General features: G+C 57.9%; 56 protein-coding genes (1 of these 56 running past the window's edge). 35 read left to right on the top strand and 21 right to left on the bottom strand.

From position 1 onward, the window contains the following. Positions 1-384, top strand: the end of a protein-coding gene (locus GOV85_RS10740; protein ID WP_171177851.1) for a SulP family inorganic anion transporter. It extends 1,251 nt beyond the left edge of the window; 384 of the gene's 1,635 nt are visible here — the last part of the coding sequence; its start codon lies beyond the left edge, outside the window; the stop codon is at positions 382-384. 136 nt (positions 385-520) lie between these two features. On the opposite strand, the gene GOV85_RS10735 is transcribed toward GOV85_RS10740, so the two are convergent. Beyond that, positions 521-1,126: a flavin reductase family protein gene (locus GOV85_RS10735; RefSeq protein WP_171177849.1), complete on the bottom strand. Its 606-nt coding sequence runs from the start codon at positions 1,124-1,126 to the stop codon at positions 521-523. 71 nt (positions 1,127-1,197) lie between these two features. Here GOV85_RS10735 and GOV85_RS10730 point away from each other — a divergent pair, with 71 nt between their 5' ends. The 5 genes from GOV85_RS10730 to GOV85_RS10710 all read left to right on the top strand — a co-directional run bounded on the left by GOV85_RS10730 (position 1,198) and on the right by GOV85_RS10710 (position 4,256). Then, positions 1,198-1,692 carry a GNAT family N-acetyltransferase gene (locus GOV85_RS10730; protein WP_171177846.1) on the top strand — a complete coding sequence of 165 codons (495 nt, stop codon included), beginning with the start codon at positions 1,198-1,200 and terminating at the stop codon, positions 1,690-1,692. Between the two features lie 52 nt (positions 1,693-1,744). Further along, entirely contained in the window at positions 1,745-2,488 is a 744-nt protein-coding gene (locus tag GOV85_RS10725) for an EcsC family protein (RefSeq protein WP_171177844.1), read from the top strand. Positions 2,489-2,624: 136 nt separating this feature from the next. Continuing rightward, entirely contained in the window at positions 2,625-3,086 is a 462-nt protein-coding gene (locus GOV85_RS10720; protein WP_171177842.1) for an NUDIX hydrolase, read from the top strand. Between the two features lie 72 nt (positions 3,087-3,158). After that, the gene (locus GOV85_RS10715; RefSeq protein ID WP_171177840.1) at positions 3,159-3,614 is read left to right on the top strand and encodes a DUF1178 family protein; all 456 of its coding nucleotides are present in this window, start codon (positions 3,159-3,161) and stop codon (positions 3,612-3,614) included. A gap of 3 nt (positions 3,615-3,617) precedes the next feature. Beyond that, on the top strand, positions 3,618-4,256 hold the full coding sequence (locus GOV85_RS10710) for an SDR family oxidoreductase (protein ID WP_171177838.1): 639 nt from the start codon (positions 3,618-3,620) through the stop codon (positions 4,254-4,256). On the opposite strand, the gene GOV85_RS10705 is transcribed toward GOV85_RS10710, so the two are convergent. After that, positions 4,250-4,606: a hypothetical protein gene (locus GOV85_RS10705; RefSeq protein ID WP_171177836.1), complete on the bottom strand. Its 357-nt coding sequence runs from the start codon at positions 4,604-4,606 to the stop codon at positions 4,250-4,252. The two genes, GOV85_RS10710 and GOV85_RS10705, sit on opposite strands and share 7 nt — an antisense overlap. Positions 4,607-4,771: 165 nt before the next feature. Between GOV85_RS10705 and GOV85_RS10700 the strand changes: the two genes are divergently transcribed. The 6 genes from GOV85_RS10700 (at position 4,772) to GOV85_RS10675 (ending at position 13,581) form a co-directional block, all read left to right on the top strand. Beyond that, the gene (locus GOV85_RS10700; RefSeq protein WP_171177834.1) at positions 4,772-6,010 is read left to right on the top strand and encodes an aspartate kinase; all 1,239 of its coding nucleotides are present in this window, start codon (positions 4,772-4,774) and stop codon (positions 6,008-6,010) included. A gap of 46 nt (positions 6,011-6,056) precedes the next feature. Next, positions 6,057-8,300, top strand: coding sequence for a phosphoenolpyruvate--protein phosphotransferase (gene ptsP, locus GOV85_RS10695; RefSeq protein ID WP_171177831.1), 2,244 nt, complete (start codon positions 6,057-6,059; stop codon positions 8,298-8,300). Positions 8,301-8,449: 149 nt separating this feature from the next. Beyond that, complete coding sequence (gene zwf, locus GOV85_RS10690) at positions 8,450-9,895, top strand: glucose-6-phosphate dehydrogenase (RefSeq protein ID WP_171177829.1); 1,446 nt, start codon at positions 8,450-8,452, stop codon at positions 9,893-9,895. Positions 9,896-9,897: 2 nt separating this feature from the next. Beyond that, entirely contained in the window at positions 9,898-11,703 is a 1,806-nt protein-coding gene (edd, locus tag GOV85_RS10685) for a phosphogluconate dehydratase (protein WP_216599029.1), read from the top strand. Between the two features lie 3 nt (positions 11,704-11,706). Beyond that, positions 11,707-12,339 carry a bifunctional 4-hydroxy-2-oxoglutarate aldolase/2-dehydro-3-deoxy-phosphogluconate aldolase gene (locus GOV85_RS10680; protein ID WP_171177827.1) on the top strand — a complete coding sequence of 211 codons (633 nt, stop codon included), beginning with the start codon at positions 11,707-11,709 and terminating at the stop codon, positions 12,337-12,339. A 51-nt stretch (positions 12,340-12,390) separates the two neighbouring features. Further along, a complete protein-coding gene (locus GOV85_RS10675; protein ID WP_171177825.1) occupies positions 12,391-13,581 on the top strand; it encodes an alanine--glyoxylate aminotransferase family protein in 1,191 nt (396 codons plus the stop codon). A gap of 12 nt (positions 13,582-13,593) precedes the next feature. Here the strand turns inward: GOV85_RS10675 and GOV85_RS10670 are convergent, their stop codons facing one another. Next, positions 13,594-14,709, bottom strand: coding sequence for a pyridoxal phosphate-dependent aminotransferase (locus GOV85_RS10670; protein WP_171177822.1), 1,116 nt, complete (start codon positions 14,707-14,709; stop codon positions 13,594-13,596). Positions 14,710-14,793: 84 nt separating this feature from the next. On the opposite strand from GOV85_RS10670, the gene GOV85_RS10665 reads away from it, so the two are divergent. Then, positions 14,794-15,864 carry an SMP-30/gluconolactonase/LRE family protein gene (locus GOV85_RS10665; protein WP_171177820.1) on the top strand — a complete coding sequence of 357 codons (1,071 nt, stop codon included), beginning with the start codon at positions 14,794-14,796 and terminating at the stop codon, positions 15,862-15,864. Between the two features lie 66 nt (positions 15,865-15,930). After that, the gene (locus GOV85_RS10660; RefSeq protein WP_171177818.1) at positions 15,931-16,713 is read left to right on the top strand and encodes a crotonase/enoyl-CoA hydratase family protein; all 783 of its coding nucleotides are present in this window, start codon (positions 15,931-15,933) and stop codon (positions 16,711-16,713) included. On the opposite strand, the gene GOV85_RS10655 is transcribed toward GOV85_RS10660, so the two are convergent. The 4 genes from GOV85_RS10655 to GOV85_RS10640 form a co-directional block, all read right to left on the bottom strand. After that, on the bottom strand, positions 16,714-17,046 hold the full coding sequence (locus tag GOV85_RS10655) for a DUF1992 domain-containing protein (protein WP_171177816.1): 333 nt from the start codon (positions 17,044-17,046) through the stop codon (positions 16,714-16,716). A 39-nt stretch (positions 17,047-17,085) separates the two neighbouring features. Continuing rightward, complete coding sequence (locus tag GOV85_RS10650; RefSeq protein ID WP_171177814.1) at positions 17,086-18,249, bottom strand: benzoate/H(+) symporter BenE family transporter; 1,164 nt, start codon at positions 18,247-18,249, stop codon at positions 17,086-17,088. A 142-nt stretch (positions 18,250-18,391) separates the two neighbouring features. Continuing rightward, positions 18,392-21,547 (bottom strand): valine--tRNA ligase, encoded by a 3,156-nt coding sequence (locus GOV85_RS10645; RefSeq protein WP_171177804.1) that lies wholly within the window; start codon positions 21,545-21,547, stop codon positions 18,392-18,394. A 79-nt stretch (positions 21,548-21,626) separates the two neighbouring features. Continuing rightward, a complete protein-coding gene (locus GOV85_RS10640; protein ID WP_171177795.1) occupies positions 21,627-22,355 on the bottom strand; it encodes a dienelactone hydrolase family protein in 729 nt (242 codons plus the stop codon). 112 nt (positions 22,356-22,467) lie between these two features. Between GOV85_RS10640 and GOV85_RS10635 the strand changes: the two genes are divergently transcribed. Both GOV85_RS10635 and GOV85_RS10630 read left to right on the top strand, forming a co-directional pair. Then, the gene (locus tag GOV85_RS10635; protein WP_171177793.1) at positions 22,468-24,759 is read left to right on the top strand and encodes a xanthine dehydrogenase family protein molybdopterin-binding subunit; all 2,292 of its coding nucleotides are present in this window, start codon (positions 22,468-22,470) and stop codon (positions 24,757-24,759) included. Next, positions 24,737-25,813 carry a DUF2235 domain-containing protein gene (locus GOV85_RS10630; RefSeq protein WP_171177791.1) on the top strand — a complete coding sequence of 359 codons (1,077 nt, stop codon included), beginning with the start codon at positions 24,737-24,739 and terminating at the stop codon, positions 25,811-25,813. Before GOV85_RS10635 ends, GOV85_RS10630 begins: the two co-directional genes overlap by 23 nt. A 3-nt stretch (positions 25,814-25,816) precedes the next feature. Here the strand turns inward: GOV85_RS10630 and GOV85_RS10625 are convergent, their stop codons facing one another. Together GOV85_RS10625 and GOV85_RS10620 are read right to left on the bottom strand one after the other, a co-directional pair. Then, positions 25,817-26,461, bottom strand: a complete 645-nt coding sequence (locus GOV85_RS10625; RefSeq protein WP_209509536.1) for an NUDIX hydrolase — start codon at positions 26,459-26,461, stop codon at positions 25,817-25,819. Between the two features lie 5 nt (positions 26,462-26,466). Beyond that, a complete protein-coding gene (locus GOV85_RS10620; RefSeq protein ID WP_171177789.1) occupies positions 26,467-27,042 on the bottom strand; it encodes a GcrA family cell cycle regulator in 576 nt (191 codons plus the stop codon). A 126-nt stretch (positions 27,043-27,168) separates the two neighbouring features. On the opposite strand from GOV85_RS10620, the gene GOV85_RS10615 reads away from it, so the two are divergent. Continuing rightward, positions 27,169-27,972, top strand: coding sequence for an ABC transporter permease (locus GOV85_RS10615; RefSeq protein WP_171177787.1), 804 nt, complete (start codon positions 27,169-27,171; stop codon positions 27,970-27,972). A gap of 33 nt (positions 27,973-28,005) precedes the next feature. Here GOV85_RS10615 and GOV85_RS10610 read toward each other — a convergent pair whose 3' ends face one another. After that, complete coding sequence (locus GOV85_RS10610) at positions 28,006-28,887, bottom strand: DMT family transporter (RefSeq protein WP_171177785.1); 882 nt, start codon at positions 28,885-28,887, stop codon at positions 28,006-28,008. Positions 28,888-29,187: 300 nt separating this feature from the next. Here GOV85_RS10610 and GOV85_RS10605 point away from each other — a divergent pair, with 300 nt between their 5' ends. Both GOV85_RS10605 and argF read left to right on the top strand, forming a co-directional pair. After that, positions 29,188-30,375 carry an aspartate aminotransferase family protein gene (locus GOV85_RS10605; RefSeq protein WP_171177783.1) on the top strand — a complete coding sequence of 396 codons (1,188 nt, stop codon included), beginning with the start codon at positions 29,188-29,190 and terminating at the stop codon, positions 30,373-30,375. A 76-nt stretch (positions 30,376-30,451) separates the two neighbouring features. After that, positions 30,452-31,378: an ornithine carbamoyltransferase gene (gene argF, locus GOV85_RS10600; protein WP_171177780.1), complete on the top strand. Its 927-nt coding sequence runs from the start codon at positions 30,452-30,454 to the stop codon at positions 31,376-31,378. Here the strand turns inward: argF and GOV85_RS10595 are convergent. Next, the gene (locus tag GOV85_RS10595) at positions 31,375-31,959 is read right to left on the bottom strand and encodes a ferric reductase-like transmembrane domain-containing protein (RefSeq protein ID WP_245222996.1); all 585 of its coding nucleotides are present in this window, start codon (positions 31,957-31,959) and stop codon (positions 31,375-31,377) included. The genes argF and GOV85_RS10595 overlap by 4 nt on opposite strands. A gap of 18 nt (positions 31,960-31,977) precedes the next feature. Continuing rightward, positions 31,978-32,466 carry a twin-arginine translocation pathway signal gene (locus tag GOV85_RS10590; RefSeq protein WP_171177768.1) on the bottom strand — a complete coding sequence of 163 codons (489 nt, stop codon included), beginning with the start codon at positions 32,464-32,466 and terminating at the stop codon, positions 31,978-31,980. A gap of 210 nt (positions 32,467-32,676) precedes the next feature. Between GOV85_RS10590 and GOV85_RS10585 the strand changes: the two genes are divergently transcribed. The 3 genes from GOV85_RS10585 to GOV85_RS10575 all read left to right on the top strand — a co-directional run bounded on the left by GOV85_RS10585 (position 32,677) and on the right by GOV85_RS10575 (position 35,645). Beyond that, a complete protein-coding gene (locus GOV85_RS10585) occupies positions 32,677-33,510 on the top strand; it encodes a phytanoyl-CoA dioxygenase family protein (protein WP_171177766.1) in 834 nt (277 codons plus the stop codon). 120 nt (positions 33,511-33,630) lie between these two features. Further along, positions 33,631-34,593 (top strand): pirin family protein, encoded by a 963-nt coding sequence (locus tag GOV85_RS10580; protein ID WP_171177764.1) that lies wholly within the window; start codon positions 33,631-33,633, stop codon positions 34,591-34,593. Positions 34,594-34,670: 77 nt separating this feature from the next. Beyond that, a complete protein-coding gene (locus tag GOV85_RS10575) occupies positions 34,671-35,645 on the top strand; it encodes a 2-dehydropantoate 2-reductase (protein WP_171177762.1) in 975 nt (324 codons plus the stop codon). A 6-nt stretch (positions 35,646-35,651) separates the two neighbouring features. Here the strand turns inward: GOV85_RS10575 and GOV85_RS10570 are convergent, their stop codons facing one another. The 3 genes from GOV85_RS10570 to hrpB all read right to left on the bottom strand — a co-directional run bounded on the left by GOV85_RS10570 (position 35,652) and on the right by hrpB (position 40,283). After that, complete coding sequence (locus tag GOV85_RS10570) at positions 35,652-37,130, bottom strand: inorganic phosphate transporter (protein WP_171177760.1); 1,479 nt, start codon at positions 37,128-37,130, stop codon at positions 35,652-35,654. A gap of 89 nt (positions 37,131-37,219) precedes the next feature. Further along, the gene (locus tag GOV85_RS10565; protein WP_171178093.1) at positions 37,220-37,678 is read right to left on the bottom strand and encodes an NUDIX hydrolase; all 459 of its coding nucleotides are present in this window, start codon (positions 37,676-37,678) and stop codon (positions 37,220-37,222) included. A 151-nt stretch (positions 37,679-37,829) separates the two neighbouring features. Then, on the bottom strand, positions 37,830-40,283 hold the full coding sequence (gene hrpB, locus GOV85_RS10560; protein WP_171178091.1) for an ATP-dependent helicase HrpB: 2,454 nt from the start codon (positions 40,281-40,283) through the stop codon (positions 37,830-37,832). A gap of 173 nt (positions 40,284-40,456) precedes the next feature. On the opposite strand from hrpB, the gene meaB reads away from it, so the two are divergent. The 4 genes from meaB to GOV85_RS10540 all read left to right on the top strand — a co-directional run bounded on the left by meaB (position 40,457) and on the right by GOV85_RS10540 (position 43,195). Further along, the gene (gene meaB, locus GOV85_RS10555; RefSeq protein ID WP_171177758.1) at positions 40,457-41,428 is read left to right on the top strand and encodes a methylmalonyl Co-A mutase-associated GTPase MeaB; all 972 of its coding nucleotides are present in this window, start codon (positions 40,457-40,459) and stop codon (positions 41,426-41,428) included. A 185-nt stretch (positions 41,429-41,613) separates the two neighbouring features. Further along, complete coding sequence (rpmB, locus tag GOV85_RS10550) at positions 41,614-41,901, top strand: 50S ribosomal protein L28 (RefSeq protein WP_171094054.1); 288 nt, start codon at positions 41,614-41,616, stop codon at positions 41,899-41,901. Between the two features lie 409 nt (positions 41,902-42,310). Further along, positions 42,311-42,661, top strand: a complete 351-nt coding sequence (locus GOV85_RS10545) for a hypothetical protein (protein WP_171177756.1) — start codon at positions 42,311-42,313, stop codon at positions 42,659-42,661. A gap of 42 nt (positions 42,662-42,703) precedes the next feature. Further along, complete coding sequence (locus tag GOV85_RS10540; RefSeq protein WP_171177754.1) at positions 42,704-43,195, top strand: copper chaperone PCu(A)C; 492 nt, start codon at positions 42,704-42,706, stop codon at positions 43,193-43,195. A 91-nt stretch (positions 43,196-43,286) separates the two neighbouring features. On the opposite strand, the gene GOV85_RS10535 is transcribed toward GOV85_RS10540, so the two are convergent. Then, positions 43,287-43,895 carry an HdeD family acid-resistance protein gene (locus GOV85_RS10535; protein WP_171177751.1) on the bottom strand — a complete coding sequence of 203 codons (609 nt, stop codon included), beginning with the start codon at positions 43,893-43,895 and terminating at the stop codon, positions 43,287-43,289. Between the two features lie 60 nt (positions 43,896-43,955). Beyond that, on the bottom strand, positions 43,956-44,654 hold the full coding sequence (locus GOV85_RS10530) for an NAD-dependent deacylase (RefSeq protein WP_171177749.1): 699 nt from the start codon (positions 44,652-44,654) through the stop codon (positions 43,956-43,958). Positions 44,655-44,681: 27 nt separating this feature from the next. On the opposite strand from GOV85_RS10530, the gene GOV85_RS10525 reads away from it, so the two are divergent. Beyond that, entirely contained in the window at positions 44,682-45,125 is a 444-nt protein-coding gene (locus GOV85_RS10525) for a low molecular weight protein-tyrosine-phosphatase (RefSeq protein ID WP_171177747.1), read from the top strand. Here the strand turns inward: GOV85_RS10525 and GOV85_RS10520 are convergent. Both GOV85_RS10520 and GOV85_RS10515 read right to left on the bottom strand, forming a co-directional pair. Then, positions 45,122-46,075: a LysR family transcriptional regulator gene (locus GOV85_RS10520; RefSeq protein ID WP_171177745.1), complete on the bottom strand. Its 954-nt coding sequence runs from the start codon at positions 46,073-46,075 to the stop codon at positions 45,122-45,124. The two genes, GOV85_RS10525 and GOV85_RS10520, sit on opposite strands and share 4 nt — an antisense overlap. A 66-nt stretch (positions 46,076-46,141) precedes the next feature. Next, positions 46,142-46,450, bottom strand: a complete 309-nt coding sequence (locus tag GOV85_RS10515) for a hypothetical protein (RefSeq protein WP_171177743.1) — start codon at positions 46,448-46,450, stop codon at positions 46,142-46,144. 246 nt (positions 46,451-46,696) lie between these two features. On the opposite strand from GOV85_RS10515, the gene GOV85_RS10510 reads away from it, so the two are divergent. The 5 genes from GOV85_RS10510 to GOV85_RS10490 all read left to right on the top strand — a co-directional run bounded on the left by GOV85_RS10510 (position 46,697) and on the right by GOV85_RS10490 (position 51,474). Further along, positions 46,697-47,245 (top strand): hypothetical protein, encoded by a 549-nt coding sequence (locus GOV85_RS10510; RefSeq protein WP_171177741.1) that lies wholly within the window; start codon positions 46,697-46,699, stop codon positions 47,243-47,245. Between the two features lie 118 nt (positions 47,246-47,363). Beyond that, complete coding sequence (lepA, locus tag GOV85_RS10505; protein WP_171177739.1) at positions 47,364-49,163, top strand: translation elongation factor 4; 1,800 nt, start codon at positions 47,364-47,366, stop codon at positions 49,161-49,163. Between the two features lie 191 nt (positions 49,164-49,354). Then, the gene (locus tag GOV85_RS21775) at positions 49,355-50,269 is read left to right on the top strand and encodes a DUF2971 domain-containing protein (RefSeq protein ID WP_171177737.1); all 915 of its coding nucleotides are present in this window, start codon (positions 49,355-49,357) and stop codon (positions 50,267-50,269) included. Between the two features lie 327 nt (positions 50,270-50,596). Next, positions 50,597-50,917: a hypothetical protein gene (locus GOV85_RS10495; RefSeq protein WP_171177735.1), complete on the top strand. Its 321-nt coding sequence runs from the start codon at positions 50,597-50,599 to the stop codon at positions 50,915-50,917. Positions 50,918-51,024: 107 nt separating this feature from the next. Continuing rightward, the gene (locus tag GOV85_RS10490; RefSeq protein ID WP_171177734.1) at positions 51,025-51,474 is read left to right on the top strand and encodes a hypothetical protein; all 450 of its coding nucleotides are present in this window, start codon (positions 51,025-51,027) and stop codon (positions 51,472-51,474) included. A 1,116-nt stretch (positions 51,475-52,590) separates the two neighbouring features. On the opposite strand, the gene GOV85_RS10485 is transcribed toward GOV85_RS10490, so the two are convergent. Both GOV85_RS10485 and GOV85_RS10480 read right to left on the bottom strand, forming a co-directional pair. Continuing rightward, positions 52,591-52,728 carry an entericidin A/B family lipoprotein gene (locus GOV85_RS10485; RefSeq protein WP_171177732.1) on the bottom strand — a complete coding sequence of 46 codons (138 nt, stop codon included), beginning with the start codon at positions 52,726-52,728 and terminating at the stop codon, positions 52,591-52,593. A 61-nt stretch (positions 52,729-52,789) separates the two neighbouring features. Then, positions 52,790-53,131: a helix-turn-helix transcriptional regulator gene (locus GOV85_RS10480; protein ID WP_171177730.1), complete on the bottom strand. Its 342-nt coding sequence runs from the start codon at positions 53,129-53,131 to the stop codon at positions 52,790-52,792. A gap of 363 nt (positions 53,132-53,494) precedes the next feature. Between GOV85_RS10480 and GOV85_RS10475 the strand changes: the two genes are divergently transcribed. The 3 genes from GOV85_RS10475 to GOV85_RS10465 all read left to right on the top strand — a co-directional run bounded on the left by GOV85_RS10475 (position 53,495) and on the right by GOV85_RS10465 (position 56,048). Further along, entirely contained in the window at positions 53,495-54,127 is a 633-nt protein-coding gene (locus GOV85_RS10475) for an ATP-dependent Clp protease proteolytic subunit (protein ID WP_171177728.1), read from the top strand. A 131-nt stretch (positions 54,128-54,258) separates the two neighbouring features. Then, complete coding sequence (gene clpX / locus GOV85_RS10470) at positions 54,259-55,527, top strand: ATP-dependent Clp protease ATP-binding subunit ClpX (protein WP_171177726.1); 1,269 nt, start codon at positions 54,259-54,261, stop codon at positions 55,525-55,527. 158 nt (positions 55,528-55,685) lie between these two features. Beyond that, entirely contained in the window at positions 55,686-56,048 is a 363-nt protein-coding gene (locus GOV85_RS10465; RefSeq protein ID WP_171177725.1) for a RidA family protein, read from the top strand. Positions 56,049-56,118 lie beyond the last annotated feature (70 nt).

The raw sequence follows: 56,118 nt of genomic DNA, 5'->3' as shown, positions 1-56,118 counted from the left end.
TGGAATAACGCCAAACGTATTCACGCCGTTACCCGGGACTCGGAAACTGAAAAAGGCGCGAAAGTCTATGAAATCCAGGGGCCGCTGTTCTTTGGATCTTCTGATGGTTTTATCGAACTGTTCGACGTACCGAACGACCCGGAAACCGTGATTGTTGATTTCGCCGAAAGCCGTGTTGTGGATCAGTCAGCCCTGCAGGCCATCGAAAACATCGCTGCGAAATACGAGGCGGCAGGTAAACGGGTCATGCTGCGTCATCTGAGCCGCGATTGTCACAAGCTGCTGAACAAAGCTGGCCACCTGATGATCGACAGTGATGACGATCCGGATTACGAGCTGGCGGTCGACTACTCTGTCCGTACCGGCATTTTGGGTGGACACTAGGCCTTTTGCGAGGCTCTGCCTCGCGCTCCGAGGTATTTTTGGCCAGATGAAGCAGGGGATCCATTTTTCATCTGGCGTCAAATACCTCGGGGGAGTCGCCCGGAACGGGCGGCGGGGGCAGCGCCCCCGGATCACGTCAATCGTCTGGGCGATTGAGTGAGAACAACTCTGACACGACCGAGTAATCCCGGTACCCAAGGCGTGCCAATGGTTGAAACGACGTCACATCAAACTTGCCGTTTCGGATGTGATCGTCGTGCAGGTGCACTCCGATTACTTCGCCAAATACAACTCGATTGGCTTCACCGGGTAGAGTGACGATCTGGGTGAGCTTGCATTCCAGTGCAGCAGGAGCCCCTGCAATCCGGGAACACGGAATGGTTTCGCATTCGATGGGTGACAACCCGGCATGTTCAAACTCATCAACGTCTTTCGGCAGTCCGGCCGAACTGGCGTTCATCGCATCCCGATGCGCATGAGCCACCACGTTTACACAGAAAACGCCGGTCGCTTCGATATTGGCGATGCTGTCCTTGCCTCCGTTCTGATCGTGCTTGGTGCCGGTTGTGGCAAACATCACTTGCGGTGGCGTGTAGGCGACGCCATTGAAAAAGGAATAAGGTGCCAGATTGTTGATCCCATTTGCATCCCGGGTTGAAATCCAGCCGATTGGACGCGGTGTGATAATGGCGTTGAACGGGTTGTGCGGCAGGCCGTGGCCGTCTTTGGGGCGATAGAACATCTGATCTCCAAGCGTTTGCCCAAGGCGTAGCGAAGTGCTAGGGCGATTTCCAGCAAGGAAAAGAGGGCAGGGTGCAGCAATTCGGGATCAGGCCGGAAGAGCCAGACGATTGGTGGGAGGTTGAGGCCCTTTATGACCTGTGCTTTGCGCCGGGTCGTGAGGCTTTGTCGTCTTATCGGTTGCGCGATGATGTGCCGCCGGTTGCGGGGCTGTCTTTGGTCGCGCGGGATGGTCAGGGTATTTTGGCCGGTGCAATCCGGTTCTGGCCCGTTCATGTCGGCGACCACGATGCCTTACTGCTAGGGCCGGTTGCCGTACACCCTACTCATCAGGGCGAGGGGCTGGGCGGGTATCTGATCCACGCAGGTGTTGACGCAGGGCGCACGCGCGGGTGGCAGCGGGTCATGCTGGTGGGCGATGAACCTTACTACAAACGGTTCGGATTCGCGCGTTTGAGTGGGGTCGAGATGCCGCCACCCACCAACCCTGACAGGGTTTTGGGATTGGAATTGAGACCCGGCGTATGGTCCGGGGTGCAGGGTGCAGTGACCCGTTGGAGCCGCTGACCTATTGAATCGGCGCCGCGCAACGCCGATGTTGATAGGCAGGAGGGCGTAGATGCAGAACGTGGTTCTTGTCGAAAACGTGGATGCCGAGGCCGAACTGGATCGTCTGGCGGATCACTACCGATCTGCCGGTGGTGCTGGTGTGAAACTCTTGAACAAGCTGGGCGGGTCAGCCGAGTCTTTGCTTGAGCAGTTGCCGGAACCGGTGCGGCATGGCTTGACCGGAGCAACCGAGCAGGCTTTGTGGCTCGCGATGCACGCTGCACAGGGTTCGCGGCGCGCTGTCCCTGATCAGCAGCCCTGGGTGAACACAGCCGTGACCACGGCCATGGGTGCGGCTGGCGGGATGGGTGGTGTCTCGACAGCTTTGATGGAACTGCCCGCAACAACCGCCTTGCTGCTGCGCGCCATTCAAGGGGCTGCAGCCCGCGAAGGGTTCGATCCCGCTGCGGAGAATGTGAAATTCGATTGCGTGCGGGTTTTAGCCGCTTCTGGTCCTTTGTCGCATGACGATGGGGCGGATCTTGGCTTTTTTTCGGTGCGCCTGACCCTGACAGGACCGGCTATACAGCGCCTGATCGCTGCTATTGCGCCGCGCTTTTCGATTGTTCTGGGGCAAAAGCTGGCGGCTCAGTCGGTTCCTGTACTTGGGGCTTTGGCGGGCGGCGGGACGAATTATGTTTACACGCGTTATTATCAGCAGATCGCGCGCGTGCATTTCGGTTTGCGGCGGCTGGCAATCGATGCCGATATTCCGCATGATGATCTGGTGCGGCAACTCGCGGCCCGCATGTAGATCACACTTCAGCAGACGCACCTGGCTTGGCGAAATCCACATCATGTGGTATACTTGTGGCAGCCTTCCACAAAATGAGTGTACTCGGATCTCATGTGCGAAGGGACATGGTACTGGCTGAAGGGGCCATCAAGCGATGAAGCCACGGCTGCTGCGTGTTGAGCATCTCAAATCTGCGGAACAACCCGTTTTGCAGCAAGCTGCAGCGCTGTGTTACCGGATCAAGGGGAATCGCCCCGAGGTCTTGCTAATCACGACACGCAGGGCGCAACGTTGGATTATTCCCAAAGGCTGGCTTATCCCCGGCTTGTCACGGGCTGACACGGCACTGCAGGAAGCGTGGGAAGAAGCAGGTGTAGCCGGTCAGAGTTTTGGGGAGCAGGTGGGGCAGTTTCTGCACCACAAGCACCGGCTGAATCGCCCGCCTGTACCGATTCTAGTGGATGTATTCCCGGTTCTTGTGCGGTCCGTTTCGCAGGATTTCCCGGAACAGGGGATGCGAAAACGCAAGTGGTATCCGCTCAAAAAGGCGGCTTTGAAGGTTCATTCTCCGGGCCTTGCCGAACTGTTACGAGACTTTAAGCCTTGCACACATTAAGATCGGGCCAGAGAGGCTTGATATTGTCATTCGGGTCGGTATCTATTCGCCAATCGATTTTTTGGACTGAACATGATTCAATACGCGTTGAAATGCAGTGAAGGCCACACGTTCGACAGTTGGTTCCAATCCGCCGAAGCCTACGACAAATTGGCTGCGGCAGGGATGGTTACCTGCGCGGTATGCGGGTGCGTGCACGTCGAAAAGGCGATCATGACACCGCGTGTCCGTCCGGCTCGAAACGCGAAACCCAAGCTTCAAGTGCCGCCTGCTGCGGATGAAAAGATCGACGTGGCCACACCTTCGCCCGAGATTGAGAAGGTTTTGTCCGAGATGCGGCGCCATGTCGAAGAGAACTCGGACTACGTGGGCAAGGACTTTGCCAGTGAAGCCCGCAAAATTCATCTGGGTGAGGCTCCGGACCGTGCAATCTATGGCGAGGCCAAGCCAGATGAGGCAAAGTCGCTGATAGAAGACGGCGTGCCTGTGGCGCCATTGCCCTTTGTACCCAGCAGAAAGACAAACTGAAACATGCACATCGTGATTACCGGTGCCAATCGCGGAATCGGCCTGGCGTTGTCCACGCGCTATAGTGACAGGGGCGACACCGTTACAGGAACCTCTCGCGATGGCAGCGCACAGCTGCGCCTTGATGTAACCGATCCCGCGCAACACGCTGCATTCGCAGAGCAATTGAGGAACCAACCCGTTGATCTTCTGATCTGTAACGCGGGCGTATATTTGGACAAAGGTCACACGATCAACGACTACCCGGCCGACATGTGGGCGCAGAGCTTTGCAACCAACGTTACTGGGGTATTCCTGACGGTTCAGGCTTTGTTGCCCAATCTACAAGCGTCGCGCGGAAAGGTGGCCATCCTATCTTCGCAAATGGCCTCGCATACCCGCGCACCGGGTGGCAGCTATATCTATCGCGCGTCCAAGGCGGCGGTGTTGAATTTGGGGCGCAATCTGGCGACCGACCTCAAAGACGACGGTATCGCCGTTGGAATCTATCATCCAGGTTGGGTCCAGACGGACATGGGCGGAGACGCAGCAGAAATCGACGTGGAACAGGCCGTATCGGGCCTGATCGAGCGGTTCGATGATTTGTCACTGGCCACCACAGGGTGCTTCGAAACCTATGATGGGCAGCCACACGCTTACTGAGAGCTCAGCGCAGCCTTGGGGATTTCGTAGACTTCGCCAGGATCAATATAGATCACCAACAGATCGCCGCGCGTTTCATAGGACATTTTTGAGGTCGAGCTGCTGGATTCAGGCACACCATCTTTGAAATAGATGTTACGCACCTGCCCGCCGCCTAGGCCGACTGCAAGTGTGATGTTGCCGTCGTCGTGGCGGCGCAACTCTGCATGGCAGCTTTGCAGAGGATCACCGGCGTTTGCGGCGCAAGGTACCGTGCCCAGTGCGTTTTGACCGTCGGTTCCAGCGACACTTGCGACCTGAGCCAAGGCTGGCGACGAAATTAGGGCGACGGCAAGGGCTAGGCGAAACATGAAGAACCTCTTGATATGGTTGTTGCCCGTAGGCTGACATTGCGTCTGCACAATGTAAAGCGGCCCTGCGCCGCAGGCTGGTGCCTTTTGCGCCCTTGCTCTTGGTGTGCCCCTCGCATATGAGGCACGGAACCTACAATCCAAGGCGCGGAGACTTTTGCCCCCATGCCCTTACTCGTAATGAAATTCGGCGGCACATCTGTCGCCAATCTGGACCGTATCCGCCGTGCCGCCAAGCGCATCGGCGTCGAAGTTGCCAAGGGTTATGACGTGATCGTCATCGTCTCGGCCATGTCGGGAAAAACCAACGAGCTTGTGGGCTGGGTGAATGAGACATCGCCGCTGTTTGACGCGCGTGAATACGATGCCGTTGTGTCTTCGGGTGAAAACGTCACTGCTGGGCTCATGGCTCTGACTTTGCAGGAAATGGACATCCCTGCGCGCAGCTGGCAGGGCTGGCAGGTGCCGCTGCTGACCACCAGCGCCCACAGCCAGGCCCGGATCGAGGAAATCCCGACCGAAAACCTGAACCAGAAATTCGGCGAAGGTATGAAAGTAGCGGTTGTCGCGGGTTTCCAGGGTCTCAGCCCCGAGGGCCGTATCACCACGTTGGGTCGTGGCGGCTCGGACACCACGGCCGTGGCTTTTGCAGCAGCGTTCGGTGCGGAGCGTTGTGACATCTACACAGATGTGGATGGCGTCTATACCACCGATCCGCGCATCTGCGAAAAGGCGCGCAAGCTGGACCGCATATCGTTCGAAGAGATGCTCGAACTCGCCTCGCTGGGTGCGAAAGTGCTGCAAACCCGCTCGGTCGAGCTGGCGATGCGCTATAAGGTGAAACTGCGCGTTCTTTCAAGTTTCGAAGAACAATCCGACGAGGCCGGTACTTTGGTCTGCGACGAGGAGGATATCATGGAATCCAATGTTGTGGCCGGTGTGGCCTATTCCCGTGACGAAGCCAAGATGACCGTCGTATCGGTGGCCGACCGCCCCGGTATCGCCTCGATCATCTTTACCGCGCTCAGTGATGAGGGTGTGAACGTCGACATGATCGTTCAGAACATCTCGGACGAGGGGCGCACGGACATGACGTTCTCATGCCCGACCGACCAGGTGGCCCGCGCAGAAAAAGCGCTGATGGCAATTAAGGAAGCTGGCGAGTTGAACTATGCCGAGCTGGTGGCGGACAATGACGTCTGCAAGGTTTCGGTTGTGGGAATCGGTATGCGCTCGCAGTCGGGTGTTGCGGCCAAAATGTTCAAGGTGCTCTCGGATGAGGGGATCAACATCAAGGTCATTACAACCTCTGAGATCAAAATTTCCGTTCTGGTCGACAGGAAATACATGGAACTTGCTGTTCAGGCGCTGCATGATGCCTTTGAACTGGACAAGGCGGCCTGAGCTTTTCAGCCAAGGGTTTCGCCTGACACACTAAACTGGGTGGGCCATGGCGGACGGCACCGAAACAGAATCCCGCAAGCTGCTGCGGCGGTTGCGCGAAGAGATGGCGAGCGAAGCCGCCGGTCAGGAACGTCTTGACCGGATCACTCACCTGATTGCCGACAGCATCAGGGCCGAAGTTTGCTCGATCTACCTGTTCCGCGATGATGAGACGCTGGAGCTTTGTGCAACCGAAGGTCTTTCTCCTGAATCGGTCCACAAGACGCGGATGCGTATGGGCGAGGGCCTGGTGGGGCGCGTTGCCAAATTCAGTAAGGTGGTCAATACAGCGGATGCGCCATCCGAAAAAGGGTTCCGTTATATGCCGGAAACCGGCGAGGAACGGTATTCGTCGTTTCTTGGGGTTCCGGTACAGCGCCTTGGGGAAAAGCTGGGTGTTTTGGTGGTTCAGTCGCGTGAAGCACGCGAATTTTCCGCTGACGAAGTCTATGCCTTGGAAGTGGTTGCTATGGTTTTGGCCGAAATGGCCGAGCTTGGTGCTTTTGTGGGCGAGGGCGCGGCACTGTCACCGCTTCACCAGCAATCGGTTCTACTGCGTGGTGGTCCCGCGCAGGAAGGGTCCGCTGAAGGACATGTCTGGCTTCATGAGCCCCGCGTGGTCGTCACGAACCCAATAGCAGAAGACCCACACAAAGAACGCGAGCGTCTGATCGGGGCGGTAGATGAGTTGCGCGTCGGGGTAGACAAGATGCTCGAGATTTCTCGGGACGGTGACACCGAGCAGCTTAAAGTGCTTGAAGCCTATCGCATGTTTGCCAATTCCAAAGGCTGGATGCGGCGGATGGAAGAGGACATTGCCCTTGGCCTCAGCGCCGAAGCTGCGGTCGAAAAGGAACAATCGCAGGCACGCGCGCGTATGGGGCAGGTCACGGACCCCTATCTGCGCGAACGGCTGGCGGACCTGGACGATCTCAGCAATCGCTTGCTGCGGATCCTGACCGGTCAGGGCAAGACCGACAGTGCCGATCTGCCGCCGGATCCGATTCTGATCGCGCGCAATATCGGCCCGGGTGATCTGCTGGAATATGGGCGCGCGCTGAAGGGGATTGTGCTCGAAGAGGGCTCGGTTGGCAGCCACGCCACCATAGTGGCGCGGGCGCTGGCGATCCCGCTTGTGGTGCATGTGGGTCGGATTACGACCGAAGCGTTGAACGGTGATCATATACTGGTCGATGGTGATCAGGGCGTGGTGCATTTGCGTCCCGAAGATACCGTGGTCAGCGCCTTTCGCGACAAGATCGCCATGCAGGCCAAGGCGCAGGAACGCTATGCGTCGATCCGAGAAACTCCCTGTGTCACACGGGATGGTGCACGCATCAATCTGGTGATGAATGCGGGTCTGATGGCTGATCTGCCGTCGTTGGGCACATCAGGTGCCGAGGGCGTCGGCCTGTTCCGCACCGAGCTGCAATTCCTGATCCGTAACAAGATGCCCAAGCGGTCCGAGCTTGTCACACAATATCAACGTGTTCTGGATGCGGCAGGGGACAAGCGGGTTGTGTTCCGCACCTTGGATATCGGGTCAGACAAGGTTCTGCCCTATATGAAGCATGTTGCTGAACCGAACCCTGCGCTGGGCTGGCGCGCTATTCGGGTGGGGCTGGATAAACGCGGGGTCATGCGGATGCAGTTGCAAGCGCTTCTGCGGGCTGCGAATGGACGACCGCTGACGATCATGTTTCCATTTGTCGCGCAGGCGGACGAGTTCCGCGAAGCCCGGTGGGAGGTGAACAAAACCATCGATCGCGAAAAACGGCTGGGTCATATCCTGCCTGAAACGCTTGAGGTTGGCGCGATGCTGGAAACCCCGTCGCTGGCCTTTGCCCCCCAGAAGTTCTTTGACGAGGTGGACTTTATCTCGATCGGCGGCAACGACCTAAAGCAGTTCTTCTTTGCTGCCGACCGTGAAAATGAACTGGTCCGGCGCCGTTACGACACGCTAAATGTCAGCTTCCTGAGTTTGATGGAGCGGATTGTTGAGCGCTGCGATATCTCGGACACTCCGCTCAGTTTCTGCGGTGAAGATGCCGGGCGCCCCGTCGAAGCGCTGTGCTTGGCGGCGATGGGCATTCGGACATTGTCGATGCGCCCTGCTTCGATTGGCCCGGTCAAAAGCCTGTTGCTGCGCTGTGATCTGTCAGAGGTACGTAAAATCATCGCCGATGCCCGGCATCGAGGTGAGCAAAGCGTACGCCCGGCTGTGATGGAATGGCTGCGCAATCAAGGATAACGCGCAAAACGCGCGGGTTTTCGGAAACTCTGCTTGATTTTTGCGTGGGGTCTTTCTAATACGCGGGCAATGTTAGCGATAACAGTCGCGGTATTGTGCAGTTTTGTACCATGCTGGGTTGGTATCGACACACTCAGAAGGAGCCCATGATGGTTTCACGTGTAATTCCGGTAGAACCATTCGACCTGGTTCTGTTCGGGGCAACCGGCGATCTGGCGCAACGCAAGATACTGCCGGGCCTGTGCCATCGTTTCGCGATTGGACAGATGCCCGAAGGCGCGCGGATCATCGGTACGGCACGATCAGAAATCGACAGCGATGGGTTCCGTGATCAGGTCCGCAAGTCGATGCAGCAATTTGCACCAGACTTTTCTCCTGAGACGCTGGACCAGTTTCTGGCACATGTCGAATACGTGCCCGTGGATGCTTTGGGTGAAGCCGGGTGGTCCGGTCTCAAAAAGTTGCTGCGCGACGAGGTTGTCCGGGCTTTTTATCTGTCAGTGGGTCCAAGCCTGTTCGCTGGGATCGCGCAGCGTTTGCATGACACCGGCTTGGCCACGCCTGACAGCCGCATCGTCGTTGAAAAGCCGTTTGGTCATGATCTCGCCTCGGCCAAGGCACTTAACGAAGGTTTGCGCGCCTGTTTTGAAGAGCATCAAATTTATCGGATCGACCATTATCTGGGTAAGGAAACCGTGCAGAACCTGATGGCGCTTCGTTTTGCGAATTCGCTGTTCGAGCCGCTTTGGAATTCCACCCATATCGATCACGTACAAATCACCGTGGCCGAGACCGTGGGTGTTGAAGGGCGCGGGGCCTATTACGATCAATCCGGTGCAATGCGGGACATGATCCAGAACCATCTGGTTCAATTGCTTTGTCTGACGGCGATGGAGCCGCCTTCGAAATATGCGCCCAACGCCGTACGTGATGAAAAGGTCAAGGTGATCGAAGCGCTGGAACCGATCGAACCCAAGGATATCGCGCGCGGCCAATACCGGGCGGACAAGGGTGAGGGCGGATATGTCGATCATGTCGGCAACCCCGCCAGCCGAACCGAAAGCTTCATTGCACTCAAGGTTCATATCGGTAACTGGCGTTGGGCGGGTGTGCCTTTCTATCTGCGTACCGGCAAACGTCTGCGCGCGCGCGAATCCGAGATCGCGGTGTTCTTCCGCGATCCGCCACATACCATTTTCCCCAATGTCGGCCCTCTGCACGGCAACGTGCTGGTGATCCGTCTGCAACCCGACGAAGGCATTACCCTGCGCACCACGATCAAGGATCCGGGGCCGGGCGGGTTCCGCCTGTCGGACGTGGCGCTGGACATGAGCTTTGCCGATGCGCTTGGGGCCGAGGCGCAAGCCCCAGATGCCTATGAGCGTCTGATCATGGATGTCATCCGAGGCGATCAAACATTGTTCATGCGCGGTGATGAGGCCGAGGCCGCCTGGGCCTGGGTCGATCCCATCATTCAGGGCTGGGAACAGCGCGGAGACCGCCCGTCCCGCTACGATCAGGGCAGTTCAGGTCCCGAAGAAGCACTGATGCTGATGCATCGCGATGGACGCCGGTGGCGTCAGATCGGAGGGTAATCATGGTAAATTCAGTTATTGCCGACGTCACAAAACGGATCATCGACCGCAGCGCCGATCTGCGCGGTCCGCATCTGGACCGAATGGAACAGGCCAAATCCAAGGGCCCGGCCCGTGCGCATCTGTCTTGCAGCGGGCAGGCCCACGCTTATGCGGGTTCGGGGGAAGACCAGCAATCGATGGCAACTGGCACGGCAGGCAATCTGGGAATTGTCACCGCCTATAACGACATGTTGTCGGCGCATCAGCCGTTTGAGCGTTATCCCGAACTGATCCGTCAGGCGATCCGCGCAGCCGGAGGCACCGCGCAGGTCGCAGGTGGAGTTCCGGCGATGTGCGATGGCGTCACGCAAGGTGAGGCCGGGATGGAACTGTCGCTGTTTTCGCGCGACGTGATCGCATTGGCGACTGGCGTAGCGCTGAGCCACAACACCTATGACGCGGCGGTGTTCCTTGGCGTTTGCGATAAGATCGTCCCCGGGCTGGTCATCGGCGCACAGGCCTTTGGCCACCTGCCTGCCGTCTTCCTGCCTGCGGGGCCGATGACCAGTGGCTTGCCGAATGACGAAAAAGCCAAGGTCCGCCAACAATTTGCCGCCGGAGAGGTCGGCCGCGAAGACCTGATGGCTGCCGAAATGGCCGCATATCACGGACCCGGCACCTGCACTTTCTACGGAACGGCCAACACCAACCAGATGCTGATGGAGTTCATGGGCCTGCATCTGCCGGGCTCTAGCTTTGTCAATCCAAACACGCCCTTGCGTGATGCCCTGACCGAGGAAGGTGCACGCCGCGCCTTGTCGCTCAGCGCGCTGGGCAACCACTACACACCGGTCTGCCAGATTCTTGATGAACGTGCCTTTGTGAACGGCATCGTGGGTCTGATGGCCACAGGGGGATCGACCAACCTGCTGATCCACCTGATCGCTATGGCGCGGGCAGGTGGTATCGTGTTGGATTGGGAAGATTTTTCCGACATCTCTGCCGTCGTGCCTTTGGTTGCGCGGGTCTATCCCAACGGTCTGGCGGATGTGAACCACTATCACGCTGCTGGGGGGCTGGGGTATACAATCGGCACATTGCTGGACGAGGGGTTGTTGCACCCCGATACGCTGACCGTCGCGGGGCAGGGCCTCCAGAACTACACCAAAGAACCCAAGCTGCTCGATGGAGACCTCGTCTGGCAGGATGGGACTGACCGCAGCCTGAACGAAAAGATTTTACGCCCGGCCAATGATCCGTTCCAACCAACCGGAGGTCTGTCGCGCCTGACGGGCAACCTGGGCACCGGTGTCATGAAAGTTTCAGCCGTTGCCCCCGAACATCAGGTGGTCGAAGCACCTGTACGTGTGTTCGATGATCAGGATGACGTCAAAGCGGCCTTCAAGGCCGGAGTGTTCACGGATGACGTCATCGTTGTCGTGCGTTTCCAAGGCCCCAAGGCGAACGGGATGCCCGAGCTGCATTCTCTGACGCCTATCCTTTCAATTCTGCAAGGTCGGGGGCAGAAGGTGGCTCTGGTCACCGACGGTCGCATGTCCGGCGCGTCCGGCAAGGTGCCCGCAGCAATCCATGTCTGCCCCGAGGCTTTGGACGGTGGAGCCATCGCCTATCTGCAAGACGGTGACATGCTGCGCGTTGATGCGGTCAAGGGCGCGTTGAAAATCCTCACTCCCGGCGTTTTGGACCGGGCACCGGCCACCGCCGATCTTTCATCCAACCATCACGGTGTCGGTCGCGACCTCTTCGGTGCGTTCCGGCAGAACGTCGGGTCTGCCGACACAGGTGCCAGCATATTCGGAGCTTAAGACATGTCTAAAACCCAACGCACCCGCGAAATCTGCGCGCTGGCGCCCATCGTTCCGGTGCTCGTCGTCGATGATGCCGCACAGGCGCGCCCTCTGGCTGAAGCTCTGGTTGCAGGTGGTCTGCCCGCGCTGGAAGTCACTCTGCGCACTCCGGCTGCACTCGACGCGATCCGGGCAATGGCTGAGGTGCCGGGGGGCGTCGTGGGCGCAGGCACGCTGGTCACGCCCGAAGACGTCCGCGCCGCCAAGGACGCAGGTGCGCAATTCGGGGTCTCTCCGGGTGCAACCGAAACACTAATCGCGGCCTGTGAGGCCGAAGGCCTGCCGCTGCTACCAGGCGCTGCCACAGCAAGCGAAGCGATGGCCTTGCTGGAAAAGGGTTATGACATGCTGAAATTCTTTCCGGCCGAGGCGTCGGGCGGCGCACCCGCGCTCAAGGCGATTGGCGCGCCTCTGCCGCAGATCAGCTTTTGCCCGACGGGTGGTGTCTCTCCGTCTAACGCGCGCGATTACCTGTCGTTGTCCAATGTGATTTGTGCCGGTGGCAGCTGGGTCGCACCGAAACATCTTGTCGAAGCAGGCGATTGGGCTGGGATCGAGGCGCTGGCAAGCGAAGCATCCAAGCTGATGGATTGACGCCGCCAGAACCCTTGCTAGGTTGGGCGTCAATTCAAACAGGTTGACCTCATGACAAACAAAGTTTCGCTTGCGCAAGGGCGCGAGTATCTGGCTATTCCTGGCCCGTCGGTCATGCCCGATGCCGTATTACAAGCCATGCACCGTCCTTCACCGAATATCTATGACGGTGAGTTGATAGAAATGATGCCCGCGCTGACCAACGACCTTAAGCGTGTTGCACGAACCCGGCATAATGTGGCGATTTACATCGCCAACGGCCATGGCACGTGGGAAGCTGTGCTTTCCAACGTGATTGCACCGGGTGAAACGGTGCTGGCTCCGGCGTCGGGCCGCTTTACCCACGGCTGGGCCGAAATGGCTGAAGGGATCGGGGCAAAGGTTGAATTGATCGACTTTGGAACGGCTTCGGCGTGGGATTTAGACAAAATCGCTGATGCGCTGCGCGCCGACCAAGACCACCAGATCAAGGCCGTGCTGGCGGTCCATGTGGATACATCCAGTTCGATCCGCAACGACATTCCCGGGCTTCGCAAACTTCTGGACGATCTTGGTCATCCGGCGTTGCTGATGGCCGATTGCATCGCGTCTCTGGGTTGTGACCGGTTCGAGATGGATGAATGGGGTGTCGATGTGACGGTCAGTGCCTGTCAAAAGGGGATGATGACCCCGGCAGGTATGGGATTTGCGTTCTTTAACGACAAAGCACAGGCGAAACGGGCTACAATGCCGCGCGTGTCGCAATATTGGGATTGGCAGCCGCGCGCGAACCCGGACCTGTTCTACCAGTATTTCAATGGTACAGCACCCACGCACCACCTCTATGGCCTGCGTGCCGCGCTGGATCTGATCCATGCAGAAGGGATCGAGCAGGTTTGGGCGCGCCACGAACACTTGGCCAAAGCAATCTGGAAAGCGTGCGAAACTTGGGCAGAAGGCGGTGCATTGCATCTTAACGTTACAGATCGCGCCCATCGCAGCCGCGCGGTCACGTCCCTGCGCCTTAGTGATGGCCGGGGCACCCCGCTGCGCGCCTTTACGGAGAACCAGTTGGGTTTGACGCTGGGCATCGGCCTGGGGATGGCGGACTATGACGGATATTTCCGTTTAGGTCACATGGGGCATGTCAACGGGCAGATGATCATGGCAATGCTGGGCGGTGTTGAAACAGCTTTGGCCGCGCTGGACATCCCCCGTGGCACTGGGGCGCTCGAGGCCGCAGCGACTGTGCTCGCTGCCTGATCAGGGCACTGGTCAGGCGGTTTGCGCCCGAGCTGCCGCCAGAGCCTTGGGCAAAGCCTCTGCAAATGCGTCCAAATCCGCCGCCTCTCCACAACTTACTCGAATGCATCTGTTTTGAGGCGCGGCAAACGGCATGCGTACGAAAATTCCCTGTTCGACCAGTGAATCCAACACCGCTTTGGCGAAATCCCCATTGTGCCCGCAGTCGATCGCAACAAAATTGGTGGCCGACGGCAGTGGCTGCAATCCATTGTCGCGTGCAATCGCGCCGATACGCTCTCGCGCGTCCGCGATCCGGTTCTGGACATGCGGCAGCCAGTCTGCATCCTGGAGTGCGGCCAAAGCACCTGCCTGCGCTGCGCGGTTCATGCCGAAATGATTGCGCACTTTGTTGAAGGCCGAAATCAGGTCCGGCGCGCCTATGGCATATCCAACGCGCGCACCTGCCATGCCATAAACTTTTGAGAATGTCCGCATCCGGATGACGCGGGGATCATTTGCGTCGACTGGTGCCGCCGTCCCCTCGGGTGCGCATTCCACATAAGCCTCATCCAGTACCAGCAGGCAGTCTTCCGGCAAGTCCTTCATCGCATTTACGATATCGGCACCCAAATGCCAGCTGCCCATCGGGTTGTCCGGGTTTGCCAGATAAACCAACCTGGCCTCGACTTCAGCCGCCTTGGCAAACAGCGCTGTCGGGTCTTCGTGATCGCCGGAGTAGGGCACTTTGTGAAGAACACCTCCGAATCCGGCCACATGATAGTTGAAGGTCGGGTAAGCCCCGTCCGATGTCACCACCATATCTTCCGGACCGACCAGCAGTCGGACGAGATAACCCAGAAGCCCGTCAATCCCTTCGCCCACGACGATATTTTCTGGCGTCACGCCATGGTGCTTTGCCAGGGCGTCGCGCAGGTCATGGTTTTCGGGATCGCCATACATCCAGATTTCAGATGCAGCTTGCGCCATCGCGTCGATAGCCTGTGGCGAGGGGCCAAACACACTTTCATTTGCACCCAGACGCGCACCAAACGGCGCACCGCGTTGCCGCTCTTGCGTTTCTGGGCCGACAAAGGGCACGGTGGCTGGCAGGGATTGGGCAAGCGGGGTGTATCGAGGTCCGGTCATGTGCGCAGATAACCCTAAGCCCGAAGATTGAGCAAGCGTGTGCCATCCGGCGCGCTAGCAAAGACTTTGAATAAAGGAGCGCAGATGCGCATTCTCATAGCTGTCATTCTGTTGGGCCTCGCCTATCTTTTGTTCTGGCCCGTTCCGGTAACGCCCGTCGCAGTTGAAATGCCGGAAGATGCTGGGTTTACAGGAGATTTCGCTGAAAATGCGGCGCTGGATTCCGCACAGCTAGTCCGCCTGCCTAGGGATGAGGTCGGCCCCGAAGACATCGCGGTGATGCCCGATGGATCGGTTTATACCACCAGTCGGGCGGGTACCCTCTACCGCATCGAAGAAGAAGAACCTGTAGAGGTCGACCGTCTGGGCGGGCGCCCTCTGGGTCTCAAGGCCGGGCCTGACGGCGCGCTTTATGTTGCTGACAGCTTTCGCGGCGTGATGCGCTGGACTGGGCCGGGTACCTTGGAAACGGTGGTAGGTGACATCAACGGTGCGCCAGTGATCTATGCCAACCAGTTGGATGTGGCACAGGACGGCACGATCTATTTCTCGAACTCTTCGGACCGTTTCGATCCCGAAACCATGGGTGGGACAAAACCAACCTCGGTTCTGACCATTTGGGAACAGTCCGAAACAGGCTATGTCGCCCGTCGCACGCCCGATGGCACCACCCAGAAGATCGCCGAAGGGTTCGTCTACACCAACGGTGTCGCCCTGTCCCCGGAAGAAGACTTTTTGCTGATCGCCGAAACGGGTCGGGCACGGGTGCACAAACTGTGGCTGACCGGTCCGAAGGCCGGGAAGCAGAACGTCTTGATGGATAACCTGCCCGGCTATCCAGACAACATCGAGGCGCAAGGCGATGGCACCTATTGGATGGCCTTCGCCAGCCCACGTGTACCGTCAGAGGCACTGATGCCGTATCCGTTTTTGCGTAAGATCATCTGGCGGCTGGGTCCAGCCGTCCGCCCTGCACCGATCCATCGTGGCATGATGGTGCAGTTCGATGGTGAAGGTCGTATTTTGCTCACGTTGCAGGATCCGCAGGGTCGTTTGGGAATCACGACCGGGGGTAAGATCGTGGCGGATCAGTTCTACGTCATGACGCTCGATTCCCCGTGGTTTGCGCGGATGCCCGTCAGCGATTTGCCCTGACGTCGCAGTGGTATTTGGCCGTCGGCCCGGGCATGGTTGTAACACGAAAATTTCGGGAGGTTCCCCATGTCACGCGTATCCGTCATCTACCAAGATCATGTTGCCCATGTCACCCTAACCCGGGGCGACAAGATGAATGCGTTGGATGATGCGATGATCAAGGCGCTTCTGTCCGCAGGGCAAGAAGTCGCGGCCTCTGACGCCCGCGCCGTGGTGCTATCGGGTGAAGGCAAGAGCTTTTGCGCAGGGCTCGATATGGCGAGCTTTGCCAAGATGGCGCACATGGACCCAACTGAATGGCTGATGACCCGAAGCCACGAGGACGCCAACGAGATGCAGGAGCTGGCACTGATCTGGCGACGCGTCCCGGTGCCTGTAATTTGCGCCATTCAGGGCGTGGCTTTCGGTGGTGGCCTGCAGATCGCACTGGGCGCGGATATTCGAATTGCGCATCCAGAGGCCAAACTGGCCGTGATGGAGATGAAATGGGGGATCATTCCCGACATGGGCGGTATGGTTCTGTTGCCGCGCCTGGTTCGTTCGGATGTGCTGCGACTGCTGACCTACACCGCGCGTCCCATCGGCGCGCAGCAGGCGGCGGATTGGGGGTTGGTGACGCAGCTTTCTGATGATCCGCTGACCGAAGCTTTGGCCCTTGCCGAGAATATCGCCGGTCAAAGCCCTTCGGCTATCCGCGCCGCCAAACGCCTTATCGAAGTTGCCGAGTCGCAGGCGCGTGCCGACGTTCTGATGGCAGAATCCGCCGAACAGGTCGGACTGATCGGCAAGCCCCACCAGATGGAGGTTGTGATGGCGCAGATGCAGGGCCGCAAGCCCGAGTTCAAGTAATCAGCGCATAAAGGCCCGGCGTGCGTCGCGGGCCATGTTGTAGCGCATTTCCAAATCGGCGATGTGGGCCATCGCGGCTTTTCGCTTGGCCGGGTCAGTCAGATTGGCATAGGTCTGCCGCGCTGCGTCGAGCTGCTTTTTGATGTCGAACTCTTCCGGTAAAACACCGGCTTGCGCCATGATCCTGTGACCTGCGGCGATGGCCGGATCACTCATCGCTTCAGGCGACCTGTCAGGCAGTGGTTGGCCTTCACCCTCCAGCCCCTGCAATTGGCCCTCAGCCTGAGCCTTTTTGATCTGGCGTTCGACCAGTTTTGCCAATGCTCCAAACATGGGTTTACTTTAAGCGATCTGTGATACCAGACAAACCATCTATCTGATGCGTTGCGAGATCAGGTAGGCGACCCCGCCCGCCAGCAGCCCCCAAACAGCCGCGCCCAGACCAAACGCAGTAATGCCCGAAGCTGTTATGGCAAAGGTCAGGATTGCCGCTTCGCGCTCGGCTGGAACTTCAAGCGCGGCGAAGGTGGCGTTGGCCATCACTCCGATCAAAGCGACACCGGTCAGCGTCCCCATCAGCAGTGGGTCGGCATGAGCAGCGAAACCAGTGATGGCCACGGCGAAGACACCAAACAGGCAATAGAACAGCCCCGCCATGATCGCTGACCAATAGCGCAAGGCCCGATCCGGGTGGCTGTCTTCGTTGGAGCACATGGCGGCCGTGATGGCAGCAAGGCAGGTCGCGGGTGCCCCGAATGGGGCGGACAACAGACTTGCGTCACCCACTGACGAGAACAGCTTACCCGGTTCAGACGTGTAGCCAAAACCGCGCATGACCGCGATGCCGGGGATGTTCTGCGTGGCCATCGTGACGACAAAAAGGGGCAGACCAATGCCGATGGCCGACGCGAGCGAGAAAGTGGGCATCGTCCAAACGGGGGGCGCAAGAAAGCTTTCGGGCCGCACGGAGGTGACTTCGGCGCTGAAGACGACAACCAGTGCTGCGGCAACCACTGCGGCGGGTACTGCGAACAGTTTGTTGAAACGCCCCGCGATGAACCATGTCAGGATAACGGGAAGGGCTTGCCAGGGCAGTTCGACTGCCGCCTTAAATGGGACGATGCACAACGGCAGCAGCACACCCCCCAGCATAGCTTGGGCCAGCGTCGTCGGGATTGCGGCGGCCAAACGTCCCAGCGGTTTCCAGAGACCGGCCAATACCGTCAATGCGCCGGCGCAGAGGAAGGCCCCGATTGCGCCCGAAAAGCCTTCTGCCGGGGTGGCGGACACTGCCAAAAGGGCAGCACCCGGAGTAGACCAGGCGACGCTGATCGGCTGCCGATAGCGTAGGCTGAGAAAGATCGCAGCCAACCCCATCGCAATCGCTGCACTCATCAAGCCCGAGGCAGCCTCGGCTTCCGAAGCTCCCATGGTTTCAAGCCCTTGCAGAATAATGGGGAAGGAACTGAAGAACCCGACCACTGAAACGACCAGCCCGGTTGAAATGGTTTGCACTGGGGGAAGGGGCTTTGCCATCGGGGCCTCGGGAGTTTTGGTGCTGAATTGCTAGCAACTGCTTGGTGTTGCGAACAAGGGGAAAGCTTTGAACGCAAACAAAAACCTCACCGCCGGTTAGGGCGGTGAGGCTGGGAATTCCGTATTTGGAACGAGAAGAAGATCAGGCGATTTCTGCCAGGCGGGCGAGCGCTTCGTTCAGTTTCGCCTCTTCCTCTTCACGGGCGGCAAGATTGGCTTTGGCTTCTTCGACAACCTCTTCCGGGGCCGAGGCCACGAATTTAGGGTTGTTCAGACGTCCGCGCAGACCGCCGAGTTCCTTGGCCAGTTTGGTTTTGGCTTTTTCCAACCGTTCTTTTTCTGCACCGATGTCGATGATGTCGGCCAGCGGCAGTCCGAAGGAGGCCCCGGGGGCGGCGATAGAGATGGTGCCCTTGGGCAGTTCGTCGGCCTTGGTCAGGCTGTCGATCCGCGCCAGGCGTTTGATAAGAGCCTCGTTTCGGTCCCACGCGGCTTGGCCGTTGGCGTCGATTTCGGTCACCAGCATCGGGACGTAGAGGCCAGCCGGTACTCGCATCTGCGCACGGGCCGAACGGGTGTTTTCGATCACCGAGATCACCCAGTTCATCTCACGATCTGCATCGGCATCCACCAGATCAGCGGTGGAATAATTCGGCCACTCAGCGTGGACAACCATCTTGGTTCGCGCGCCGGTCAGGCCCCACAGCTCTTCGGTGATGAAGGGCATGATCGGGTGCAGCAGGACCATGCACTGATCCAGAACCCATCGCATGGTGGCGCGGGTTTCGGCCTGTGCCTCGGCGTCGTCGCCTTGTAGCAGGGGTTTTGACAGCTCCACATACCAATCGCAGACTTTGCCCCAGACAAAGGCGTAAAGCCCGTTGGCCGCATCGTTGAAACGATAGCTTTCCAGCGCCGCGTCAACCTCTTCGCGCACGCGGGCGGTTTCACCGATGATCCAGCGATTCACGGCGGCTTTAGGCTTCAGATCGGCCACGTCTAGTTGAGGAACGGCGTCGGTGAAGACCTCGTTCATCTCGGCAAAGCGGACGGCATTCCACAGTTTGGTGCCGAAATTCCGATAGCCGGTGATGCGCTCGCGCGACAGTTTCAACACGCCGCCAATCGCGGCCATCGAGGCGTTGGTAAAGCGCAGCGCGTCGGCGCCGAATTCGTCCACGATCTCCAGCGGGTCGATAACGTTGCCGGTGGTCTTCGACATCTTCTTGCCCTTCTCATCGCGGACAAGCTGGTGCAGGTAGACGGTGTGGAACGGGATTTGATCGACTACGGCCAGTTGCATCATCATCATCCGGGCGACCCAGAAGAACAGGATGTCGAAGCCGGTGATCAGAACGTCCGTGGGGAAGTAGCGCTCCAGCTCATCGGTCTGTTCGGGCCAGCCCAGCGTGCCGATGGGCCAGAGGCCGGAGGAGAACCAGGTATCGAGGACGTCGGGGTCGCGCCAAACAGGGTAGACCAGCTTGGTTGGATCCTGGTCGACCGCATATTGAGCCAGGCTTTCCGCAAATTGATGGATGGCTTCCTGCTTGTCAGCGACTTCGATAACCGTCGCGTGACTCAGCGGACTGGGAATGTTTGCGTTGTCGTCGAGGAATTTCTCCGTCACAGCCTCAAGGCTTGCTGCGCACTCCATGACGTTGCCGCGGTGCAGCATGCCGCCTTCGTTCAGCAAACGGCCCAGTTCGACGAGATCAAGGTCGCCATCGTTTTCGTCGTCCTCGAAGTTCTCAGCCGAGAGATCAAGGCCATACCAAACCGGAATCTGATGCCCCCACCACAGTTGGCGTGAGATGCACCAAGGCTCGATGTTTTCCAGCCAGTGGTAATAGGTCTTCTCGCCCGATTCAGGAATGATCTTGACCGTGCCGTCCTTGACCGCATCCAGCGCGGGGCCGACGACCTTGGCGGCGTCGACGAACCACTGGTCGGTGAACATCGGCTCAATGACCACTTTCGAGCGGTCGCCGAAGGGCTGCATGATCGGTTTGCTCTCGACCAGCGGGACCAACGCCGCCGGGTCGTCATCCTCGCCCAGTTTGGTGCCCAGACGCGGGTCATCCGCGCGAGTCATCACGGCCAGGCCGTCAGCGGTGATCTCTTCCACCACCTTCGCCCGAGCCTCGAACCTATCAAGCCCTCGCAGGTGATCGGGGATCAGGTTGATCGCATCGATCTCGTTTTCGGTGAATGCTTTGCCGCGCGCGTATTCCTGCGCCTTGTCGGCCTCTTCGGCGTAAGGCGCGCCATCGGCTCGCATCGCGCCTTTGGTGTCCATCAGGCGGTACATCGGAATGCCGCCGCGCTTGGCGACCATGTTGTCGTTGAAGTCATGCGCACCGGTGATCTTTACCGCGCCCGAGCCGAAATCGGGATCGGGGTAGTCATCAGTAATGATCGGGATCTGGCGGCGATGCTCTTTCGGCCCAACCGGGATTTCGCAAAGTTTCCCGATGATTGGCGCGTAACGCTCATCCGAGGGATGGACCGCAACTGCGCCGTCGCCCAGCATGGTTTCGGGGCGGGTCGTGGCAATGGAAATATAATCCCGCTCCTCGCGGAAGATCACATTCCCATCTTCGTCTTTTTCCAGATACTCATATGTCTCGCCACCGGCCAAGGGGTATTTGAAGTGCCACATATGACCGGCGACCTCAATATTTTCGACCTCAAGGTCCGAGATTGCCGTCTCGAAATGCGGGTCCCAATTGACCAGACGCTTGCCGCGATAGATCAGACCTTTTTCGTACATATCGACGAAGACCTTGATCACGGCGTCGTGGAAGTTGGCCGAGTTCTCATGCCCGGTGCGTGGATCACCTGCAGCACCGGCCATGGTGAAGGCGTTCCGCGACCAGTCACACGATGACCCCAGACGCTTCAGCTGTTCGATGATTGTACCGCCATACTCGCCCTTCCATTCCCAGACTTTTTCCAGGAACTTCTCACGGCCCAACTCGCGCCGACCGGGCTGCTGCGTGTTGGCCAGCATCTTCTCGACCTGCATCTGCGTGGCGATGCCCGCGTGGTCCTGACCGGGTTGCCACAGCGTGTCGAACCCGCGCATCCGGTGCCAGCGGATCAGGATGTCCTGCAACGTGTTGTTGAACGCATGACCCACATGCAACGCACCCGTGACGTTGGGCGGCGGGATCATGATGGTAAAGCTCTCGTCGCGCGATTTGTTCGCGCCTGCCTTGAAGGCTCCGGCCTGTTCCCAGGCTTCATAGATGCGGGCCTCGGCCTCGGCCGCGTTGAATGTCTTTTCCATCGCCATGGGGTGCGTCCTGCGTCAACAAATTCGGGTCAGCGCCTGCAATAGCGAATGGAGGCAGGAAGGGGAAGGCCTTGCGCGCTTAGCTCATGCCAAAGCGGGCTTTGAAGTAGGCGTCCACGCGCTGATAGGCAGGTTCGTGGAAATCCAGCGTCAGCAGCGAGTGATCCCTGCCAGGATATTCCACTGTCTCCAACAGATCGCCGAAAGCCCGCTCCAACGCGTGCATCAGTTTCTTAGGTGCCAGTTTGTCTTTGGAATACCGCATCGCCAGCCCGGGCCCCTTCGCGGCCATGCCTGCCGACGCTGCGCCGATATCCTGCGTGCTCATGTGAAGATGCTTACCACCAAATATTGGCAAAGCAGGTTGACTGGCGACCCCACCAACAACGGCGTCTTCGGCCATCAAAGTCAGGGCAAAACTGCCTGTCAGGCACATACCGATGACACCTACACCGGCGCTACCTTCGCGCTGTTTGATCTCATGAGTTAGGGCACGCATCCACCCTGCGATGGGGCTTTGTTTGCCTCTGGCGAAGATGTTGAACTCTTTCCGAACGCAAAATAGACGGGCGGTGTTTTTGGCCATCTCGACCTTGCCGTAGGTGCCGAACAGATGTGGCAGGTAGACACGAAAACCGGATGCGTTCAGCTTTGCTGCCAGCGCCAAAGTCTCTGGTCCGATTCCGGGCAACTCCTGAAGGATCAGGATCGGTGGCCCCTCTCCGCCGACATAGACGTCATGTGTCACGCTCTGACCGCCAGTTAGCGGAGCGGAAAAAGGAAAAACGGTGTCGTGGGTCCAGGTCATGACCAAACCTACTCCAACATCTGGCAGGCACAAACGAATTTCCGTGAGCCCCGCTGGACATCGTCGGGGCACGGGCTAGGCTCGGCCGCAAGATCCATAAGGAGGACCGTCCATGGAAAAATTCGGCAGGAGCCAACCCGTAAAGCGGACCGAAGATCAGCGGTTCCTGACTGGGCAGGGGCGTTACATGGATGATGCCGTGCCTGAAAAAGCGCTGTTTGCTGCCTTTTTCCGCAGCCCGGTGGCCCATGGGGAAATTACAAGTTTAGATCTTGAGGATGCGCGCTCTGCCGAAGGTGTGCGACTGGTGATGACGTTGGATGATCTGGCAGCTTCGGGCATTGACACGGTGCTAAACGCCGCCGTTTTACAAAACCGCGATGGATCGAAGGCTGCGGCTCCGGAGCGGCACATGCTGGCCAAGGACCGCGTGCGCTTTGTCGGCGAGCCGGTGGCGGTTGTTATCGCGGACACGCTGACACAGGCGCAGGACGCGGTTGAGTTGATCTGGATGGACACGGAAGAGCGCCCTGCCAAGCTGGACGTGAAGGCAGGCGGTGAGATTCTGCACCCAGAAACCCCCGACAACCGGGCCTTTGATTGGGGGCTGGGTGACGAAGCCGCCACCGAGGCCGCTTTTCAGGACGCGGCTCATACCGTGTCGCTGAACGTGGAGGACAACCGAGTCATCATCAGCTCGTTGGAACCACGCGGATGTCAGGCCGATTGGTCCGATGGTCGTCTGCATTTTTCTTACGGCGGGCAGGGCGTCTGGGCGATGAAGGCGCAACTGGTTCAAAAGCTGAATCTTGATGCTGAGGATATCCGGGTCACCACGCCGGATGTGGGCGGCGGATTCGGCATGAAAGTGATGCCATATCCTGAATATTTCTGCGTCGCTGTCGCTGCGATGAAGTTGGGCCAACCGGTGCACTGGATGTCGGACAGGTCCGAGGCGATGCTGTCCGATCACCATGGCCGCGATCTGCACTCGTTGGCTGAACTGGCCTTTGATGCTGATCACAAGATCACGGCCTACCGTGTCCACAGCAAGGTCAATCTTGGTGCCTACAACAGCCATTTCGGGCAGGCAATTCAGACAAGCCTGTTCAGCAAGGTGCTGATGGGCGTCTATGACGTGCAAACTACCTACCTGCGGGTCGAGGGGTTCTATACCAATACAACGCAGGTCGATGCGTATCGCGGTGCGGGCCGCCCCGAGGCGATCTATGTGCTGGAACGTGCGATGGACCGTGCAGCACGCGAGCTGGGGGTTGATCCGTGGGAGCTGCGGCGCAAGAACTTTATCCACCCCAACGATTTTCCTTATACCTCGGCCACTGGCGAAACCTATGATGTCGGCGATTTCGACATGATCCTCAGCCGCGCAGCCAGCCAGACCATCGGCTTTGAGGCCCGCAAAACGGCGGATGCCGAGCGCGGCCTGATCAGGGGGCAGGGCCTATGTTACTATATCGAAAGCATTTTGGGTGACCCTTCCGAGAACTCAAAGGTCGAGTTTTGCGAGGATGGTTCGGTGAACCTTTATGTAGGCACTCAGTCGAACGGACAGGGGCATGAGACGGTTTATGCCCATTTCTTGTCCGATCAGACCGGCATTCCCATGGACAAGATCTCTGTCATTCAGGGCGATACCGACAGGTTAGCTCATGGCGGCGGCACGGGTGGCTCGCGTTCGGTCACAGTGCAAAGCACGGCGACTCTGGCGACCATCGACCAGATGATCGCCGCATTCACGCCTTATCTTGCCGATAAGATGGGGGTCGAGGAAAACGATGTGAGTTTTGACCACGAGACATTCCGCGCGCCGGGGTCCAACCTGACGCCAACCCTGACCGAGGCGGCCGAGATGGCGCGCATCGACGGGCGTATGGATTTGCTACAGCATGAAGCCCGCGCCAACCTGGATGCCCGAAGCTATCCCAATGGCGCGCATGTTGCCGAAGTCGTGATCGATTCTTACACCGGGGAAACGTGGGTTGATCGCTATACGGTCGTTGATGATTTTGGTAATCTTATCAATCCGATGTTGGCCGAAGGGCAGGTTCATGGCGGGGTGGTTCAGGGCATCGGACAGGCGCTGAGCGAGCGTGTTGTGCACGATGTACACGGGCAGCTGCTCACGGCTTCGTTTATGGATTACGCCTTGCCCCGTGCCGCTGACATACCCATGATTAAGTTTACCTCGGTGCCGGTTCCGTCAACCTCAAACCCGATGGGCATGAAAGGGTGCGGCGAGGCCGGTACAGTGGGCGCGCTGGCCGCGGTGGCAAACGCGGTTCAGGATGCGCTCTGGGATCACGGGGTGCGGCAGGCGGATATGCCTTTCACACCTCAAAGAGTATGGGAATTGCTGACGCATGAATCTGTCGCGGCTGAGTAGAAAGGTTCTGGGATGGCTCGGACGGCCCCTGCGGTCCGAACATTCTGCCGAGGTTCTTCACCGCGAACCGCTCAGCCATGTCATCATCCTCGACGGTACCATGTCGACGCTCGAACCGGGGTTCGAGACCCATGCGGGGCAAACCTTGCGGCTGTGTTGCGAAATGGGCAACAAGGTTTCGGTTTTTTATGAGGCGGGCGTGCAGTGGGAAAGCTGGAAGTCCTCGCTTGATGTGATGATGGGGCGGGGTATCAACCGCCAGATCCGCCGTTCCTATGGCTATCTTGCCTCACGCTACAAACCTGGGGACCGTATCTATTTCATCGGCTATTCGCGTGGAGCTTATGGCGTGCGCAGTCTGGCCGGAGTGATCGACATGATCGGTTTGCTCAAGGCTGAACACGCGACCGAGCGCAACATCCAGCAAGCCTATCGCCACTATGAATGCAATCCCAGTGGCACCGCCGCGCGCGATTTTCGCCGCAAGTTCTGCCACGACGGGGTTGAGATCGAGATGATTGGGGTCTGGGACACCGTCAAGGCGTTGGGTTTGCGGCTGCCGCTGTTGTGGCGCTGGGCCGAAGAGCGCCACGCCTTTCACAACCATCAACTGGGCCCTTCCACCCGCCACGGCTATCACGCGATGGCGTTGGACGAGACACGCGAGGTTTTCGACCCGGTGCTTTGGAAATGCACGCCTGAGTTCAAGGGTCACGTAGAACAGGTCTGGTTCCGCGGAACTCATGGCGATGTCGGCGGGCAGTTGAACGGGTACGAAGAGGCGCGACCGCTCAGCAACATCTCTTTGATCTGGATGCTGGACAAGGCCGAGATGCACGGGCTGCCGCTGCCTGAGGGCTGGCGCGATCGCTTCCCCATTGATCCACATGCGCGTTCGGTGGGCACGTGGCGCGGTTGGGGCAAGATTTTCCTTCTGCGCAAACACCGCAAAGTAGGCCGCGACCAATCCGAGCGTCTGCACGTCTCGGTTTCACCAGACGAACTGCCCAGTTGGGTGGCGATGCCGAACCTGCCGTCACATCCTGCGCAGTAGGGATTAGTCAAAAAGCACTGTTGCAGACGAGTTGGATAGCGTTTCAAATGCTTCTGCAATGTCTCGTTCGATGTTTCGCGCTAGGGATAAGTCAGGCAGCTGAGACATTGGGAAAAACCCGACCGCGCTGGTTTCGCTTCCCGTCTTAGGGTCGTCCTGTCCTACCTCATCGCATAAAAAGAACAGCTTATAGAAATCACGCGCATCTGCCGGGTAAGGGTGTCGCGCCTTATGGCGCAAGGCGTACAGGTTTCGTGCCTGAACCCGAAGCCCTGCTTCTTCCCAGACCTCACGCTCGATGTTTTCCGCCGGAGAGCTGCCGATATCGGCAAAGCCGCCGGGCATCGACCACCGACCGTCACTACGTTCGCGCACCAGAAGGATGTGGTCATCCCGGATCACCGCGCCGCGAATGTCGATACTAGGGGTTGCATAGCCGCCCGCATGGTCTGTGATCAGCCCTTCTATCCGCGAAATCGGCACCTGACCGAGATCAGCCAGCATGGCGCGGGCCATGGCGGCGATCTCGTCGTAACGTTCCCTGTCAAAAGGGTCTTTGGTGAAATGCTGGCCGGTTTCAGACAGGGCCAGCAGGCGCTTTGCACGGGCTAGCCAGGTATCCTCCATTGCTGTCGGATCCTGGCGCATCTGTGTCACCGGCGTCGGTCGCGGCGCGCGCTCATGGGTTGGAAGGCCACGCCCACATGCGCTTCGCAATAGGGTTTGCCTGCTTCAACTGGCAGACCACAGAACCAGAAATCCTCGGTCGCGGGGTCGCCCACAGGCCATTTGCAGGTCTTCTCGGTCAGTTCCATAAGCGTCAGCTTCTTGGCCTTCTTTTCGACCTCGTTGACCTTGGCCAGCGCCTCGGGGCTGATCTCATTGGCCGACGGTTGAGGAGGCAGTGGTTGACCGGCCGGGATGATCTGACGACGTGCCGGTACGGCAGGTTTCGCCTCGGCGGCAGGGGCAGGGGCCGGGCGCGCCGGTTCAGTCTTTGGTGCAGGTTTAGGCCTGGCCTCGGCCTTGGGTGCGGGGGCCGGTTTTTCCTTAGGCTCGGATTTGGCAGGGGACGCGCCCGCTGTCCTGTTGGACAGGCCTAGGCGATGCACTTTGCCGATCACCGCGTTGCGGGTCACGCCGCCCAGTTCCTTGGCAATCTGGCTGGCCGACTGGCCTTCGCCCCACATCTTCTTCAGCAGTTCTACGCGCTCGTCTGTCCAGGACATCGTTAGCCTTTCAAAAGCGGAAAGCGGCCCCGGATTCGGGCCGCCTTGGGAAATCGTCTCAGCCCCCTATTCTAAACACTGCAGCCCGAGTTACAAGCTGTCTTCGAATCAGGTTTGGGGCAAATCATGCAGAATTCCGCAGATCAGACCGCGCGCCGCTTTGGAGCCGTCAACTGGATGGGCCTTTACACGCTGGCGCAGCGTGAAACGTTGCGCTTTCTGGCGGTTTGGACCCAGACCATTCTGGCACCGCTTGTGACGGCCGGGTTGTTTCTGCTGATTTTTAATATTGCTATCGGCCCCAGCCGACCGGATGTCATGGGCGTGCCGTTTCTGGTCTTTCTGGCACCGGGGATCATGATGATGACCGTGATCCAGAATGCCTTTGCAAACACCTCGTCTTCGATGGTCATTTCCAAGGTGCAGGGCAATATCGTGGATACCCTGATGCCACCTCTGTCGCCGCTTGAGATCTTGCTTGGCTATCTGGCGGGTGGAATTGCCCGAGGCATCCTGATTGCATGCGTCGTCGCTGTTGCACTGGCCCTGGTTCTTGGCATCGTGCCACAGAACATCATTATCGCGATGATCTTCGTCGTTCTGGGCGGGGCTTTCATGGGCGCGCTTGGTTTGTTTGCCGGGATTTTTGCAAACAAATTCGACCAGATGGCGGCCATTACCAATTTCATCGTTACACCGCTGGCCTTCCTGTCGGGGACATTTTACTCGGTTCAGGCGCTGCCACCTGTGCTGAACCGTCTGACCCACTTGAACCCCGTCTTCTATCTGATCGACGGGTTGCGTTATGGCATGATCGGAGTCTCAGACAGCTCACCCTGGGTGGGTATGGTGGTTTGTACCTTTGCAACCCTTTTGATCGGAGTGATCACCTGGCACATGCTGCGCACGGGGTACAGATTGAAGGCTTGAACAGAACCCCCCGTGTAAACTGTCTTTTACCGTTCATTTTTGGCGCCTAACCGCTTCGCGCCAAACCAGAATCAACCCTCCGGTCAGAATGGTTAAAGACCCGATCAGGCTGATCCGGTCCGGGATCACATCGAATACCAAAAAGTCATAGAACGCTGCATAAACCAGCGTGGCATAGCTGATCGGCGCCACAAAAGAGGCATCCGCCCGGGCCATGCCGTTGACGAAACAGGCTTGCGCACAGGCCATCAAAGCACCGATTCCAGCCAATGCTGCCCATTGTTCCGATGTTGGCGCCTGCCACACCGCAATCACCGCGACAGAGGCAATTACCAATCCCATCGCGTTGTTCACCAGCAAAATCTGGATTGGAATTTCGCGGCCAGACAGCTTTTTGATGAAAATCAGCTCCATTCCGATCACGGCGGCCGCGGTCAAGGCTAACAAGGCAGCAGGTTGAAAGCTGGCAGGGGTCGGGCGTAACAGAATCAATGCACCTACAAGGGCGACCGCTGCGGCCAGCCAACGCCAGGGACCGACCCCCTCTTTCAGAAGCGGGATCGCCAAAACCATGGCGAAGACCGGATTCAAGAAGGAAATCGCGGTGGCATCTGCAATCGGGATATACGCGACCGATGCGAACATAAGCGTAATTCCCAACCATCCAAAGCTGGAGCGCCCGATATGCAATCCCCAATGCGGGCGTTTGAGCTGTGGACGCAATATCGCGACCGCACTGATGATCACCAGAAAAGCAAACAAAAAACGTCCATGGCTGATCTGCATAGGGTGCAGCGGCGGGCCCAACGCATCCGTCCCAAGCGCCTTTGCCAGCAGTGTTGTGCCAGCCAACAGAGCGCTGGCGGCAAAGATCAACAGGGCTGCAAGGGCGGGGTCTTGGCGTGCAGGCGTCATGTCTCAGCGGTGCGGCAGATAGGCGCGAAAGACAAGAAGGAAATCCTGTTTCGAGCACCGCGTGGCGATAATTATCGACGATTCATTTAGAGGGTTCCCAGATCGAGCTTACGCCGCTATACGACCAGCATGATCAAAACCGCACATATCCTGCGACTCCGACGCCGACGCCTGACCGCGTAACCGGCCCTTTTGATCTATTGCGTGTTCAAAATCCGCGCAAATCCCACCAAATATGTTGACGACCAAGGCTCTGGTGTATCACTCACAGGGCTCAAGCAATTCGAAAAGGATGATCCGATGATCCCGTCCGTTCTGCCGACCTATAATCGCGCGCCCCTGACATTTGTGAAGGGCGAAGGCGCCTGGCTGACCGAGGCGGATGGCCGACGTTTTCTGGACTTGGGCGCCGGGATCGCAGTCAACGCGCTGGGCCACGCCCATCCTGCGCTGGTGGCCGCTCTGACCGAACAGGCTCATGCTCTGTGGCATGTCTCGAACCTTTATAACATCCCACAGCAGCAGGCGCTGGCGGACAAGTTGGTGGAACACACCTTTGCCGACACGGTTTTCTTCACCAACTCCGGTACGGAATCTTGCGAGCTGGCTGTGAAAATGGCCCGCAAATACTTCTATGACAAAGGTCAGCCCGAGCGGGTTGAAATCATCACCTTCGACGGCTCATTTCATGGACGTTCGTCGGCAGGTATTGCCGCGGCCGGATCGGAAAAAATGACCAAAGGCTTCGGTCCGCTTTTGCCGGGATTTGTACACCTGACCTTTGGGGACCTTGATGGCGTTACCAACGCGATTACCGAGCGCACCGCCGCGGTCATGATCGAGCCGGTACAGGGGGAAGGCGGCATCCGCCCCGTGCCTGATGCTGAGTTAAAGGCGCTGCGCCAGATCTGTGACAAAAATGGCCTGCTTCTGATCCTTGACGAAGTGCAATGTGGCGTTGGCCGCACCGGCAAACTCTTCGCCCATGAATGGGCGGGCATTACTCCGGATATCATGATGGTTGCCAAGGGCATTGGCGGTGGTTTCCCTCTGGGCGCTGTACTGGCCACCGAAGACGCTGCCAGCGGAATGACCGCTGGCACCCATGGCTCGACCTATGGCGGCAACCCTTTGGGTTGCGCTGTCGGCTGCGCAGTGATTGACCAGGTCGCAACACCCGCTTTTCTGGAAGGAGTCAATCGCAAGGCGGGTCTGTTGCGGCAGAAACTCGAAGGTCTGGTCGCAGATCACCCCGACGTTTTCGAAGAGGTGCGTGGCTCAGGTCTCATGCTGGGTCTCAAATGCAAGACGTCCAATATCGATATGGTCAATGCGGGCTATGAAAACGAGGTCATTACGGTCCCCGCCGCCGACAACGTCATCCGCTTGCTGCCGCCGCTGACGCTGTCCGAGGACGACATCGCCCAAGCCCTGATCCGCCTGGCCAAGGCGGCAACACAGGTCAACTCACAACTCACCAGCGCCTGACCTTTCTTCTTGTTCCAAATACGGCGGGGGTGTGGGGGCTGGCCCCCACGCACCGCTCAGCCAAAAGCGAAACGACATGAACCACTTTCTCGATATCCATAAAACCGACGCCAACGACCTGCGGGCCATGATTGATCAGGCGGGCGCAATGAAGCGGGCCCGCCTGGGTCGCCCCAAGGCAGCACTTGATGAGGCACAACCGCTCAAAGATCGTATGGTTGCGCTGATCTTTGAAAAGCCTTCAACCCGGACGCGCGTGTCCTTTGACGTGGGTGTGCGCCAGATGGGCGGACAGACCATGGTACTTTCGGGTAAAGACATGCAGCTGGGGCATGGCGAGACAATTGCCGATACCGCGCGCGTCCTGTCCCGCTATGTCGACATGATCATGATCCGGACCTTTGATGAAACCATCCTGACTGAGATGGCGGAATATTCGGATGTACCGGTGATCAACGGCCTGACCGACCGGACTCATCCCTGCCAGATCATGGCCGACGTGCTGACGTTCGAAGAACATCGCGGCCCCATCGCAGGAAAAAAAGTGGTCTGGACCGGAGATGGGAATAACGTCTGCGCGTCGTTCCTGCACGCGGCGGGCCAGTTCGGGTTCGATCTGACATTCACAGGTCCGGCGCAATTTGATCCCGAGGAAGAGTTTATGGGCTTTGCGCGCCAGAAAGGCTCGCAAATCGTGGTGGAACGCGACCCGTTCAAAGCCGTTGAAGGAGCGGACCTGGTGGTCGCGGACACCTGGGTTTCCATGCATGATTCCCAATCGGCCAAAGAACGCCGCCACAATCTGCTGCGCCCCTATCAGGTCAACACGGAACTTATGTCACACGCCAAACCAGATGCGTTGTTTATGCACTGCCTGCCCGCGCACCGTGAGGAAGAGGCAACGTCCGAGGTGATGGATGGTCCGAACTCGGTCATTTTTGACGAGGCCGAAAACCGCCTGCACGCGCAAAAAGCTGTCATGCGTTGGTGCCTGGGCGTTTAGGCTCGTCGGCGGATATCCCAAACCTTTAGCTTGGCGAGCGTCCGTGCGCTCGCCAATAGAACCAGAACGCATAACGTGGTCTTGGTCATGGTTTCCATCGTTCCCTCGATCAGCATCGCGTGAACAACACTGCCGATAATCGTCACCATTGCTAGACCGGTATGGCTAAGCCGCCAAAGGCGAAACCGCAGGTTCAAACGTTGGCGCATGACACCCAACAGAGCCGCTGCAAAAGCTGACCACATCGCGATGACACCCCAATTCGAAAACGGGGTGGCTGAAACAAAAAGCAAGGCGTCGACTACGTCTGGCGGGCTGGTGATCCATAGACCTCCCACATGGATCAATATGGCCACGATCAGTGCCAGACCACACCGCCTGTGCCAATGGCGGCTGGACACAGGGGAAAGTCCAGGCAACCAGCGCCCGGCCAGCAGCGGTTGCAGCAGCAAAAGGCACATTCCGATAATGCCCGCAAATCCGGCGAGAATGTAGATCGGATCACGCCACGCCAGATAAGGGCTATAGGCCGCTGCGATGATCGGGATAGCAAGCGCGGCACTTAACAGCACCCAGATCAAACTGCGCCTCAACACTTCTTAAAGCGGCTGCAATACAAAATGCGCGGCTAGCGTCAAGTCATCTGCACTCGACATCACGGGGCGCAGGAAAACGGTCTCGAACTCCCCGCTGTCATAGGCCAAATGCCCGTGAGGTTGACCGAAGGCGGGCACGATCTGCGGCATCTCCAGCCGAAACTCACCCTTCGCATCCGTCAACGTCGCGCCATGGCTGTGCGGATCGCGCTCGTGCCCCTCGGTCGTGTGCGCCCAGATCTGAATGCGTTGGCCGGGCAGGGGGGCTCCATCGCCTGCACGCCGCACTGTGCCGGTCATCCAGAACCCACCGCCACCGATCTGGTTCACGATAGGTGCTCCGGGACGGTAATTGTTCGATCCGCCCCGCATCGATGGCGTTGGTGCAAGCCCGCTCGCACGTGCTGGTAACAAAAGCCCCGAGGCCCCAGTTGCCACAACAGCGGCAGCTTGGGTAATCAGTGAACGACGGGAGAGCAAAGCGTCAGCCATTGAGAAACCTCCAATCCGCGACCCTTTACGGTCCGACAACGATACTCAAGATAGCATGGTTCCGATGGATTCCGAGGCGCACCGGATCATAAAATCCTACTCTCACGGTTCTGTGAGACGGACAGGGGCAGCGGCACCGAATCTCTTTGACGTTTCGTTTTACAAGGTGCGATGTTTGTATTCATCGTGTCTGAAACGAAAGGTCGTGCCATGACACAAGTGGATAAAGTCTCAGCCGAGGACATAGCTGCCTTCCGGCGCAACGGTGCTGTTGTCCTTCGGTCAAAGTTTTCGCACGACTGGTTGTCGTTATTGCGCGAAGGCATCGACGCCGACCTTGAAAATCCGACCGACAATTTCACACGCCATACCAAGGACCCAAGCGCTCCCGGCTATTTCGAGGATTACTGGGCCTGGAACAAAATTCCCCAATTTACCGAATTCGTTCATCACTCTCCCTGTGCACCACTTGCTGCTGAACTGCTTGGGGCTCCGTCTGTCAATCTTGTCATGGACAACTGGTTCTTGCGCGAAGCGGGATCAACCTCGCGCCCACCTTTTCATCAGGATCTGTCCTACTTCGATTTTGAGGGCACAATGTGCGTGCTGTGGCTGCCGCTGGAGCAGGTGACGAAGGAAAACGGTATCGCCTTCGTCAAGGGATCACACCTCTGGAACAAGCTTTTCATGCGGGTGCGCTTTGCTGATGGGCATCCGAGTTATGAACCGACTGAAGTTGCCGGGCAAACCTATCACCCGCCACCTGATGTAAACGCGGACCCCGAAGCGTATGACCTGTTGCAATGGGATCTGGAGCTTGGGGACTGTATCTTTTTCGATATGCGAACGTTACATGGCGGGCTATCCGCGACGACCCCGTCGGAAACGGTCCGCCGTTTCACCCTTCGCATGACTGCACCAGATGGAGTCATCCGATACCGCGGCGACTGGGCCGAAGACGAGCGCGCGCAGTTCGAATCCGCGGGTTATGGCGAAGGCGATAAGATCGACGGCCCCTTTTTCCCCCGCTTATGGCCCCGCTAAGCGGGGGGGCAATGCACCCAATCTGTGCGTTTGCGCACTTTATTGGGCGGAATAAGCGTCTATCTCTTGTTTGAGCGAACGATGGATGGCTTTGCCATCTGCAACCAAGGGAGTGCTGAAATGAGTTGGAATCCGACCCATAATCCTGATTGCGTCTCGGAAAACCCGGCGCTGGACACGCTGATCATCCCGCGTGCCCGCGATCTGGGCGGGTTCGAAGTGCGCCGCGCATTGCCTTCAGTGAAACGACAATTGGTTGGCCCGTTCATCTTTTTCGATCAGATGGGTCCGGCCGAATTCATCACCGAAGGCGGTATCGACGTGCGCCCCCATCCGCATATCGGACTGGGCACAGTGACCTATCTGTATCAGGGCGAGTTCGAGCACCGCGACAGCCTTGGAACCCATCAGATGATCTATCCGGGTGAGGTCAATTGGATGGTCGCGGGGCGAGGTGTTACACATTCCGAACGCACAAGCGACGAAACGCGTGGTAAAAAGCATAGTCTTTTTGGAATCCAGACGTGGATCGCCTTGCCCGAAGCGCATGAGGATATGGCCCCTGATTTCGAACATCATAAACAGGCCGCGCTGCCGCATCTTCAGGACGCGGGTGCTAGCGCCCGGTTGATTCTGGGCTCGGCCTATGGCGAAACCAGTCCGGTGACTATGTTGTCCGAAACCTTCTATCTGGACGTGCAGCTTGAACCCGGTGCCTCGTTCCCGCTGCCCGATGATCAAGAGGATCGCGGCGTTTATGTCACTCAAGGCTCGGTCGAGATCGCAGGCGACACGTTTGACGAAGGCCGTATGATGGTTTTCCGCCCCGGCGACAAGCTGTCGGTCAAAGCGGGCCCCTTGGGTGCGCGGCTGATGCTGCTGGGCGGCGCGACGCTGAACGAGGACCGGTATATCTGGTGGAACTTCGTTTCCTCTTCGAAAGAAAAGATCGAAACCGCAACGCGTGAGTGGAAAAGCGCCGATTGGGCCAATGGTGCGTTCCATTTGCCACCGGGTGACGATCAGGAGTTTATCCCTATTTCTGAAGAGCTTGAACGTACCAAACCTCGGTTGGCACGTTGACAAGCGCCCCGAAAAGCGGCGGGGTTGTGTAACAGGTCGTTTGCGGTGATCCTTTCAGGTATTTCTGAGGGGGCATTATGAAACTCGTCATTGCAGGTGCGGGCAGCATTGGGTGTTATTGCGGAGCATTACTGGCCCGAGCGGGCCATTCCGTCACCCTGCTGGGCCGCGCCCGTGTGCTGGACCCGATCCGCCAACACGGGCTGACTGTTACGGATTTCGATGGGCTTAATTACACAGCATCAGCCAATTCCCTAGACCTCAGCCAAGATCCAGCTTGTTTGGCTCATGCAGAATTGGTCATCGTCACTGTCAAATCGGGTGCCACTGCGGATATGGCCGAACAGATCGCCGCTGAGGCACCGTCGGACGCGCCGATTCTGTCCTGGCAGAACGGGATCGAAAACGCTGCGACCTTGCGTGCTGCCTTGCCGGGGCGAGATGTCCGTGCCGGAATGGTGCCCTTTAACGTGGTGCCTAGTGGGCCTGCGACCTATCACCGGGCCACCTCGGGCGAAGTCGTCATCGAAAATGGGCCCGGAGATCTGGCCGAGCGTCTCAGCAGCCCGGATCTGCCTGTTTTGGCGAGTGATCAGATCGAGGCCGTGCAATGGGGCAAACTGTTGATCAATCTGAATAACGCGCTGAATGCACTGTCGGGTTTGACGATCGTGGATCAACTGAAAAGCCGCGACTGGCGTTTACTTGTTGCGGATCAGATGGCCGAGGCGCTTTTGGTTCTCAAGGCGGCGGGGCACCCAGTGGCATCGACCACGCCGCTTCCGGTTTGGATGACCCCGCATATCCTGCGGCTGCCGACTCCGCTGTTTACCCACGTCGCCGCCCGGATGCTGACGATTGATCCCAGTGCCCGGACGTCTATGGCCTATGATCTGATGGCTGAACGACAAACGGAAATCGACAGTTTGCAAGGCCACATAATACGGTTGGGCCATGAAACCGGGGTGCCGACGCCCATCTGCATACAAGTGTCCGACCTGATCAAACACGCGCCTGATCACCCGCTGACCCCGGATCAGATCAGGTTGTAAGACCCCTTAGGCGAAAGCAGTTAGCATCCAAAAGATTATGGCTGACATGGTCGCGGCAGCAGGTACGGTGATGACCCAGGCCGCTACGATGGTCATAAAATGCGAGCGCCGCACCAGTTTACGACGGCGGTACTCTTCGGGTGCCAGATTATGCCCTGTTGCACGCAGCAGGTTGGCGCGTTTACGTCGCCGTTCGGAGTCCCACTCGCGGAAAAAGCCCACACCAAAAACTGCGCCAACTGCGATATGGGTCGAGCTGACAGGCAGCCCCAGCCAACTGGCCACGATCACGGTGATCGCCGCCGAAAGGGCGACACAGAAAGCCCGCATAGGGTTCAGCTTGGTGATCTGGCTACCGACCATCCGGATCAGTTTGGGGCCAAATAAGAACAGACCAAAGGAAATCCCAAACGCGCCGATAATCATTACCCAAAGCGGAATTGAGACCTTCGACGCGAAATCCCCGAATTCTGCCGCGTGCACAATCGCGGCCAGAGGGCCAACCGCATTGGCCACGTCATTTGCGCCATGTGCGAAACTCAGGAACGTGGCCGAGATGACCAGCGGCAAGCCAAACAGAGCTTTCAGTGACCGCGTTCGGTTTTCAAGCCCTTCGGACTTGCGTCGCACCCATGGGATGGTGGCGGACCAGGCCAGCAGACCTGCGGCCAACCCGATTAGCAGCGCCATCTCAAGTTCGATTTTAACGATGCGTTTAAGCCCCTTTACGGCAAGATAAGTGGCAAAGGCCCCTGCCATCACTGCCACAAGGATGGGCACCCATTTGCGGGCCGCCGCGATCTTATCATTCTGATATTGAATCTTGGTCTGGATCAGCGCCAGAACACCGGCGGAAATCAAACCACCCAGTACAGGCGAGATCACCCAACTGGCCGCAATTGCGCTCATCGTGCCCCAACTGACTGCACTTAGCCCCGCTGCTGCAATCCCGGCCCCCATGACGCCTCCGACAACCGAGTGCGTAGTCGACACAGGCGCGCCGACCCAAGTTGCCAGATTGACCCACATGGCCGACGAAATCAGTGCTGCCATCATCGCCCAGATGAAAACGTTGCTGTTCTGAACAGACGCAGGATCAATGATCCCTTTGGAAATGGTCGAAACCACATCACCACCTGCCAGCAACGCACCTGCGCTTTCGGCGATGGCCGCGATCAAGATGGCCCCGCCCATAGTCAGTGCGTTTGCACCAACGGCTGGACCCATGTTGTTGGCCACATCATTTGCGCCAATGTTGATCGCCATATAGGCCCCAAAAGCGGCAGCGGCGACCACGATGTAGCTGCCATCGGCCTGACCAAACAGAACGGCCGCTGTCAGTCCTGCAACGACCATGAACGCCAACGCGATTCCCGGTGCCAACAAAGGACGGGAAACGTGTATGTTGGCGTTTTCAACGCGAGAAATGCGATGCAGGTCGCTGTCCAGCGCCTGCCAGCGCGGCTTGGGGTTTGTGTCAGACATGGGCTTGATCAGTTTTTCAAAGACGGCCCGCAGCTAACGTTTCGATGCTGCAAGGACAAGCCGCATGTCATCAATTTGTTGCGAAGTTGTTACATTTGACGCAGCAGCGACTGTAGTTCAGGTTCCTGCACCTGCGTGGCGGCTTCGGCCGGTGAAAACCACTTTCGTGTCCGCTGATGGGCTTCGGGGAAGTCTTCGACCAGCTTGCGCACCACAATCCGGTATACATTGGTCAGCACCGGTTGCGTCGACCCGTCCTTGAGGATTTTGTCGTAAGTAAAGTGACCGATGGGTTTCTTGTCCACCTTGTCCGCCCGCACTCCGGCCTCTTCCCAAGCCTCCTGCAGCGCCGTTTCGGCCCCGTCCAGACCGTCAATCGGCCAGCCCTTTGGAATGATCCAGCGCCCGGTATCCCGACTGGTGATCAACAGAACCTCATTCTGCCCTTTGTGTTTTCGGGTGCACAAAGCCGCGAACTGCACCCGTCTGGGGCGCAGGAACAAAGGCCGACCAACCTCTTCCCAGATATTTCGCAGTTTTGAACCCATCCGCAGCGTATCAACCATATCCTGTCATCGGAACTGAAGGGACGTAACAGTGGAAATGTTGAATTTCAATTAAATCTTCAGATTTTCCGTATTCGTGAGCAGTTTTCGGTTCGAGTGGCTGAACACTGTTTCAGCCCCGGTCGATCTTGCCTTAGCCGCGTCTGCGCTTTGCCCTCAGCGTTGGGTCGGCTTGTGTTGGGTCTTCCGGCCACGGGTGTTTTGGATACTGGGCCCGCATATCCTTGCGCACGTCCGCGTAAGAGCCAGCCCAGAATCCGGGTAGATCGCGGGTGATCTGGATCGGACGTTGCGCAGGTGACAGAAGGGTAATTTTCAGCGGCGCGCCCCCGACAACCGGGTGACTCGAAACGCCGAACAATTCCTGCAACCGGACCGAGATTTCTGGCACCGCTGCACTGTAGTCAATCGGCACCTTGCGTCCTAGCGGTGTTTCAAACGATCCCGGTGCACGGCGGTCCAGTTCTTGCGTCTGTGCCCAATCCAAACGGGCGCGCAGGGCGGGTAACAGGTCGAAACGCTTCCAATCTTCCGCGCTTTTGACGTCTGAGAGCATCGGCAGCAGCCAATCCTCCAAGTCGGCCATCAGGCCTTCGACCGAGAAATCGGGCAGGTCGGTCCCGTCTGCGCGCACCAGTTCGACCCGGGCTGCCAGTCGACCGGCGGCCCCGTCCAGTCGCAGCCCTAGGTCGCGGACCCCGTCCAGCATGGCCCGCGCGACATCTTCATCCGGGACTTCCTTCCAGATACGATCATCCAAGGTGATCGCACCGAACCGTTCCTGTCGTCGTGACACAACCCGGCGTTCGCGTTTCGACCACGTGCAACTGTCAACCCAGGCGATTTGATCGCAAAACAAATCCCGGATCTCTTGTTCCGAGATCTGCGTGGCCATGCGTACCTTTGCTTCGCGCGGGTTGCCATCCGTATCGTTCACAACCAAGTAAGGCGCGCCCGCCAGCGTGTCACCATTGTCCAGAACAACGCCCTTGCCGCCCGACAGCACATAGCGCGGTGCTTCTCCTTTGCGCCGCTGTCCGACGCGATCAGGGTAGGCCAGGGCGACCATGGCCGCAGGGCTCAGGCGCTCGGACCCGTTCTTGGCCTGCGCCCGCAGTCTTTTGGTTTCGGCCTGGATACGGTCTATGGCGCCCATATTCACCTGCCATACGCGGTTACGCTGAAACGCACGCACGTCGCGCAACGCCTCTTGCCGTAGCGCGATATCGACCGGGGCGCCGCGCAAGGGGTCACGTTCAGCCATAAGTGCCGCCAATGGCGCAGCTTGCGAACCTGCGCTTTCCAACATGTGACCCAGCCGGGGGTGCAGAGGTAACGCGGCCAAGGCTCGCCCGTGATCAGTGATCCGCCCCTTATCGTCCAGTGCGCCAAGCATCGTCAGCAATGCCCGTGCCTCGGCCAGTGTTCCGTCGGGCGGCGGTGTCAAAAAGGCCAGATCATTGGCGTCCGCGCCCCACAACGCCAGTTCCAACGCCAGTCCGGTCAAGTCAGCTGCCTCGATCTCGGCGGGCGGGTAGGCGGCCAGCGCGCCTTCTTCACCTTTTGACCACAGCCTATAACACACGCCTTCGGCCACACGGCCCGCGCGACCCGCGCGTTGCGTCGCTTCGGCCCGCGTCACGCGTTCTGTGACCAACCTCGACATGCCCGAGCCCGGATCAAACCGTGCCCGCCGCGCTTGCCCCATATCCACGACCACGCGGATATCTGGGATGGTCAAAGAGGTTTCGGCAATCGACGTCGCCAGCACCACTTTGCGCCCGCTTTTAGCGGGGGCAATCGCTGCGCGCTGGGCGGCAAAGGGCATTGCCCCGAACAATGGATACACGGCACAGGCTTCAGATAGTCTGGCTTTCAAGGCGGCCTCGGCCCGCCGGATTTCGCCTTCACCGGGCAGGAACACCAAAAGACCACCTCCTGTGGCGCGCGTTTCACGTTCGGCCTGTACCACCAGTTCTACCAGCGCATCCAAACGACGTGCTTGTAGCCCCAAGGGGCGATCCAGCCAGCGGGTCTTGACAGGAAAGCTGCGCCCCTCGGACGTGATCAGCGGGGCGTCCATCAATTGGCCAACGGGCTCGGCATCCAAGGTGGCAGACATGGCCAGCAGGATTAGGTCATCCCGCAGCGCACCTGCCACCTCGAGGCACAGCGCAAGCCCCAGATCAGCGTTCAAAGAGCGTTCGTGGAATTCGTCGAAAATCACCGCGCTGATACCGGGCAGGTCAGGGTCTGATTGCAGCATTCGGGTCAGGATGCCTTCGGTGACGACCTCGATCCGCGTGTCCTTGGACACTTTCGCATCGCCACGTACACGGTAGCCCACGGTCTGCCCCGCGCGCTCTCCCAGAGTTTCGGTCATCCGCTCTGCCGCTGCCCGCGCAGCCAGCCTTCGGGGTTCCAGCATCACGATCTTGCCGTCGCACAGATCGGCCTCGAGCATCGCCAACGGCACCCGCGTGGTCTTGCCTGCGCCTGGCGGTGCCTGCAGCACTGCGCGTCCACGGGCACGCAAGGCATTCAGCAAGGCGGGAACGGTTTCATCTATTGGCAGGCGATTGGTCATGTGCACCTTATCCGCCATCGTGCTGGCGGCGTCCAGTTCCCGCACTTGCACAAGCTGCAGGCCATGAACGAAATGCCGCAGGATTTGTTTTGCGCGCAATTCCCGTGCTCTTCGGTCTGGACAAATACCCCCCGACCACGGCAACTATTCCTGCCTCAGGGAACGGAACAAGCATGCAGACAGACAGTTTAAGTGACAGGATATTGAACGGCGAGCGTCGTGCGCTGGCGCGTGCCATCACTCTTGTCGAAAGCAATCGTGCTGATCATCGGGCGCAAGCCAGCGAGCTTTTAACTCAGCTTGCGGGATCGGGACGTCAGGCGTTGCGGATCGGTTTGTCGGGGACGCCCGGGGTTGGCAAGTCCACCTTTATTGAAAGCTTCGGCATGATGCTGACTGGGCAAGGACTGCGCGTGGCTGTTTTGGCGGTCGATCCGAGCTCGGCACGTTCGGGTGGTTCGATTCTGGGCGACAAAACCCGGATGGAACGCCTGAGTCGGGAAAAAAATGCCTTTATCCGGCCTTCTCCCAGCCAAAGCCACCTTGGCGGCGTAGCCCGTCGTACCCGTGAGGCCATCGCCCTGTGCGAGGCGGCGGGTTATGATGTGGTGCTCATCGAAACGGTTGGTGTGGGGCAGTCGGAGACGGTTGTTTCCGAGCTGTCGGATCTGTTCCTGCTGTTGTTGGCCCCTGCGGGCGGAGACGAATTGCAGGGTGTGAAACGCGGCATAATGGAGATGGCCGACATCATCCTGATCAATAAGGCTGATGGCGACCTGAAGGCCACTGCCACACGCACCTGCGCGGACTATGCGGGCGCGTTGCGATTGCTGCGTAAACGTCCGCAAGATCCCGAAGGTTTTCCCAAGGCCATGACCGTATCAGCGGTTGAAGAACATGGGCTGGAGCAGGCGTGGGACGAAATGCAATCCTTGACCCAATGGCGTCGGGACAATGGCATTTGGGAAGCCAATCGCGCGGCGCAAGCACGGTATTGGTTCGACCAAGAGGTGCGTCATGCTCTTCTTGCGCGACTCGACACACCGCAGGCCAAGGCCGAGATGGAGCGTCTGAACGCCGAAGTCTCAGCCGGGCATTTGAACCCGGCAAAAGCGGCAGAGGAACTGCTCGGAGCGCTGACCTGATGGTCGGGTTTGGTCGGGGAGCCTACGGGCTGTGCAAAATAAAAGATTTCGCGCGGCCTGTCTTGACCCTCCCGGCGATTCCCACTATACGCATCCAACCAGTTTTCGGGCGCGACTTCGGGTTGCGCCCCTTGTGATTTGGCCAAGGGTCTGAAGCCCGGCCTCCAGAAACAAAGGAAGAAACCATGTCGCGCCGTTGCGAACTGACCGGAAAAGGCCCGATGACTGGCAACAATGTCAGCCACGCCAACAACAAAACCAAACGTCGTTTCCTGCCGAACCTGAACGACGTCACCCTGCAGTCCGAGACCCTGGGTCGCGGTGTTAAACTGCGCATCTCGGCAGCTGCGCTGCGCTCGGTAGACCACCGCGGTGGTCTGGACGCGTTCCTGGCTAAAGCCAAGGACGAAGAGCTGTCGGCAAACGCTCTGAAAGTGAAAAAGGAAATCGCCAAGGCGCAAGCCTCGGCCTAAGCCTTTATTCTCTTACGTAATTCAAGGCCCCGTACCCTTTTGGTGCGGGGCTTTTTTGCTCTGTGGCTATATGGCGGCAATTCGCATTGTTCCCGAATTCGAAATAATTTTTCTCGATTGGTGAATTTCTTCACATACAGAGATTCGAATCTGACTTAACGTTAGGTCATTCATCAGGCGGGGGCCCGAATATGTCGTTAAAAAGTTTCTACATTTTTCTTTTTCTGGCCGCTGTGCTCCGCAAGGCAATTGCAGCCTGCGCGCAGATACAGCGCAAAGTGAACCAGTCGCACACCAGCTTTACTGCAAGCGAAGTGAAACGACCTGGGGTGGACTACTGAGAACCGCTTCAAGCGCGACCCTTTAGCGCTTGAAGCGCCTTTGCACGCTGACCTATACCAAGGTCAGGATGAGACCTAAGACCGCCAGTATTCTGCCGTTTGTTTTATCCCTGCTTCTGGTGCTGACCGGGCAGGGTCTTGCCATGTCGCGCGGCATGAATAGTGCTGTTGGCCAGATGGTATTGTGCACCGGAAATGGCCCGGTCGTTGTCTACATGGATGAAAGTGGGCAACCTATTGCGCCACCGCACTATTGCCCGGATTACGCGCTGTCCCTCATGGGGGCAATTGCCGCGACCCATCCCACATTGCCCGCAGCGCCGGAACTTGCGCAACCCGCGCCATTGCGAGATGTGGGCAACCAGATCGCATTGCCGGTGCCGCGCGCTCCGGCCCGCGCGCCGCCTTCTGTTGTTTGAAACCCATCTTTTCTAAAGTTTTGAACAACAAGGAGAGGCGCGATGTCCCTCAAATCCAAACTGCTTGCAACCTTGGCCGCAGTCACGCTGGCCGTTCCCGCTCTGGCCGATGGCACCATCAAGGTGGATGACGCTTATGCCCGCTCTTCGGGCAAAACGGCCAAGGCTGGTGCCGCTTTCATGATGATCGAGAATCAGGGCGTCGCAGATGACCGCCTGATCGGCGCAACTTCGGACGCCGCGGCCCGTGTTGAGCTGCATACACACGAGGTCGACGATAACGGCGTGGCCAAGATGGTGCATGTGGAAGAAGGCTTTGTCATTCCCGCTGGCGAAACCTACATGCTGAAACGCGGCGGGGCTCATGTGATGTTCATGGGCCTGACAGCGCCTTTCGAGCAAGACGCAATGGTGCCCGTCACTCTGATTTTCGAGAATGCCGGCGAGGTCGCGATCGAGATACCCGTTGATCTGGAACGTCAAGACAAAGGTGGTCATGGCGGTCACGGATCTCACGGAGAGAGCACGGATTAAAGCGCGCCTGTCTTTGCGCCACGTTGCACCTTTTCCATGCATCAGGCCGGGCATTGCCCGGCCTGAGTGCGTTTGTTGAGGGGGGTGGCTTTTATTTATTCACGGTCTTTAGTCCGACCCGATCACCCGCTTTTCGGAACCGGGAGGCCAGCCAGAACATGACAGCAGCGATTGCAAGCGCCGAAAAGGCGATACCCCACCCAAGCGCCACCAATGCCACCGCTGGCCAGATCATCAGAACCAGCCCGACAACCAGGGCAACAAAGCCCGAAACCCGCATTGATCCGCGTTGCGGGTCTCGCTGGTGCATCTGCTGAGCGGCGGCCAGTGAACCGATCCCGATGATAAGCGCCCATGCACCCAACAGGAAAAAGGCAAGCTTGACCGTGCCTTCCGGCCAGATCAGCAGGATCAGACCGATCACTAGCGCGCCGATCGCGGCACCTCCTAAAACACCACGGCGTCCAACCCCCAAAAGAGTCAGGCCGCCATCCAGGATCAATAGTACTCCGACCAGTTGCAACAGCACGGCGATGCTGCCAGAGGGCCAGAACAGCGCAGCAATGCCAACAATCCCCGCCAACGCTCCACGCAGTAAAAAGGTCCACCAGAGATTGGATAGCTGCTCGCCCAGCAAGTCGCGCTGGGCCATGCTGCCATCCTCCAGGATTTCGCCGGTTTTGGGTTCTTGGTCGGCCATGGCTGATCCTCCAATCGTTTCGGGCGCAATCTAAGCAAAAAATATAGTGTTGTCTGCATCTTATGAGGGTCGTGCCAGCAATTGCTCAACCCAGTTAGGCGCCGTCTCTGACGCCTTGCCAAGGATATATGTGTCAAACCCCGAGGCCCCAAGCGTTGGCTCCAGATTAATCTCGACGGTTTGCGCGCCTGCCGCTTGTGCCTCGTGCACAAAGGCTGCTGCTGGATAGACCTGACCCGATGTGCCAATAGCCGCAAAGAGCGACGCGCTGGCCAGATGGTCGTAAATCGCATTCATGTGGTAAGGCATTTCTCCGAACCAGACTACATCAGGACGGGCTGTTGGCCGGTTGCAGGAGGGGCAGGGTTCTGCGACCGCCATCTCGGGCGGGGCAGTCCAGCGGTGCCCACAGTTCGAACACAACGCGCCGGCCAAGGTGCCGTGCATGTGAATGACATTCCGTGCACCACCGGCTTCGTGCAGGCTGTCGACGTTCTGAGTGACAATCACCACTTCACCGGGCCAGTCGCATTGAAGCCGGGCCAGTGCTTTGTGGGCGGCATTGGGTTTCACGCCAGCCGCCTGAACGCGACGGGCATTGTAAAATCCCTGAACCAAGGCCGGATTGCGGGCAAAGCCTTCGGGCGTGGCCACATCCTCGATCCGGTGCTTGGCCCACAATCCGCCCTCATCGCGAAAGGTACCTAGCCCACTTTCAGCGGAAATTCCGGCTCCGGTCAGAATGACAATCTTTTCCATGTCCTCTCCACACGGTACAGCTTGCATATGTCACACCGTATCCTCTTTGTCTGTTTGGGCAACATCTGCCGGTCCCCTGCGGCCGAAGGCGTCTTTCGCGATCGCGCGCCGCATCACGCAACCGACAGTGCCGGAACCATGGGTTGGCACGCAGGCAACCCGCCTTACGGCCCCATGCAGGCCGCCGCAAAAGCCAGAGGATTTGACCTTAGCGACCTGCGTGCCCGACAGTTTACAGCCGCCGACTTTGATCGGTTCGATTTGATCATTGGCATGGATGCCAACAACATCGCGGATATTGAGGATCTGCGTCCTACGGGCAACGCCACGCCTGTGCGCCTGCTGACCGACTTTGCCCATGAAACCCAGTCTGATCATGTGCCTGACCCCTATTATACGCGGGATTTCGATGGTGCGCTGGATCTGATCGAAACAGCAGTAGCCGGCTTGGCCGCTCATCTGGAGCGCTAGCCGCCGATCACCTTCAACTGACCGTTCAGCCAGGGCTGTTTGTTAAGGGCCGGTTCGATGATCTGGTTTTGCATCAGCCGACGTGTCATACCTGCGACCTCCTGCGGGACCTGATCCGACCAATCGGTGCGGGCCAAAAGCGAGATCGTGCGAGAGAAATCTCCAAACGGGGCAGGGTGCGCCTCCAACCCGTCATGGAAGCGTGCCGCGCGCATGAAGCCCAGCGGCGTCGTGATTGCCCAACCCAAACCCCGCGCGACCATGGCCATCAAAGCCATGTGTGAGCCGATCTCGAACCGTTCCTCGAACTCTTTCCCGTCGCGCGCCATATGCGCTTCGATCTGGCGGCTGATCAGTTGCTCGCGCGCGTAACGCAGAAACGGCAAGCTCTCTTGCACGGCCTCGACCGCGCCCGAACCCTTTGGGGCCACCAGAATAAACGGATCGCGGACCAAAGGATACTCGATCACGCCTTCCAGCGCCTCACCGCTATGGGCGGTGATCGCCATGTGGAGGCGCTGCTCGGCCAAAGCTTCAAACAGATCGAGGCTCGACAAGGTGATCAGTTTGAATTTCGAACGGGTCAGGCTATCGGCCAGCAATGTGGCCAACCGTGGAGTCAGATCATTGTCGAAATCGTCGATCAACCCGATGGAAAGCGTGGTCAGATGACCCAACTCCATGACCGAAAGCTCGCTTTGGGCCACCTGCAATTCGGCCAGCACAGCCTCGGCCCGCGCCAGAAAGCTGCGCCCGGCCTGGGTCAGCCGCATAGGCCGCCGCCCGTGATCAACCAGATCGGTGCCTAGCGCCTTTTCCAAATTGCGCAGTTGCTGGGATACGGACGGCTGGCTGAGCCCGGTGATCTCGGCGGCCTGCGCTACCGATCCCGTCCGCGCCAAAGCCTCGAACACCTCAAGGCCCCGCAGGGTCAGCCCTTTCATCACCATCGCACATCCCTTTCGCTGCGCCTTTTCTGAGGCGCAGCGTGGATCAGGTCAAGGATTTGCGGTGCGTTAGCTGCAGATCGCCTGCGCCATCTGGCCGAAGTTTTGATACCGATCCCACAGCGCATCATCACGCGCCGTGCGCGACATTTTCAGCTCTTGCGCCTGATGGGGGTCTTCGAACCACTTCGAGACGGTCTTCTGGTCACTGCGCGTCAGTGCCTGATCTGCCACGCGCTGAATGCAGCTGCACCGATCACGTGTGGCCGCCGCCCGATCCGACGCCAGGCAGGCGCGCTTGATCTGCGCGGCCTCAACCTGCGGAGCGATGGCCGTCATCGTTGCGGCACAGAAAGCGATTAAGAGGAACTGTTTCATGCTCATGCCTCGTTTTTGCCTGCCCTGAGGGATCTTGTGCCCCTCTCAGTCTGAGCGGGAGTATGAATCAAAGTGGTTAACGGATCAATCGTACGTTGCAAAAAAGTGATTGCACGAGTCGGAAACGCCTAGCCCGCAGGGCGGGCTTCAACTCGGCATTCATCTGAAAGAGTGTAACCCGCACCCATCGCGACATAGCTTGATTGCTGGACTATTGGCTATACGGTTGTTCCAACACTCAAGTTTATGAACGCGGAAGTTTTAATGAAACTAAAAACAACAGGACTATTCTTAATCGCGACTTTGATGTTTGTGTTCGGCATGGCAGAGCAAAGCACTGCTCAAGATCGATCAGACGACCTGGATAGACCTGTCAGAGTGCTCATTTCAGGCATCTCCGGTCAACTCGCCACTGAAGTAACCGGCGGGGATTTCAATCAGAAGATCGACTTCAACTATCCTTCAAAACAACTTTCTGATTTTGACCTTATGGTAATTTTTACCGACCATTTTTTTGAGGCTCTCGATGAAGAAATCGTAAGGGCGCTCGGATTTGTCGAAAGCGACTTTCAAAGTAATGATGAAGACAATTTTCTAACCGTATTGACGGCGGAGTTTGAGGGGGATGAAACACCATTCCCAATCCTCGTGATTAACCGGCGCCACTTCTATGCTCGGGATCGAACTTGCCATGTTCCTTTGCTTAGGGACCTAATTTTGAAAGCTGATTGGCCTGGCGTTCTTGATCGAGAGCGGGACTATAAGCTGGCTTCAGATTGCGGGAATTCATCGTAGGCTCAAGCAATTGTCAAACGGCTTGCCGAGGTGAACAAGTCGAAGGACGTTGTATAGTATCGTCGGCGCACTCAATCCACCTTGACCAACCCACGATTCCTCTACATATCCCCAACCCATGACAGACCTCGCTCATATCCGCAATTTCTCCATCGTCGCGCATATCGACCATGGCAAATCCACCCTTGCTGACCGGCTCATCCAAGAGACCGGAACGGTCAAGGATCGCGACATGAAGGAACAGCTGCTCGACAGCATGGATATCGAGCGCGAGCGTGGCATTACCATCAAGGCCAACACGGTCCGCATCGACTATACGGCGGATGATGGTGAGCATTACGTTCTGAACCTGATCGACACGCCCGGTCACGTGGACTTTGCTTATGAGGTCAGCCGGTCCATGCGCGCGGTCGAAGGCTCTTTGCTGGTTGTGGACTCGACTCAAGGAGTCGAGGCGCAGACGCTCGCGAATGTCTATCAAGCCATCGACGCCGATCATGAGATCGTGCCGGTGCTCAACAAGATCGACCTGCCTGCCTCCGACTGTGACCGTGTGGCCGAACAGATCGAGGATGTGATCGGCATCGACGCGACTGATGCCATTCAGGTCAGCGCCAAGACGGGGCAGGGCATCCACGAAACGCTGGAAGCCATTGTGAAACAGCTGCCCGCACCGCAGGGCAACTTGGATGCGCCACTCAAGGCGATGCTGGTGGATTCGTGGTACGACGCTTATCTGGGCGTCATCGTTCTGGTCCGCATCATGGACGGCACGCTGAAAAAGGGGATGCGGGTCAAGTTCATGTCGAACAACACGCTGCACCATGTCGACCGCGTCGGCGTTTTCCGTCCCGAGATGGAGATGGTCGACAGCCTCGGCCCCGGTGAGATCGGTTTTCTGACCGCATCCATCAAACAGGTCCGCGACACCCGAGTGGGTGACACGATCACCAATGACCGTAACGGGACTGAGGACGCGCTGGACGGCTTCAAACCCGCGCAGCCGGTGGTGTTCTGTGGCCTGTTTCCTGTGGACTCGGCCGAATTCGAAGACCTGCGGGATGCGATCGACAAGCTGGCGCTGAACGACGCCAGCTTCAGCTTTGAAATGGAAACCTCGGCCGCGCTGGGCTTTGGCTTCCGCTGCGGCTTCCTGGGGCTTCTGCACCTTGAGGTCATCCGCGACCGCATCGAACGCGAATATGATATCGAGCTCATCACCACCGCGCCGTCGGTGATCTATCACGTCTACATGAAAGACGGTGAGATGATCGAGCTGCACAACCCCGCCGACATGCCCGACCCGTCCAAGGTCGACCATATCGAGGAACCGCGTATTAAGGCGACTATTCTGGTGCCCGACGAGTATCTGGGTGACGTACTGAAACTCTGCCAGGATCGCCGCGGCATCCAGCTGGACCTGACCTATGCCGGTAGCCGCGCCATGGTCGTCTATGACCTGCCGCTGAACGAGGTCGTCTTCGACTTCTACGACCGCCTGAAATCAGTGACCAAAGGCTATGCCTCGTTCGACTACCAGATGACCGGCTATACCGAGGACAATCTGGTCAAGATGTCGGTGCTGGTGAATGACGAACCGGTCGACGCGCTGTCGACCATGGTTCACCGCGACCGGGCCGAGATGCGGGGCCGGGCGATGTGCGAAAAGCTCAAGGAACTGATCCCGCGCCACATGTTCAAAATCCCGATCCAGGCCGCCATCGGAGGCAAAGTCATCGCCCGCGAGACCCTCTCGGCCCTGCGCAAGGACGTGACCGCGAAGTGTTACGGAGGCGACGCCACGCGGAAGCGCAAACTGCTGGACAAGCAGAAGGCGGGTAAGAAAAAGATGCGCCAGTTCGGAAAGGTGGATATCCCTCAGGAAGCGTTTATTTCCGCACTTAAAATGGATTCTTAATCCATTTTAAGTGCGAGTGCGCGAAAGCGTTTGGCGCAGCCAACTGCGTGCGGCACCCGGTGCAGTAATAGTGCTGGTGGACAGCTAAAGGCTGGCCATTTTACGGCGGGTAGGCGAAAGCGGTTGGCGCAGCCAACTGCTTGCCCACAGGGTCTCAGCGCGAGAACCGAAGAGTTGATAATCTTGTTTTGGTGAATAAACTTGTTTCGAATAGCTTTCGAGGTAGCATTTTGCAGAACGCACTTACTGGCCTGTTTTCGGGTCTTTCTCCGCGATACTATCACTATTGTAGCGCGGCGGCATTTCTTGAAATCGTCAAAAACGGTGAGATTTGGGCTTCTGACTTAGAATCGATGAACGATCCGCGCGAAGTAAAGAATGGCCTTCCTGTAGTCAAAGACTACCTAGACAGCCTTTCATTTGCTGAGGGTTCAGAAAACCAAAAGTTTTTGGAAGAAGTGCGCGCCGCTTTCGATAACTACAAAGAAAAAATCAAATTTCTAGGCGCATCATTTACTCAGCGAAAGGACGATTTGTATTCTTGGATGAACTACTCTGATGGCGGTAAAGGGTTTTCTATCGCAATAGAAGAAGACTATTTTCCTCGGCATTGGTGGCGCAGTGTAATTTACGAGCCGCAACTATTCTCAAAAAGTATTGCGCAAACTTTTGAAGAGCATATGCGCGAGTATTCCGGTTGCGATGCGAACATGAAGGAAAAAATGCCGGTCTTTTGCGCAATCGATTTGGTCTCTTTGACTGCTTCATATAAACACAAGTCTTGGGAAAATGAGCGGGAAACGCGTCTTTTAATACCGTTTGGCTCAATGGCTGGTGAACCGAGCACATTTGAGATTTTTGGTGATCCAGAACCATTTGTTCAAAACGGCGATGTTGGGTTCAGAGCCACCCGAAACAACATTCGAGCTTTCGCTGGTCTTGACTTGGTGCATGCTGATCGAGGGGGTGGTTCGAGGCCATCAATCGCAGAAGTCATCATTGGTCCTAACAATCGGTCTGATAGGGGAGTTGTAGAGATTTTGTTGAATGATTATGGCTTCGATAACGCGACGGTTAGCGGTTCTGAATGCGAATTCGTGGAATAGTAACGTAGTCGATCGGGTTTATCCGAACCGAACCCACCCGCCCGGCGGCACCGCCGGGCCACGTCATGCTGAAAGCATGCCTCTGGCATGATCCGCCCCCGTCAAACCGTAGGTTTGCCTCCGGCAAAACGGGAGGCGCGTTTGCGCCCCGGGGCTCCGCCCGTTCGCGGCTGAATTCGTCCACTGGACGAATTCCAAGACGCCCTCACCCCCTCGGGCCGGCGCTGCCCGCAATTCAAATAACCGACTAACTGTGACCAACCTCACAGCCCCAACTCCGTTCTCCTGTTAATGTTGACCTAACGGCAACCCCGGCGGGAGGCCCCTATGTCCATATCCATGCTCCCACTCATTGCCCTCGGGTCGGCCGGTCTTTATTCCGTGGCCATGATCTCGATGAAGTTCTGGTGGAAGATCCCCGGTGTTGGCCTGACCCTTCTGATCGTTGCCACGCTGTTGGCCGCCGCGACGCTGGAACTTGCCGCGCTGCGCAATGAACGGTTGGGCATCATCTATACCGGTATTCTCGGGGCCGAGGTCGTGCTGATCGCCATCTCCTCATATTTCCTGTTTGGCGAGAACTTTTCTTATCGCGAGGGGGTCGGCATCGCGCTGGTCATTGTCGGGACAGCTCTGGCATGGGCCTGAAGCCCCATTCTAAGCTCCCGGTGAACCAATCATGAAGTTTCCCTTAGGTAAGTTGTAACCTGTGCGCGCCCTCCCAATCTGTTGACCAGACGAAAAGGAGAGAGCCCATGACCAGATACATGACTGCCGGAGCAGCCGCTTTGGCCACGACACTCACCCTTGGAACGGCCGCTCTGGCCGATACCACGCCCGACCTGCGCGGCACGTGGCTGGGGTCTTACACGACCGTTCAACCCAGCCACTACTACAAGGGCGATCAGCCCCGGTTCAATCAGGCCGAATGGATGCTCGACGTCCAGATGCAGGAAGACAATGTCTTCTGGGGGCCCAGCAAGTGGCGCCGTGATGGCGATACAGAATGGAATGAGTACGAGGCCACCGGCACCATAAGTCTCGATGGCTCGGGGTCTATTGGCATCGTTGAAACCTCACCGCTGGTGATCGGAGCCAATGCGCTGATCGACGCGCGGTATGAGGATGGCAAGATCTATGCGGATTTCCGTAGCCTGCGGAATGGAACGACCTACAGCACCGTTCTGGAACGTCAGGTGAACTGAAGCGGTTCCGGCCCGGTCGGACAGTAGGGGGTATGGACCGCCGCCCGATTGTCTGCGCGGCGGAGGTGTAGGTTAGCCAGCCGGGCCGGGCCGCTTCTCAGTAAAGCAACCATTGTCTCCACCAGGGGAGGTGGGCCGGGTGGCGCACATTGCCCGCGACAGGGTTCAGTTGGTTTTGGGTCAGAATGCGGTGTTCCTCGACCCATGGGCATCTGGACCTCGCGGACCTTCAGCGCGGCGTTGCGTGCGGTGACTTACGCGCCATCCGGTCCCAGTTCATGCGATAGTGTGTTTCTCTCGCGTCTGAGTGCGCGATTCGATAGTTTGAGGCGCAGAGAACTTGTCAAACCCGGTGTTTTTCGCCCGGCAGAGTGCATGTTGGCGTTCGCGCTTGCAGCATTGCGCGGAAAAAGGGCGGTTTCTACCCGTATTGGCAAATGCTCCATCAACCCTGCGCAGTGCCGCGCTTTCTCGGATTATCCACAGAAATGTCCCTGCGGATATCAACATTTTATCCCCGTCAATTTTTCATGCTGCAGTGCTATTTTCTTGTCCGAAGCCGGCCGGAATGCCAAAGTCCTGACACCGCCCAGGATCCTCGGAGCCAAAGGCGGTACGCAAAGGGCCGGAGGGTTGGAGCGATTGAGAGGGTCTTGGGATTTTCTCTGAACTTCAAAGACTTACCGTTGAGGTCAGGTGATTGCGGGCAACCCGCCCACGTCAGTTGATCATCCTCTTGGTTTACCGATGCATGCTGTGTTTCCCTATGGGTTCGCAGCAATCGCCAAAGCCCCCTGTGGGGCTGAGGCAAAAGGATCGGAACGTCCCTCGGGGCGCGCCGACCCGGTAAGGCGTCAGGCGTATCCGAAAGGGTACATGCAAAGACCGCGTCTGCGCACCTGACGCCTTTTCCTTTGCCGGATCACGGTTTCATACAGGCTACCACTCACCCCTCTTCTGAACGGGAACGGGGCTCTTTTGCGCGAACAAAAGAGCCCCGGTATTTGGCTTGTGATCAAGTCGTAGGGCCAAGCGTCCAAGCGCGGATGCTTGGTAGTGACACCGGAGCCCGTCTTTCTTGAAATGCCGATGCTTGGTGATCAGGGTCAGAAACGCTTACAGGTTTTCCTGCACGTCTGTTGCAGCGTTCTGGATGGCATCCCCGGCTTTTTCGATGTCTTTGCCAGCGCCTTTTGCAGTTTCGCAGGCGGTCAGGGCAAACAGGCTCAGGCCAATCAGAAATACACGGATCATAGTCGTCTCCTTGGTGCTCGATAAATTTTCGGTAGCAGCTTTCTACTGACCAGACCAGTAGTTAGGAGGCGTCTCTGTCGCAGAATAGCTCGTAGACAACTTCAAGAATCCGACGTGGACGATCGTCTGCCAAACGATAGTAGATTGCTTTGCCTTCCCGCCGAGGTACGACCAATCCTTCAAGGCGCAAACGCGACAACTGCTGGGATACGGCGGCTTGCCGCGCGGACAAAAGCCCTTCCAGTTCTGTGACGGACTTCTCACCAGATACCAGATGGCACAAAATCATCAGGCGTCCTTCGTGACTAATTGCCTTTAGAAAATTAGATGCAAGCGCGGCGTTTTCTACCATGCGATACATGTCTTCTTGGGGCATGTCCTGGGACAACTGTGGAAGTGCCATCGTTCTAGTTCCTTGCTAACCCCGTCAATGGGTAACGTTATCATATTACGGCGCAACTACGCCGTTCACTCACCTACATGTTTCGTGCATTTTGTTCCATATGTATAAATCAAAATACCGTGATGAGTGAAAGGGGAACCCTCGCCGCTTTTCCCCGTATACTAAGGCTGTGTGGTTTAGGCGGTGGCTCAAAAGTATTCCGGATCGCGAACAACGGGTCGAGCTGTGCGGAATTGGTGTCATCCTACATTCCTTCATCGTTCTCGCTTGCCCCCCCTTGCAGCCCCCCCGAGCCAACACTAAGACTTGGGTAATACTTGTTGGGGTAGTGTCCCGATCCATAGCAAAGCAGGCAGGTTCCGAATGTTCGATCCCGTAGATACCTACATGAATACGCTCGTTCCCATGGTCGTCGAGCAGACCAGCCGGGGCGAACGCGCTTACGATATTTTCTCACGTCTGCTGAAAGAGCGGATCATCTTCATCAACGGCCCGATTCATGATGGAATGAGCCATTTGGTCGTCGCGCAGCTGTTGCACCTTGAGGCCGAGAATCCGAACAAGGAAATCTCGATCTACATCAACTCGCCTGGTGGTGTAGTGACAAGCGGTTTGTCGATTTACGATACAATGCAGTACATCAAGCCGAAATGTTCCACATTGGTGATCGGTCAGGCGGCGTCGATGGGGTCGGTTTTGTTGGCTGGCGGCGAGAAGGGAATGCGTTTCTCCTTGCCCAACAGCCGTATCATGGTTCACCAACCCAGCGGTGGCTACCAAGGCCAAGCCAGCGACATCATGATTCATGCAGCCGAGACGCAAAAGCTGAAGGATCGCCTGTATGACATTTACGTGCGTCATACCGGGCAGACCAAAAAGGCGGTTGAAAAAGCGCTTGACCGTGACAACTTCATGAGCCCGGAAGAGGCGAAAGACTGGGGCCACATCGACGAAATCGTCGAAAACCGTGCAAAAATGGACACAGATGAGGCCTGAGACCGACACTCCGCGCCTTGGGCGCGGGGTTCATTTTGAGATTGTAGCCGCCAGAGTGCTGGCCTAAGCTGCACAAACAGGCGTAAGCGCATCCCTGACGGGGTGCAGGGACGAGGCCCGAAAGGTAGATCATGGCGACGAATTCAGGCGGCGACGGTAAGAACACGCTCTACTGCAGTTTCTGCGGGAAAAGCCAGCACGAGGTGCGAAAACTGATCGCAGGCCCGACCGTATTCATCTGTGATGAATGTGTCGAGCTGTGCATGGACATCATCCGCGAAGAGACCAAGGCCAGCGGGCTGAAGTCGTCTGATGGCGTTCCAACGCCAAAGGATATTTGCGAGGTTCTCGACGATTACGTGATCGGTCAGGCCACAGCCAAGCGTGTTTTGTCGGTGGCGGTTCACAACCACTACAAACGTTTGAATCATGCTCAGAAAGCTGGCAGCGATATTGAACTGGCGAAGTCGAATATTTTGCTGATCGGTCCCACCGGTTGCGGCAAGACTCTGCTGGCTCAAACACTGGCCCGCATCCTGGATGTTCCGTTCACCATGGCTGACGCAACGACGTTGACCGAAGCTGGCTATGTGGGCGAAGATGTCGAAAACATCATCCTCAAGCTCCTTCAAGCCAGTGAGTACAACGTTGAGCGCGCGCAGCGCGGCATCGTCTATATTGACGAGGTCGACAAGATCACGCGCAAGTCCGAAAACCCATCGATCACGCGCGACGTGTCGGGCGAGGGCGTGCAGCAAGCGCTGCTGAAGCTGATGGAAGGCACCGTGGCCAGCGTTCCGCCGCAAGGAGGGCGCAAGCATCCTCAGCAGGAATTCCTGCAAGTGGATACCACCAATATCCTGTTCATCTGCGGCGGCGCGTTTGCGGGCCTGGATAAGATCATCGCGCAGCGTGGCAAAGGCTCGGCCATGGGTTTCGGAGCCGATGTGCGCGACAATGATGATCGTGGCGTTGGCGAGATTTTCAAGGATTTGGAGCCCGAGGATCTGCTTAAATTTGGTCTGATCCCAGAATTTGTTGGGCGTTTGCCAGTTCTGGCAACGCTGGAGGATCTCGACGAAGATGCTCTGGTCACTATTTTGACAAAACCCAAGAACGCTTTGGTCAAGCAGTATCAGCGCCTGTTCGAGCTGGAAGACGTCGAACTCGACTTTACCGATGACGCATTGAAAGCGATTGCCAAGAAGGCCATCGAGCGCAAAACCGGTGCACGGGGACTGCGGTCGATCCTGGAAGACATTCTGCTGGATACCATGTTCGAATTGCCCGGCATGAAGAATGTCAGCGAAGTTGTGGTGAACGAAGAGGCCGTCGCGTCCGAGTCTCAACCTTTGTTCATCTATGCGGATGCGGCTCCTGAATCAGCTTCTGCTGGGTAAGCTGCCCTGTCGCGGCTATTGTTTTTGACAATGCGGTTGGGGGCTTTGCCCCCGCCGCCGCAGTTGATTTTCTTGGAAAAAAGTCAGGCCAAATGAACGCAGGGGTCCTGCGATGGGCATGGCGGTTTGCGGATTGCCAACAACAAAGAGGGAGCGATATGGCGATCCAGCGGATCTCATCAGGCGGCGAATTTGAGGAAAAAGTTGGTTACTGCCGCGCGGTCGTTGCCGGCGGGTGGGTTCACGTGGCCGGCACAGTTGGGCAAGGTGAAGATATTGTTGCGCAGTGCCGTTCCGCGCTGGCGACCATCGAAACTGCTCTGCAAAATGCCGGGGCAAGTTTTAAAGATGTTGTGCGGGTGACATACATGTTGCCGGATCGTATAGAGTTTGAGCCGTGTTGGCCCATTCTGGCTGAAACCTTCGGCGCAAATCCTCCGGCTGCGACTATGATTGAGTGTGGGCTGATCGACCCAAAATACAGGATCGAAATTGAAGTGACCGCGTTTCTGCCGGAGTGACGCAGGCGACCCCAGTGGCACTGGACCTTGGCGAGCCTTTGGTCCATACCTTTCCTCGACCGAAATGCCG

It is taken from the genome of Ruegeria sp. HKCCA4633 (assembly GCF_013034605.1).
Taxonomy (GTDB): Bacteria; Pseudomonadota; Alphaproteobacteria; order Rhodobacterales; family Rhodobacteraceae; genus Ruegeria.
The sequence above is the reverse complement of the archived record's forward strand: the minus strand, read 5'-3'. Positions and strand labels throughout refer to the sequence as shown.

Bases quoted from the DNA above. Each gene is read 5' to 3' on its own strand.
- GOV85_RS10635 (WP_171177793.1), top strand. From the start codon at position 22,468: ATGGAAAAATTCGGCAGGAGCCAACCCGTAAAGCGGACCGAAGATCAG.
- GOV85_RS10605 (WP_171177783.1), top strand. From the start codon at position 29,188: ATGATCCCGTCCGTTCTGCCGACCTATAATCGCGCGCCCCTGACATTT.
- GOV85_RS10465 (WP_171177725.1), top strand. From the start codon at position 55,686: ATGGCGATCCAGCGGATCTCATCAGGCGGCGAATTTGAGGAAAAAGTT.
- argF (WP_171177780.1), top strand. From the start codon at position 30,452: ATGAACCACTTTCTCGATATCCATAAAACCGACGCCAACGACCTGCGG.
- GOV85_RS10495 (WP_171177735.1), top strand. From the start codon at position 50,597: ATGTCCATATCCATGCTCCCACTCATTGCCCTCGGGTCGGCCGGTCTT.
- GOV85_RS10530 (WP_171177749.1), bottom strand. From the start codon at position 44,654: ATGGAAAAGATTGTCATTCTGACCGGAGCCGGAATTTCCGCTGAAAGT.
- GOV85_RS10570 (WP_171177760.1), bottom strand. From the start codon at position 37,130: ATGTCTGACACAAACCCCAAGCCGCGCTGGCAGGCGCTGGACAGCGAC.
- lepA (WP_171177739.1), top strand. From the start codon at position 47,364: ATGACAGACCTCGCTCATATCCGCAATTTCTCCATCGTCGCGCATATC.
- GOV85_RS10620 (WP_171177789.1), bottom strand. From the start codon at position 27,042: ATGTCCTGGACAGACGAGCGCGTAGAACTGCTGAAGAAGATGTGGGGC.
- GOV85_RS10515 (WP_171177743.1), bottom strand. From the start codon at position 46,450: ATGAAACAGTTCCTCTTAATCGCTTTCTGTGCCGCAACGATGACGGCC.
- ptsP (WP_171177831.1), top strand. From the start codon at position 6,057: ATGGCGGACGGCACCGAAACAGAATCCCGCAAGCTGCTGCGGCGGTTG.
- GOV85_RS10520 (WP_171177745.1), bottom strand. From the start codon at position 46,075: ATGGTGATGAAAGGGCTGACCCTGCGGGGCCTTGAGGTGTTCGAGGCT.
- GOV85_RS10475 (WP_171177728.1), top strand. From the start codon at position 53,495: ATGTTCGATCCCGTAGATACCTACATGAATACGCTCGTTCCCATGGTC.
- GOV85_RS10705 (WP_171177836.1), bottom strand. From the start codon at position 4,606: ATGTTTCGCCTAGCCCTTGCCGTCGCCCTAATTTCGTCGCCAGCCTTG.
- GOV85_RS10615 (WP_171177787.1), top strand. From the start codon at position 27,169: ATGCAGAATTCCGCAGATCAGACCGCGCGCCGCTTTGGAGCCGTCAAC.
- GOV85_RS10650 (WP_171177814.1), bottom strand. From the start codon at position 18,249: ATGGCAAAGCCCCTTCCCCCAGTGCAAACCATTTCAACCGGGCTGGTC.
- GOV85_RS10485 (WP_171177732.1), bottom strand. From the start codon at position 52,728: ATGATCCGTGTATTTCTGATTGGCCTGAGCCTGTTTGCCCTGACCGCC.
- clpX (WP_171177726.1), top strand. From the start codon at position 54,259: ATGGCGACGAATTCAGGCGGCGACGGTAAGAACACGCTCTACTGCAGT.
- GOV85_RS10630 (WP_171177791.1), top strand. From the start codon at position 24,737: ATGAATCTGTCGCGGCTGAGTAGAAAGGTTCTGGGATGGCTCGGACGG.
- GOV85_RS10660 (WP_171177818.1), top strand. From the start codon at position 15,931: ATGTCACGCGTATCCGTCATCTACCAAGATCATGTTGCCCATGTCACC.
- GOV85_RS10735 (WP_171177849.1), bottom strand. From the start codon at position 1,126: ATGTTCTATCGCCCCAAAGACGGCCACGGCCTGCCGCACAACCCGTTC.
- GOV85_RS10565 (WP_171178093.1), bottom strand. From the start codon at position 37,678: ATGGGTTCAAAACTGCGAAATATCTGGGAAGAGGTTGGTCGGCCTTTG.
- GOV85_RS10525 (WP_171177747.1), top strand. From the start codon at position 44,682: ATGTCACACCGTATCCTCTTTGTCTGTTTGGGCAACATCTGCCGGTCC.
- GOV85_RS10535 (WP_171177751.1), bottom strand. From the start codon at position 43,895: ATGGCCGACCAAGAACCCAAAACCGGCGAAATCCTGGAGGATGGCAGC.
- GOV85_RS10480 (WP_171177730.1), bottom strand. From the start codon at position 53,131: ATGGCACTTCCACAGTTGTCCCAGGACATGCCCCAAGAAGACATGTAT.
- GOV85_RS10580 (WP_171177764.1), top strand. From the start codon at position 33,631: ATGAGTTGGAATCCGACCCATAATCCTGATTGCGTCTCGGAAAACCCG.
- GOV85_RS10715 (WP_171177840.1), top strand. From the start codon at position 3,159: ATGATTCAATACGCGTTGAAATGCAGTGAAGGCCACACGTTCGACAGT.
- zwf (WP_171177829.1), top strand. From the start codon at position 8,450: ATGGTTTCACGTGTAATTCCGGTAGAACCATTCGACCTGGTTCTGTTC.
- GOV85_RS10645 (WP_171177804.1), bottom strand. From the start codon at position 21,547: ATGGCGATGGAAAAGACATTCAACGCGGCCGAGGCCGAGGCCCGCATC.
- GOV85_RS10590 (WP_171177768.1), bottom strand. From the start codon at position 32,466: ATGGCTGACGCTTTGCTCTCCCGTCGTTCACTGATTACCCAAGCTGCC.
- GOV85_RS10670 (WP_171177822.1), bottom strand. From the start codon at position 14,709: ATGACCGGACCTCGATACACCCCGCTTGCCCAATCCCTGCCAGCCACC.
- GOV85_RS10585 (WP_171177766.1), top strand. From the start codon at position 32,677: ATGACACAAGTGGATAAAGTCTCAGCCGAGGACATAGCTGCCTTCCGG.
- GOV85_RS10545 (WP_171177756.1), top strand. From the start codon at position 42,311: ATGAGACCTAAGACCGCCAGTATTCTGCCGTTTGTTTTATCCCTGCTT.
- rpmB (WP_171094054.1), top strand. From the start codon at position 41,614: ATGTCGCGCCGTTGCGAACTGACCGGAAAAGGCCCGATGACTGGCAAC.
- meaB (WP_171177758.1), top strand. From the start codon at position 40,457: ATGCAGACAGACAGTTTAAGTGACAGGATATTGAACGGCGAGCGTCGT.
- GOV85_RS10540 (WP_171177754.1), top strand. From the start codon at position 42,704: ATGTCCCTCAAATCCAAACTGCTTGCAACCTTGGCCGCAGTCACGCTG.
- GOV85_RS10665 (WP_171177820.1), top strand. From the start codon at position 14,794: ATGCGCATTCTCATAGCTGTCATTCTGTTGGGCCTCGCCTATCTTTTG.
- edd (WP_216599029.1), top strand. From the start codon at position 9,898: ATGGTAAATTCAGTTATTGCCGACGTCACAAAACGGATCATCGACCGC.
- GOV85_RS10490 (WP_171177734.1), top strand. From the start codon at position 51,025: ATGACCAGATACATGACTGCCGGAGCAGCCGCTTTGGCCACGACACTC.
- GOV85_RS10575 (WP_171177762.1), top strand. From the start codon at position 34,671: ATGAAACTCGTCATTGCAGGTGCGGGCAGCATTGGGTGTTATTGCGGA.
- GOV85_RS10725 (WP_171177844.1), top strand. From the start codon at position 1,745: ATGCAGAACGTGGTTCTTGTCGAAAACGTGGATGCCGAGGCCGAACTG.
- hrpB (WP_171178091.1), bottom strand. From the start codon at position 40,283: ATGACCAATCGCCTGCCAATAGATGAAACCGTTCCCGCCTTGCTGAAT.
- GOV85_RS10675 (WP_171177825.1), top strand. From the start codon at position 12,391: ATGACAAACAAAGTTTCGCTTGCGCAAGGGCGCGAGTATCTGGCTATT.
- GOV85_RS10640 (WP_171177795.1), bottom strand. From the start codon at position 22,355: ATGACCTGGACCCACGACACCGTTTTTCCTTTTTCCGCTCCGCTAACT.
- GOV85_RS10655 (WP_171177816.1), bottom strand. From the start codon at position 17,046: ATGTTTGGAGCATTGGCAAAACTGGTCGAACGCCAGATCAAAAAGGCT.
- GOV85_RS10700 (WP_171177834.1), top strand. From the start codon at position 4,772: ATGCCCTTACTCGTAATGAAATTCGGCGGCACATCTGTCGCCAATCTG.
- GOV85_RS10625 (WP_209509536.1), bottom strand. From the start codon at position 26,461: ATGCGCCAGGATCCGACAGCAATGGAGGATACCTGGCTAGCCCGTGCA.
- GOV85_RS10680 (WP_171177827.1), top strand. From the start codon at position 11,707: ATGTCTAAAACCCAACGCACCCGCGAAATCTGCGCGCTGGCGCCCATC.
- GOV85_RS10510 (WP_171177741.1), top strand. From the start codon at position 46,697: ATGAACGCGGAAGTTTTAATGAAACTAAAAACAACAGGACTATTCTTA.
- GOV85_RS10710 (WP_171177838.1), top strand. From the start codon at position 3,618: ATGCACATCGTGATTACCGGTGCCAATCGCGGAATCGGCCTGGCGTTG.
- GOV85_RS10610 (WP_171177785.1), bottom strand. From the start codon at position 28,887: ATGACGCCTGCACGCCAAGACCCCGCCCTTGCAGCCCTGTTGATCTTT.
- GOV85_RS10720 (WP_171177842.1), top strand. From the start codon at position 2,625: ATGAAGCCACGGCTGCTGCGTGTTGAGCATCTCAAATCTGCGGAACAA.